Source organism: Alistipes sp. 56_sp_Nov_56_25 (assembly GCF_001915285.1).
GTDB classification, from domain to species: domain Bacteria; phylum Bacteroidota; class Bacteroidia; order Bacteroidales; family Rikenellaceae; genus Alistipes; species Alistipes shahii.
In genome coordinates, this window is the sequence record NZ_MNQF01000063.1 from 1 (window position 1) to 57,671 (window position 57,671).

The 57,671-nt window shown below is 61.1% G+C and carries 46 protein-coding genes (1 of these 46 running past the window's edge); 29 read left to right on the forward strand and 17 right to left on the reverse strand.

Features of this window, described 5'->3' with window-relative positions:
* Together BHV64_RS10735 and BHV64_RS10740 are read left to right on the forward strand one after the other, a co-directional pair.
* Positions 1-367, forward strand: a 367-nt coding sequence (locus tag BHV64_RS10735; RefSeq protein WP_288115902.1) for a DUF4831 family protein, incomplete at its 5' end; no start/stop codon positions are given.
* Positions 368-374: 7 nt separating this feature from the next.
* Positions 375-1,031, forward strand: coding sequence for a DNA alkylation repair protein (locus BHV64_RS10740; RefSeq protein WP_149887555.1), 657 nt, complete (start codon positions 375-377; stop codon positions 1,029-1,031).
* Here the strand turns inward: BHV64_RS10740 and BHV64_RS10745 are convergent.
* The 8 genes from BHV64_RS10745 to BHV64_RS10780 all read right to left on the reverse strand — a co-directional run bounded on the left by BHV64_RS10745 (position 1,028) and on the right by BHV64_RS10780 (position 8,616).
* A complete protein-coding gene (locus tag BHV64_RS10745; RefSeq protein WP_015545893.1) occupies positions 1,028-1,360 on the reverse strand; it encodes a thioredoxin family protein in 333 nt (110 codons plus the stop codon). The genes BHV64_RS10740 and BHV64_RS10745 overlap by 4 nt on opposite strands.
* Before the next feature lie 9 nt (positions 1,361-1,369).
* On the reverse strand, positions 1,370-2,338 hold the full coding sequence (locus tag BHV64_RS10750; protein ID WP_217727078.1) for an NAD-dependent epimerase/dehydratase family protein: 969 nt from the start codon (positions 2,336-2,338) through the stop codon (positions 1,370-1,372).
* Between the two features lie 271 nt (positions 2,339-2,609).
* On the reverse strand, positions 2,610-3,977 hold the full coding sequence (gene radA, locus BHV64_RS10755; RefSeq protein ID WP_217727077.1) for a DNA repair protein RadA: 1,368 nt from the start codon (positions 3,975-3,977) through the stop codon (positions 2,610-2,612).
* Positions 3,978-3,985: 8 nt separating this feature from the next.
* Positions 3,986-4,606 (reverse strand): hypothetical protein, encoded by a 621-nt coding sequence (locus tag BHV64_RS10760; RefSeq protein WP_254886347.1) that lies wholly within the window; start codon positions 4,604-4,606, stop codon positions 3,986-3,988.
* Positions 4,606-5,247 (reverse strand): lactate utilization protein, encoded by a 642-nt coding sequence (locus BHV64_RS10765; protein ID WP_015545897.1) that lies wholly within the window; start codon positions 5,245-5,247, stop codon positions 4,606-4,608. The genes BHV64_RS10760 and BHV64_RS10765 overlap by 1 nt, the downstream gene beginning before the upstream one ends.
* 11 nt (positions 5,248-5,258) lie before the next feature.
* Positions 5,259-6,572 carry an RIP metalloprotease RseP gene (gene rseP / locus BHV64_RS10770; RefSeq protein ID WP_022061601.1) on the reverse strand — a complete coding sequence of 438 codons (1,314 nt, stop codon included), beginning with the start codon at positions 6,570-6,572 and terminating at the stop codon, positions 5,259-5,261.
* Positions 6,573-6,584: 12 nt separating this feature from the next.
* Positions 6,585-7,742, reverse strand: coding sequence for a 1-deoxy-D-xylulose-5-phosphate reductoisomerase (locus tag BHV64_RS10775; RefSeq protein ID WP_138265591.1), 1,158 nt, complete (start codon positions 7,740-7,742; stop codon positions 6,585-6,587).
* 7 nt (positions 7,743-7,749) lie between these two features.
* Positions 7,750-8,616, reverse strand: a complete 867-nt coding sequence (locus tag BHV64_RS10780) for a murein hydrolase activator EnvC family protein (RefSeq protein ID WP_022061599.1) — start codon at positions 8,614-8,616, stop codon at positions 7,750-7,752.
* Between the two features lie 130 nt (positions 8,617-8,746).
* Here BHV64_RS10780 and BHV64_RS10785 point away from each other — a divergent pair, with 130 nt between their 5' ends.
* Positions 8,747-9,658 carry a nucleotidyltransferase family protein gene (locus tag BHV64_RS10785; RefSeq protein ID WP_195580150.1) on the forward strand — a complete coding sequence of 304 codons (912 nt, stop codon included), beginning with the start codon at positions 8,747-8,749 and terminating at the stop codon, positions 9,656-9,658.
* Between the two features lie 417 nt (positions 9,659-10,075).
* On the opposite strand, the gene BHV64_RS10790 is transcribed toward BHV64_RS10785, so the two are convergent.
* The 3 genes from BHV64_RS10790 to BHV64_RS10800 are packed head-to-tail and all read right to left on the reverse strand — an operon-like array spanning position 10,076 to position 13,731.
* Positions 10,076-10,465: a hypothetical protein gene (locus BHV64_RS10790; RefSeq protein ID WP_022061597.1), complete on the reverse strand. Its 390-nt coding sequence runs from the start codon at positions 10,463-10,465 to the stop codon at positions 10,076-10,078.
* A 2-nt stretch (positions 10,466-10,467) separates the two neighbouring features.
* Positions 10,468-12,924 (reverse strand): GumC family protein, encoded by a 2,457-nt coding sequence (locus BHV64_RS10795; RefSeq protein ID WP_217727073.1) that lies wholly within the window; start codon positions 12,922-12,924, stop codon positions 10,468-10,470.
* Between the two features lie 9 nt (positions 12,925-12,933).
* Positions 12,934-13,731 carry a polysaccharide biosynthesis/export family protein gene (locus BHV64_RS10800; protein WP_288115908.1) on the reverse strand — a complete coding sequence of 266 codons (798 nt, stop codon included), beginning with the start codon at positions 13,729-13,731 and terminating at the stop codon, positions 12,934-12,936.
* 163 nt (positions 13,732-13,894) lie between these two features.
* Here BHV64_RS10800 and pgmB point away from each other — a divergent pair, with 163 nt between their 5' ends.
* From pgmB to BHV64_RS10830, 6 genes are all read left to right on the forward strand, one after another.
* Positions 13,895-14,557, forward strand: coding sequence for a beta-phosphoglucomutase (pgmB, locus tag BHV64_RS10805; RefSeq protein WP_015545904.1), 663 nt, complete (start codon positions 13,895-13,897; stop codon positions 14,555-14,557).
* A 71-nt stretch (positions 14,558-14,628) separates the two neighbouring features.
* Entirely contained in the window at positions 14,629-16,911 is a 2,283-nt protein-coding gene (locus BHV64_RS10810; RefSeq protein ID WP_288115911.1) for a family 65 glycosyl hydrolase domain-containing protein, read from the forward strand.
* Positions 16,908-18,179, forward strand: a complete 1,272-nt coding sequence (locus BHV64_RS10815) for an alpha-amylase family glycosyl hydrolase (protein ID WP_022061594.1) — start codon at positions 16,908-16,910, stop codon at positions 18,177-18,179. The genes BHV64_RS10810 and BHV64_RS10815 overlap by 4 nt, the downstream gene beginning before the upstream one ends.
* A 153-nt stretch (positions 18,180-18,332) precedes the next feature.
* On the forward strand, positions 18,333-19,232 hold the full coding sequence (locus BHV64_RS10820) for a TPM domain-containing protein (RefSeq protein ID WP_288115913.1): 900 nt from the start codon (positions 18,333-18,335) through the stop codon (positions 19,230-19,232).
* A gap of 186 nt (positions 19,233-19,418) precedes the next feature.
* Positions 19,419-19,898 (forward strand): LemA family protein, encoded by a 480-nt coding sequence (locus tag BHV64_RS10825; protein WP_288115915.1) that lies wholly within the window; start codon positions 19,419-19,421, stop codon positions 19,896-19,898.
* Positions 19,899-20,888 (forward strand): DMT family transporter, encoded by a 990-nt coding sequence (locus tag BHV64_RS10830; RefSeq protein ID WP_149887549.1) that lies wholly within the window; start codon positions 19,899-19,901, stop codon positions 20,886-20,888.
* 69 nt (positions 20,889-20,957) lie between these two features.
* Here BHV64_RS10830 and BHV64_RS10835 read toward each other — a convergent pair whose 3' ends face one another.
* A complete protein-coding gene (locus BHV64_RS10835) occupies positions 20,958-23,318 on the reverse strand; it encodes an outer membrane beta-barrel family protein (RefSeq protein ID WP_288115916.1) in 2,361 nt (786 codons plus the stop codon).
* A 483-nt stretch (positions 23,319-23,801) separates the two neighbouring features.
* Here BHV64_RS10835 and BHV64_RS10840 point away from each other — a divergent pair, with 483 nt between their 5' ends.
* The 12 genes from BHV64_RS10840 (at position 23,802) to BHV64_RS10895 (ending at position 41,505) form a co-directional block, all read left to right on the forward strand.
* The gene (locus BHV64_RS10840; protein ID WP_138265582.1) at positions 23,802-24,551 is read left to right on the forward strand and encodes a lysophospholipid acyltransferase family protein; all 750 of its coding nucleotides are present in this window, start codon (positions 23,802-23,804) and stop codon (positions 24,549-24,551) included.
* A gap of 120 nt (positions 24,552-24,671) precedes the next feature.
* Complete coding sequence (locus BHV64_RS10845) at positions 24,672-26,552, forward strand: DNA topoisomerase IV subunit B (RefSeq protein WP_195285351.1); 1,881 nt, start codon at positions 24,672-24,674, stop codon at positions 26,550-26,552.
* Between the two features lie 34 nt (positions 26,553-26,586).
* Complete coding sequence (locus BHV64_RS10850) at positions 26,587-29,451, forward strand: DNA gyrase/topoisomerase IV subunit A (RefSeq protein WP_015545909.1); 2,865 nt, start codon at positions 26,587-26,589, stop codon at positions 29,449-29,451.
* A gap of 13 nt (positions 29,452-29,464) precedes the next feature.
* Positions 29,465-29,992 carry a shikimate kinase gene (locus BHV64_RS10855; RefSeq protein WP_015545910.1) on the forward strand — a complete coding sequence of 176 codons (528 nt, stop codon included), beginning with the start codon at positions 29,465-29,467 and terminating at the stop codon, positions 29,990-29,992.
* Complete coding sequence (gene murI / locus BHV64_RS10860) at positions 29,985-30,758, forward strand: glutamate racemase (RefSeq protein ID WP_288115919.1); 774 nt, start codon at positions 29,985-29,987, stop codon at positions 30,756-30,758. The genes BHV64_RS10855 and murI overlap by 8 nt, the downstream gene beginning before the upstream one ends.
* A gap of 146 nt (positions 30,759-30,904) precedes the next feature.
* Complete coding sequence (locus tag BHV64_RS10865) at positions 30,905-33,634, forward strand: DNA translocase FtsK (protein WP_288115923.1); 2,730 nt, start codon at positions 30,905-30,907, stop codon at positions 33,632-33,634.
* A 111-nt stretch (positions 33,635-33,745) separates the two neighbouring features.
* The gene (locus BHV64_RS10870; protein WP_288115929.1) at positions 33,746-34,342 is read left to right on the forward strand and encodes a hypothetical protein; all 597 of its coding nucleotides are present in this window, start codon (positions 33,746-33,748) and stop codon (positions 34,340-34,342) included.
* Positions 34,311-35,366, forward strand: coding sequence for a hypothetical protein (locus BHV64_RS10875; RefSeq protein WP_157359439.1), 1,056 nt, complete (start codon positions 34,311-34,313; stop codon positions 35,364-35,366). Before BHV64_RS10870 ends, BHV64_RS10875 begins: the two co-directional genes overlap by 32 nt.
* Positions 35,367-35,897: 531 nt before the next feature.
* Positions 35,898-36,431, forward strand: coding sequence for a hypothetical protein (locus BHV64_RS10880; RefSeq protein WP_288115932.1), 534 nt, complete (start codon positions 35,898-35,900; stop codon positions 36,429-36,431).
* Positions 36,432-36,880: 449 nt separating this feature from the next.
* Entirely contained in the window at positions 36,881-37,159 is a 279-nt protein-coding gene (locus tag BHV64_RS10885) for a hypothetical protein (RefSeq protein WP_138265576.1), read from the forward strand.
* A 414-nt stretch (positions 37,160-37,573) separates the two neighbouring features.
* Positions 37,574-40,120 (forward strand): DNA gyrase subunit A, encoded by a 2,547-nt coding sequence (gene gyrA, locus BHV64_RS10890; RefSeq protein ID WP_288115934.1) that lies wholly within the window; start codon positions 37,574-37,576, stop codon positions 40,118-40,120.
* Between the two features lie 38 nt (positions 40,121-40,158).
* Positions 40,159-41,505, forward strand: a complete 1,347-nt coding sequence (locus tag BHV64_RS10895) for a tetratricopeptide repeat protein (protein ID WP_138265574.1) — start codon at positions 40,159-40,161, stop codon at positions 41,503-41,505.
* Positions 41,506-41,765: 260 nt separating this feature from the next.
* Here BHV64_RS10895 and BHV64_RS10900 read toward each other — a convergent pair whose 3' ends face one another.
* Both BHV64_RS10900 and BHV64_RS10905 read right to left on the reverse strand, forming a co-directional pair.
* Positions 41,766-42,812, reverse strand: coding sequence for a sugar kinase (locus BHV64_RS10900; protein WP_015545917.1), 1,047 nt, complete (start codon positions 42,810-42,812; stop codon positions 41,766-41,768).
* Between the two features lie 164 nt (positions 42,813-42,976).
* Positions 42,977-44,098, reverse strand: coding sequence for a DUF4861 family protein (locus BHV64_RS10905; RefSeq protein ID WP_138265573.1), 1,122 nt, complete (start codon positions 44,096-44,098; stop codon positions 42,977-42,979).
* Between the two features lie 195 nt (positions 44,099-44,293).
* Between BHV64_RS10905 and uxaC the strand changes: the two genes are divergently transcribed.
* From uxaC to BHV64_RS10940, 7 genes are all read left to right on the forward strand, one after another.
* A complete protein-coding gene (gene uxaC / locus BHV64_RS10910) occupies positions 44,294-45,706 on the forward strand; it encodes a glucuronate isomerase (RefSeq protein WP_022062279.1) in 1,413 nt (470 codons plus the stop codon).
* A 14-nt stretch (positions 45,707-45,720) separates the two neighbouring features.
* The gene (locus BHV64_RS10915) at positions 45,721-46,740 is read left to right on the forward strand and encodes a sugar kinase (protein ID WP_022062280.1); all 1,020 of its coding nucleotides are present in this window, start codon (positions 45,721-45,723) and stop codon (positions 46,738-46,740) included.
* A gap of 30 nt (positions 46,741-46,770) precedes the next feature.
* Positions 46,771-47,439 (forward strand): bifunctional 4-hydroxy-2-oxoglutarate aldolase/2-dehydro-3-deoxy-phosphogluconate aldolase, encoded by a 669-nt coding sequence (locus tag BHV64_RS10920; protein ID WP_168949181.1) that lies wholly within the window; start codon positions 46,771-46,773, stop codon positions 47,437-47,439.
* 137 nt (positions 47,440-47,576) lie between these two features.
* Positions 47,577-49,001 carry an MFS transporter gene (locus tag BHV64_RS10925; protein WP_015545920.1) on the forward strand — a complete coding sequence of 475 codons (1,425 nt, stop codon included), beginning with the start codon at positions 47,577-47,579 and terminating at the stop codon, positions 48,999-49,001.
* A 19-nt stretch (positions 49,002-49,020) separates the two neighbouring features.
* Positions 49,021-50,478 (forward strand): tagaturonate reductase, encoded by a 1,458-nt coding sequence (locus tag BHV64_RS10930; RefSeq protein WP_217727057.1) that lies wholly within the window; start codon positions 49,021-49,023, stop codon positions 50,476-50,478.
* 137 nt (positions 50,479-50,615) lie between these two features.
* Positions 50,616-52,106, forward strand: a complete 1,491-nt coding sequence (locus BHV64_RS10935) for a UxaA family hydrolase (protein ID WP_217727055.1) — start codon at positions 50,616-50,618, stop codon at positions 52,104-52,106.
* Positions 52,107-52,133: 27 nt separating this feature from the next.
* On the forward strand, positions 52,134-52,946 hold the full coding sequence (locus BHV64_RS10940; RefSeq protein WP_288115939.1) for a pectinesterase family protein: 813 nt from the start codon (positions 52,134-52,136) through the stop codon (positions 52,944-52,946).
* Here BHV64_RS10940 and BHV64_RS10945 read toward each other — a convergent pair.
* Positions 52,928-54,250: an MATE family efflux transporter gene (locus BHV64_RS10945; RefSeq protein WP_015545924.1), complete on the reverse strand. Its 1,323-nt coding sequence runs from the start codon at positions 54,248-54,250 to the stop codon at positions 52,928-52,930. The genes BHV64_RS10940 and BHV64_RS10945 overlap by 19 nt on opposite strands.
* A 300-nt stretch (positions 54,251-54,550) precedes the next feature.
* Here BHV64_RS10945 and BHV64_RS10950 point away from each other — a divergent pair, with 300 nt between their 5' ends.
* The gene (locus BHV64_RS10950) at positions 54,551-55,861 is read left to right on the forward strand and encodes a pseudouridine synthase (RefSeq protein ID WP_288115941.1); all 1,311 of its coding nucleotides are present in this window, start codon (positions 54,551-54,553) and stop codon (positions 55,859-55,861) included.
* Between the two features lie 63 nt (positions 55,862-55,924).
* Here the strand turns inward: BHV64_RS10950 and BHV64_RS10955 are convergent, their stop codons facing one another.
* Both BHV64_RS10955 and BHV64_RS10960 read right to left on the reverse strand, forming a co-directional pair.
* Complete coding sequence (locus tag BHV64_RS10955) at positions 55,925-57,397, reverse strand: clostripain-related cysteine peptidase (protein WP_217727051.1); 1,473 nt, start codon at positions 57,395-57,397, stop codon at positions 55,925-55,927.
* Positions 57,394-57,671 carry the end of a DUF4919 domain-containing protein gene (locus BHV64_RS10960; protein WP_288115942.1) on the reverse strand. Its footprint extends 460 nt past the window's final position, so the window shows 278 of its 738 coding nt (coding positions 461-738); its start codon lies off the right edge, out of view; the stop codon is at positions 57,394-57,396. Before BHV64_RS10960 ends, BHV64_RS10955 begins: the two co-directional genes overlap by 4 nt.

Here is a 57,671-nt window from a genome sequence, read left to right on the forward strand (position 1 = left end):
CCGTCTGGAGCAGAGCTATCTGGAGCTGTTCCTCGGCAAGCGGATCGTCTCGACCGAGACCCGCCGCTACGTGGTCTGCCCGCAGGCCGACAAGAAACAGTATATCGTCTGCCGCTTCAGCCCTGCGGCCGGACTGCTTCCCGACACGGACCTTTCGGGCGACATCGTGCTGTTGCAGATCGAACCTTCGGGCGCTGCGAAGAGCGACCTCGAGGCCGGTCCGAAGGAGACGCAGGTCGTGGCGTGCCGCGTGGCCGATCCCTCGACCTGCATCGTCGTCTCGGGAGGCCGCGAGTATGCCCGCGCCGTGCTTCCTGTTTTCGAATTCGGTCGTACGATCAACGTCGCCCTGCCGCGCCGCAAATAACCTTCCGATGGATTTCACCTCCCGCATGGCGGCGCTGCTCGGGGCATTCCGCCGCGAGCGCAACGGCGCCGTTGCCGATTCGATGCGCTTCTACGGCGCACCCTGCGGCCTGAACTACGGCGTGAGCCTGCCGACGCTCCGCACGCTGGCGCGTGCCGAGGCCGCCGATCACGATTTCGCCAAATACCTCTGGCGGCAGGATGTCCGCTGCCTGCGCCTTGCCGCGCTGCACATCGCCGATCCGGCGCGCCTTACGCCCGGGGAGTTCGCCTTCTGGGGCGACGGGCTTCTCAATTCTGAAATCGCCGCGGAGGCCGCCTTCGCGCTGTTGAGCCGCATCGGGGCGTTCCCCGAACTGTTCGCGGCGTGGATTGCGCCCGATGCCGGGTGGCTGCGGCAGTATGCGGCCCTGATGGCCGCGGCCCGCGTTCCGCATCCTTCTCCGGCGTGGGCCGTTCCGGCTGCGGCCGTCGTGCACGGGGCCGCTGCGGCCAGCATCCCGGAAGCGCACCTGCTGGCTCATGGCGCCGTGGCGCTGTTCACGGCCCTCGGGACGCGAAACGAAGAGAACCGGCAGGCGGTTCTCCGTGCGGCCGGCTCTCTGGGTCAGCTCCCTGCCGAAGACTGCGTCCACGAGGAGCTGGCCTGGCGACTGGAGGTTTAGGGCTGCATCACCTGTTCGCGCTTTTCGAGTTCGTTCAGCACGTTGATCAGGTGTTCGTACCCCACGCGGCCGCTCTCGCGCCACAATACCTCTCCGCGGCAGAAAAACATCAGCGTCGGGACCGACATGATGTTGTAGCGCCGTATGATTTCACGCATCGAGGGGTCGTCGATGTCCGCTTTGTAGACGTCGACGCGGCCGTTCATCCGCTCCCGAAACTTGTCTATGGCCGGCATCATCATCCGGCACGGCCCGCACCAGGTGGCGAAGAAGTCTACGAACGTCAGCGCGTCCCGCCAGATGATCTTGTCAAAGTCCGTCATGGTCATATCTTCCGATCAGTTTATTTCCACCCACGATATTCCCGCATAGTTCTTCTCCGCAAGTTCCTTTTCGACGTAGCTGATCGTGCGCCGCAGGCCTTCGATGAGCGGTGTGCGGGGCGCCCAGTCCAGTTCGCGCCGTGTCGCCGAGATGTCGGGCGTGCGGCGGCGTATGTCGTCGATGCGCGCTTCGGCGTGGACGATGTGCGAGCTGCTGCCCGTCAGGGCGATGATCTTCTCGGCCAGCGAGCGGATCGTCACCTCGTGACTGCTGCCGAAATTGGCCGTGCGCGTCGTCTCGGCCGGCGGGGCCTCCATCAGCCGCACCAGTCCGTCGACCACGTCTTCCACCCAGCAGAAGGTCCGCAGCTGCTCGCCGCTGCCGTTGATCGGAATGTCGCGGTTCTGCAACGCCGCCACGATCATCTTCATCACCACGCGCTGGTCCATCAGGTCGGCGCCGCTGCCGTAGGTGTTGAAGATGCGCGCGATGCGTGCGTCGACCCCGAATTCATACTGGTAGGCGCGGTGCAGGGCCTCCCCGGCCCGTTTGCCTTCGGCGAGGGTGCGGTGTGTCGGACAACCGTCCGCCGCCTCGACCGAGGTGTCGCGGTATCCCGTGCCGTAGATGTCTCCGGTGGATGCGTAGAGGATGCGTGCGTGCTCCGAACGGGCCGTGTCGAGGGCGTTTATCGACCCCTGTATGCTGACCTTGAGCGACTCGACGGGCAGCGCCTTGTTGTAGCGCACGCGCGAGGGCGCCGCGAGGTTGTAAATCTCGTCGCAGCGGATGCCGAATGCGTTGACGATGTTGTGGCGGACGTACCGGAATTCCGGGTGCGGCGGCATGTCGCGCAGCAGCGGCGAATCGGCGGTGTCGCGTATGTCCACGCAGAAGACTTCGTGCCCGTCGTTCAACAGACGCAGGCACAGGTGGGAGCCGATGAATCCCACGCCGCCCAGTACGACTATTCTCTTTTGCATTTTCTTCCCTTTTACCGGGGAAAAAGCAAAATCCATTCCATACCGGCGGCAATCCGGCCGGAAGCCCACGCGAGGTCGGAAGATTCGCTTTCCGGAACTTCTGTCGCGTTTTCAGGCGGCAGCTCGCGGTGGTCCGCTCGAAGGACAGTTACGAGCAGGCCTCCGCAGGGCGGAGCTGCGGCCTGCCGATTCACCCGAGGCGAATCGAAAATCTTCCGGCCGCGACTGCCAGAAGCCGCTCCTTTCCTTATCTGTTGTTTTTGATGTCGGCCTATTCTGTGAAAAGCGCCTTCGGGAGCTGGTCGACGCTGTTTATCGGGACTACCTCGATGCCTTTGGGACGCTTGCCGCCTTTGGCCAGATAGCCCGACACGATGATGCGCCTGAATCCGAGCCTTGCGGCCTCGCTGATGCGCTGTTCGGTGCGGGGCGCGGGGCGCACTTCGCCCGACAGGCCTATTTCGCCGGCGCAGCAGACCCCCTCGGCCACGGGACGGTCGTAGTAGGACGAGATCACCGCCGCCACGACCGCGAGGTCCAGCCCCGGGTCCGCGACCTTGAATCCGCCCGCGAAATTCAGGAAAACGTCTTTCTGGAACATCTTCATCCCCACGCGCTTCTCCAGCACGGCCAGCAGCATGTTCATGCGCCGTGCGTCGTATCCGGTCGTCGAACGCTGGGGCGTGCCGTACGCCGCACCGCTCACCAGCGCCTGCACCTCGATCAGGTAGGGCCTCACGCCGTCGGCCGACGCCCCCACGGCGATGCCGCTCAACGGCTCCTCATAGTGCGTCAGCAGGATTTCCGACGGATTGTCAACCCCCCGCAGTCCGGCGTCGAGCATCTCGAAGACCCCGATTTCGAACGTCGCTCCGAACCGGTTCTTGATGCCCCGCAGGATGCGGTAGATGTTGTTGCTGTCGCCCTCGAACTGCAACACCACGTCGACGATGTGTTCGAGTATCTTGGGACCGGCTATCGAGCCGTCCTTGGTGATGTGGCCGATGATGAAGATCGACGTTCCGGTCGATTTGGCGTATTTCAGAAGCGTCGCCGCGCATTCGCGGATCTGCGACACGCTTCCCGCCGACGAGTCCAGGAGGTCGGTGTAAATCGTCTGTATCGAGTCGATCACCACCAGGTCGGGACGGTGCTCGGCGATCTGCGCCACGATGTTTTCCAGCAGCGTTTCGGGATAGATCAGGCACTCGTCGTTGCCGATGCCGATGCGCGCGGCGCGCATCTTGATCTGCTCGGCCGACTCCTCGCCCGAGACGTAGAGGGTTTTCAGTCCGTTCGCCGCCAGCGCGATTTGCAGCGAGAGGGTCGATTTGCCGATTCCCGGCTCGCCGCCCACGAGGACCAGCGACCCCGGGACCATCCCGCCGCCCAACACGCGGTTTACCTCGGCGTTTCCCAGATCGAGGCGGACGTGCTCGCTTTCGCGGATGTCCCTCACGCGCTGGGGCTTCGCCGCGGGCAGGGGACCCGCCGCGACCGCCGGGACCGAACCACTCTCGCGGGCGATGATCTCCTCGGTGAATGAGTTCCACTCGCCGCACGAGGGACAGCGTCCCAGCCATTTCGGGGCTTCGAACCCGCAGTTTTTGCAGAAAAATGCCTTTTTGACCTTTGCCATACGTCCTCCTATTTTGCGTTTGCCGAGGTGTACTCCCGGCGCACGGCCTTCGTGATTCCGGCCTCGGGGTAGAGAGCTTGGTACTCTTCGGTCAGGTCGACCGTCAGGAGGGTCTTGCTCGTGCCGTCCTCGGCCTTGTAGGCCGAGACGGCGCAGGTGTACTTCATCGCCGGTTCCGGACAGTAGACGAGGATGTCGGTTGCGCCCGGGTCCTTGAAGAAGACGCCCCGCACCCGGTCCGCCTCCGCCGTCTGTCTGATCCGGAGGCGCCCGCCGTTGTATTTGGTGAATTCCAGCACGTAGCTTCCGCCCGCCTTCACGGGAGCCGCCGCTTCGATCTCCTCCCTGATCCGTTCGACCACGGGGTCCGTTTCGTTTTCCCCTGCCTTCGTCTCCGGTTCCGTGGGATCGGTGGGGTTCGTGGGATCTGTTGGATCGGTGGGATCTGTTGGATCGGTGGGATCAGTGGGGTCGGTGGGATCGGTGGGGCCCGGTTCGGGGGCCGGGAGGGTGATTTCGGCCTCGACGCGCACGACGGGATAAACCGCCGTGTAAAATGCGTCGGAATCGTCTCCGCAGGCGGCCGCCAGCAACAGCAGGCAGGCCGTGCCGTATTTCAGTTGTTTCATCATAATCCGGAATCTTCGTCGATCAGTATTACCAACACCCGTTTGTCGGGCCAGCATCGCAGCATTTCCATCCGGGTGTTGCAGATGCGGTCCTGCGAGTTGCAGTCCGCGCAGACGCCCGTTTTGGCGCAGGGGGTGCGGAATCCGGGGTGTCGCGCTACGTTCTGCGGGGCGGCGATCCGGCGGATGCGCTCCTCGGCCTCGTCGCGGTCGGCCACGATCTTGTTGCGTCCCGCCACGATGATCACCTTTCGGGGACCGAATGCCACCGGTGCGATGCGGTTGCCCACCTTGTCCAGCCAGTGCAGTGTTCCCTGCTCCGTCACGGCGTTCACGCCCGTGATGAAAAGGTCCGACAACAGCGCGCGGCGGCGGATTTCCAGCCGCTCCTCGTAGGGCTTCGAGGCGTCGAACCCGTCGAGCAGCGTCAGCCGCCCGTTGCTCCGCAGCCACTCGACGATGCCCGTTCCGCGCATCGTCATGGAGTCGCCGAACGACACGAGTTGCGGGTTTTCGGCCTCCACGACGGCCTTCATCAGGGCGAAGGCCGCTTCGGCGTCCTTCACCACCTCGGCCTCGAAACGGTGTCTCCGCAGCGCCGCGGCGCAGGCTTCCGTTTTTTCCGCAGTTCGGTTTGTCATCGGCTCCGCATTTATTTGATAAAGAACCGGTAAATGTCGTTGCCGTTGGCGTAGAGCAGCAGGAACAGAATGATGATCAGTCCGACATACTGCGCCGCTTCGAGCACCTTGTCGCTCACCTTGCGGCCCGAGATCATCTCCCAGAAAGTGAAGATCGCGTGCCCGCCGTCGAGTCCCGGGATCGGCAGAATGTTCATCACCGCGAGGATGATCGACAGGAAGGCGGTCTTCATCCAGAAGTCCTGCCAGTCCCACGTGGAGGGGAAGATGCTGCCGATGGAGATGAATCCGCCCAGCTCCTCGTACATCTTGGTTTTGGGCTGCACGATCATCTTCAGCTGGTCCCAGTAGGAGGAGATCACCTTGCCCGTCCTTTGAATACCGGCCGGAATCGCCTCCAGAAACGTATATTTCTGCGTGCGCAGCGCGAGGCCCTTGCGGATGACTCCGAGCGTGCCGTTCTCCGAGACGGGCGCTTTGAATTCAAAGAGCATGTCCCCTTCCCGCAGGACTGTCAGCAGCACCGAATCTCCGGCGTGCGCCTTCAGGTATTGGCCGTAGCCCGCAAAGTCGAGACCCGAAACGTTGTCGATGGCTACGATCTCGTCTCCCTTCCGCAACTGTGCGACGGTCGGGTTTACGACGCTGTCGATCAGAAAGGGGATGCGGGGCAGGAGGAAATTTTCGTATCCCTTCTGCTGGCGCATCGAGATCAGCTCGTCGAGCGGGAGGATCAGTTCCACCTGCCGTCCGTTGCGTTCGACCACGACGCTGCGGTCGCTTTCGGTGATGATCAGCGAGTTTACGACCTTGTTGATGTCGTCCGCCTCTTCGCCGTCGATGCTCACCAGCCGGTCTCCGTCGTGGAATCCGAGTTTGTGCCCGGCCTCGTTGAAGTTGTAGCCCCACTTGGCGTCGGCGTTCGAGAAATAGGTGTCGCCCCACGTGTAGCAGATGCCGATGTAGATGGCCACGGCCAGCACGACGTTCATCACCACGCCGGCGATCATCACCAGAAAACGCTGCCAGGCGGGTTTGGCGCGGAACTCGTCCTGTTTGACGGGCTGTTTCATCTGTTCCGTGTCCATCGACTCGTCTATCATGCCGGCGATCTTGACATATCCGCCCAGCGGCAGCCATCCCAGACCGTACTCGGTGTTTCCGCGTTTGAATTTGAACAGCGAGAACCACGGGTCGAAGAAGATGTAGAATTTCTCGACGCGGATTTTGAACACCCGCGCCATGATGAAGTGACCCATCTCGTGAATGCCTATCAGGATGGTGAAACAGAGGAAGAACTGAATGATTTTTACAAGAATGTCCACAAGCTTTAATTTTTAATTTTTTAATTGTAGGAACTCCGCCGCCAGCGCGCGGGCTTCGGCGTTCGCCTCGGCGTAATCGGCCAGGGTGGGCGAGGGGACGAATGCGGCGTGCTCCAGCGCGTAGCGGATGGCGCGCACGATGTCGAGCCATGCGCATTTGCGGGCGAGGAACGCCGCCACGGCCACCTCGTTGGCGCCGTTCATCGTGCAGGCCGCCGTGCCGCCGCGCCGCAGACAGTCGTAGGCGATGTCGAGCGCCGGGTATTTCGCGCGGTCCACTTCGGCGAAGGTCAGCTGCGGATGGTTCAGGAAGTTGAACCGCTCGCCGGGACGGTTCGCCCGGTCGGGGTACAGCAGCGCGAAGCTGATCGGCAGGCGCATGTCGGGCGTTCCGAGCTGGGCCTTGATCGCGCCGTCCTCGAATTCGACCATCGAATGGATGATCGACTGCGGGTGGAGCAACACCGAAATCCGTTCCGCCGGGGTCCCGAACAGCCAGTGGGCCTCGATCACCTCGAACCCCTTGTTCACGAGCGTCGACGAGTCGATCGTGATCTTCGCGCCCATGTCCCACTGGGGGTGGCGCAGGGCCTGCTCCACCGTGACGTTCGCCAGCTCTTCGGCCCGGAAGTCGCGGAATGCGCCGCCGCTGCACGTGACGATCAGCCTTCTGACCGGGGCGCGCTCGCCCACGAGACACTGGAAGATGGCCGAATGTTCCGAGTCGATCGGAATCACCGGGGCTTTCCGCTTCCGGGCCAGCGGCATCACGCAGGCGCCGCCCACCACGAGCGACTCCTTGTTGGCCAGCGCGAGCTTCTTGCCCGCCTCGATGGCCGCCACCGTGGGAGCGAGTCCGGCGTAGCCCACCAGGGCGTTCACCACCACGTCCGTGCCGCCTCCGGCCGCGACCTGCGCCACGGCCTCCTCTCCGGCATATACTTTGGTGTCGGTTCCCGCGAGTGCGTCGCGCAGCTGCGCGTAGTGCTGTTTGTCGGCGATCACCGCCGCGTCGGCGTCGAATTCCCGGGCCTGCCGGGCCAGTCGTTCCCAGTTGCGGTTGGCCGTGAGGACGCGGACCTCGAAGCGGCCGGGGTTTTCGCGGGCGATGTCGAGCGTCTGCACGCCGATCGAGCCGGTCGAACCCAGTATTGCGAGTCTTTGTTTCATGCGTTTGTCAGAAGACGATGTACCCCTCGGGGTCCACGGGTTTGCCGTTGTTCCAGAGTTCGAATTCGAAGAGCCGGACCTCTCCGTCCTGCACTTCGGCGTTGTAGCCGATCAGTTCGCCCGAACGGATGGTCTGGCCGGTCGTTACGAGCGACTGCGAGAGGTTCTTGTAGACCGAGATCAGGTTCCCGGCGTGTTGCAGGACCACGATGTAACCCGTCTCCGGGGTCCAGAGGCTCTGAACCACCGTGCCGTTGTCGATGGCCGTGATGCGGTCGGCGGCGGTCGCGGCGATCTTCACGCCGAAATTTCCCTGCCGGATGTCGAATTTTCCGGTTATGATTCCCTCGACGGGCGTCGCCAGCTCGATGGCCTCGCGCACCTTGCGCCGCGAGCCGCCCTGTCCGGCGATGGCGTATTCGCCGTCGCCCTCCATCTGGGCCCGCAGGAGCGAGTCTTCGTGCGAGGGCATCACCAGCACCTTGCTGATGCGCGACGAGTCCGACGAGGCGAGCACGCGCGCCACGGGCGTGCGCCCCTCCATGATCAGGGCTATGTTCTCGTTGTAGGTCAGCATGTCGTTCATCATGCGCTCCATCGAGTCGAGCCGGATGATGTTCTGCACGAGGCTTTCGCGCGAACGGTCGGCCTCGGTGCGGTATCCGGGCAGGAATTCCAGGATGGGGGAGTACGCCACCAGCGACAGCGTGAGGATGAAGAGCATCAGCATGAACGCCACCAGTCCCGCGAGGATACTCGCCGGCGAGAGGTGCATGTGCCACTCTTCGGTGTTGTCCGTGGCGTTGAGCATGTTGAACCGGCGTTTGCGGAACAGGCCGCGCCACCATGCCCGTATGGTTTTCAGAAATTTCATCTCTCCGGGTACGATTTCTCTTTGTTAACCCTACAAAGATAGGCAAATTTGCATAAATCCTTTGCGGGGCGCGCTTAATTTTTTACCTTTGTGGATGTTTTGAACCAATGTCATAAACAGATAAAATAACATGGTAAAACCCACATTACTGGTACTCGCCGCGGGCATGGGCTCCCGCTACGGGTCGCTCAAACAGATGGACGGTGTCGGTCCCAACAACGAGGCCATCATCGACTATTCGGTCTACGACGCCATCCGCGCCGGTTTCGGCAAGGTCGTCTTCGTCATCCGCCACTCCTTCGAGAAGGAGTTCCGCGAGGTCTTCTCGGCCGACCGTTTCGGCGGGCGCATCGCCGTGGATTTCGTTTTCCAGGAACTCGACTACCTGCCCGAAGGTCTTGCCGTTCCCGAAGGCCGTGTCAAGCCGTGGGGTACGAACCACGCCGTGATGATGGCAGCCGATGCGGTTCACGAACCCTTCGCCGTGATCAACGCCGACGATTTCTACGGCGCCGAGGCCTATAAGACCATCGGGGACTACCTGGCGCAGCTCGGCGAGAGCCGCAACAGCTATTGCATGGTCGCTTACGACCTGAACAAGACGCTTTCGGAGAACGGTACGGTCTCGCGCGGCGTCTGCGGCGTCGATCCGAAAGGCGACCTCACGTCGATGGTCGAGCGGACGCAGATCGAGCGGATGCCCGACGGACAGATCGTCTTCCACGACAACGGCGCCGACGAGCCTCTCTCCGAGGACACTCCCGTTTCGATGAACCTCTTCGGCTTCACGCCCGACTTCTTCACCTACTCGAAGGAGTACTTCAAAGTCTGGTTCGAGGCCAACAAGGACAATATCAAGTCGGAGTTCTACATCCCGACGATGGTTAACAAGCTGATCGGCGACGGCACGGCTACGCTCCGCGTGCTGCGTTCGGCCGCCCAGTGGCACGGCGTCACCTACAAGGAGGACAAACCCGCGCTGATGGCCGCCATCGAGAAGATGATTGCCGAGGGTAAATATCCCCGGAATCTCTGGGCGTAGTTTTCGATTCTCACGGGCATCTTTCGCCCTGCCTTGTCCGGCCCGAACGGGAAATACTTCGGTATGTCCCGTCCGGGCCGAACTGCGTTATGGCAAAATCTGCTCCGCGATAATCAAAAACCGGTTCCGCTTCAGATGCAGTCATTTCCGTAATTCCCTCGAACGGGACGAATGGGACGTACTCGAGTACTACCCATCCGTCCCGTTCTTCGCGATGCCCGGAACTTGCCAGCTCCTATTGTCTCTGTCATTATAGGCCTACCTCTGCCTGTTTTTGCCACCGCCTGTATACTTCTGCCCGCCGCTCTGCCGCTCTGCCGCTCCAGCCCGCCTGCAAAAAAAGCGAGACTTTCCAAAGTCTCGCTTTTTTATTATCCGGTTTGGGCCTTCGTCAGCCCCCCCCCGACTTTCTGCGCGTCAGTCCAGAAAACCTTCCCGGACGAGCTGCTCGCGGATCTTGGCCCAATCGGCCACGGGATGTTTCTCTCCGTCGACGAACCGCAGCGGACAGCCCAGATTGCAGTCGTCGATGTAAAGGTCTGCATGAATCTTCGGCGACGAGGTCCAGCGCTTCTGCGACGGATTTTCGTTCACGGCGTAGAGCGGAATGCCCCGGACGCGGAACCATTCCACCGCGCGGTCCAGCAGTTTTCCATGCCGCATCGAGTAGAGGATCAGTCGGCAACCGTTGTCCGTCAGCTCTTTCAGCACGGGCGCCGCTCCCGCATCCTCACCGATCTCCGGGTAGGCATGCGTTACGACCGTACCGTCGAAGTCGATGGCTATTGTTGCGTCGTGAATGGCCATCGTTACCGTTTTACTTTATGTGCCAGCGACCGGAAGAAGTGCTTGATGCGTTTGCGGTAGCTTACTTCCTTGTAATCGTCTCCGTAGCCATATCCGTATCCATAACCGTAGCCGTAGCCATACCCGTATCCATATCCGTGACGGCGGGCGCGGGTGCTGTTTAGAACGATGCACATGTTGTGGAGCTTCTTCTCGCGGTAGAGCCGCTCGATGTCGGGCAGCTGGCGCCGGTCGAGCACACCCTCGCGTACGATGTATATACAGAGGTCCGCAAGCCGGTCGGTGATAATTGCGTCGGCCACCGACATGGCGGGCGTACTGTCGAGGAAGACATAATCGTATCTGCCGCGCATTTCGGCGATGAGCTTGTCGAGTTTGTCCGAAAGGAGCATCTCCGCCGGGTTGGGCGGCTGCACTCCTGCGTAAATCACGTCGAGATTCTGGTGGAATCCGGAGTTCTGGATCATGCTCTCCACATCGGAAACCGTTCCTGCGAGATAGCTCGTGATGCCGGTTTTGCTGTTGCTGTGGCCCAGCTGGGACGACAGGGCATGGCGGCGCAGGTCGAGGTCGATCAGCAGCACGCGCTTGCCGGCCATGGCGAGGGTCATGGCCAGATTCGTCGCCACGAAGGTCTTGCCTGCGTGCGGGTCCGACGAGGTGAAGAGAATGGTGCGGATGTCGGTTCCGGCCGAGACGCTCATAAACGTCATGTTCGAGCGCAGAATGCGGAAAGCCTCCGACAGGGCGTCGCGGCCCGTTTCGCGCACCACGATCCCGGCCTTGCCGCCGCCCTCGTGGTAGGGGATGTCGCCCAGGAACGGGGCGTTGACGTTGTCCTCGATGTCCTTGCGACCGCGGATGGTCGTGTCGAGCATGCCGATCAGGTAGAGCAGACCGAAGGGAATGGCCAGACCCACGATCAGGGCGATGCCCAGAATCATCATCGGTCGGGGCGATACGGGAGCGTTGCTGCCGTAGGCGTAGTCGATCGACCGTGAGTTGCTCTCTGCTACGGCGTAGTTGAGCTGGTTCTCCTCCTGCTTGTTCAGCAGGTAGAGGAACAGTTCTTCCTTGATCTTCTGCTGGCGCGTGATGCCCAGGATGACCTTCTCCTGCGAAGGCATGGTCGAGATGCGGATGTTGGCCTGCGTCTCCTCCTTGCGCATGGCGTCGCGCTGGATTTCGAGCGTCGAGATGTTGGAGTCGAGCGACGAGATGATCGAACGCCGCACGGCGGCCAGCAGGTTGTCGAGGTCCTGAATGACGGGGCTGCGCTCCGAACTGTTCTCCAGCAGTTTCTCGCGGCGCAGGATCGCCGAGTTGTAATCTTCGATTTGCTTGGCGATGGCCGTGTTGGTTCCCGCGGCCGCCATCGCCGGAATCAGTTCACCGACGTTTTTCGGGTCGTTCAGGTAGGTGCGAATGTACTCCGCCACGTTGATCTGGTTTTCGAGCGAAAGACCTTCCGTCTTGTAGCGCGAACTTTCCGACACGCTGCGCGCGGCCTCCGAGGTGATGTCCACCATCCGGTTGTCCTTCTTGATGTCCTCGATATTGCGGTCCACGTCGCCCAGCTCGCGTCCGATAACGTCCAGACGGGCCTTGATGAACTTGCCCGTGGCGACCGACACGCGGCGCTTGTCCTCGATGGCGTCTTCGTTGTAGGCCTCGATCAGCGTGTTGATCACGTCTTCGGCGCGCCGGGGGACGGTGTTGTTCATCGAGATGGTCACCACCGAAGCCTGCTTGTTGGCCACGTCGCTTTTCACGGCTGCGCGGTAGGCGTTAGTGGTCCGTCCCAGCGAACTCTTGGTCACGCGGATCGGAACCCCGATGTAGTCGGGGGCCATGTAGAGCGACTTCTGCACCACGACCTGACCCACGGGAGTCGGGATCGTGTCACCGTAAGCCGCCGTGATGACGCTGCGGCTCTCGTGCTTGGTGACGAACTGGTCTTTGAACTCGCTCAACCGGATTTTGTCGTCGTCGATCGGCGTGATCTCCATTGCGAGCGACTGGTTGTCGTTGTCGTTGATGAACTTCACGTCGATCGGGGCCTGGCCGTAGAGGTCGCGCCGGCGGAGCCCGTCGCTCACCGAATAGTTGACCGTCAGGTTGAGCTGCTTGACCACGTTGGTCATCAGACGCCGCGACTGGAGGATGAATACTTCGTTGTCGACGTTGCGGCGGTTCTGGAATCCCGCCAGATCGCTGAATGCCGTGAGATCCACGTCTCCGCCCTTGCGGCTGTCCTTGACCAGAATGGTCGCCGTGCGGCTGTAAATCTTCGGGGTGCTGGCCAGATAGTAGTAGGCCGCGCAGAGACAGCATACGGTCGAAAGCACGAACCAATACCAGTTGGCGATCACCATGCGGATGATGTCGTGCAGGGTGATCGTGTTCGTCAGTTCTTCGTTGTTGGTCTGTATCTGTGAATTGATCTGTTGTTCTGCCATGGAGCCTTGCTATTTGGTGAGGGTTACGATGAGTGTCGCCACCGAAATCGCCGTTCCCACCAGCGAAAGGTAGAAATTGCGGTTCTGGCTGATCTCGCCCGTCTGCGCCTTGTACTTGTTGGGTTTCACGTATACCACGTCGTTCTGCTGGAGGTAGAAAGCCGGGGAGTTGAAGATGTCGGTCGATGTGAGGTCGAGGTATTCGATCGTGCGCACGCCGTCCACCTCGCGCGTCACGGCCACCTCCGAACGCACGCCGTATACGGTCATGTCGCCGGCCATCGCCAGAGCGTCGAAAATCGAAACCTTGTCGCGCGTGACATCGTAGAATCCGGGGCGGGCCACTTCGCCGATGACCGAAATCTTCATGTCGGCGAACTGTACGTTGACCGAGGGGTCGTTGATATATCCGCCGTCGATGATCTTTTCGGCGATGGCCTGGGCCAGTTCGCTGCGGGTCTTGCCCTTGCATTCGATCTTGCCGATCACGGGCATTTCGAGCATGCCGTTCTCGTCGACGGTGCGCATCTGGAGCGCCTGCGAGTTTGCTGCGCCGGAGATGTTGGTTCCCGTGAGCGAATTGTAGGAGGTCGCCGAGTTGAACGGCACTGCCAGTTCGGGGTCCTTGCTGTTGACGACGATCGTCAGCCGGTCGAGCGGCTTGATGCGGATCTGTCCGTTTTCGGCGATTTGTTCAGGTGTGAAGGGCTGGGCGTCCTGCAGATACCATACGCGCTTCTGTGCGGAGCACGAAACGAGCAGTATGCCGAGGACCGCTGTCCCGATGAGAAGGCAGAGTTGCTTCATTTTTAATAAGGCGTTGATTGTAATTACGTGCGCAAAGATATAAATTAATTCTGAAAAACAGCCGCTTTTCGAAGGTGATATTTTACAAGTATGTAGGTAATGCGTTGCCGGATACGTGTTTTTTTGCAAAAAAATCGTATCTTTGGTATCCGAAATTCAAAAAATGATAGACTGCTGCATATTCGATTTGGACGGAGTTGTCGTCGATACGGCCCGCTACCACTATCTGGCGTGGGCCGCGCTGGCTCGTGAACTGGGCTTTGAATTCACGCCCGTGCAGGGCGAAGCGACCAAGGGTGTGAGCCGCATGGCGTCGCTGGAGATCGTCCTGCGCGCCGGAGGACTTGAGGGGCGTTTTTCCGCCGCCGAGAGGGAGCGTCTCGCCGCCGAAAAGAATGCGCGTTACCTGCGTTTTGTTTCGCAAATGACACCCGCCGAGGTGCTTCCGGGCGTGGCGGCGTTTTTGCACGACGTGCGCAGCCGCGGCGTGCGGACGGTGCTCGGCTCGGCGTCGAAGAACGCGGGGACGATCCTCGACCGGTGCGGCCTTCGGCCGCTGTTCGACGCCGTGGTCGACGGCAACGAGGTTTCGCGGGCCAAACCCGATCCCGAGGTTTTCCTGAAGGGTGCCGCCGCCGTGGACGCCGCGCCTTCCGTGTGCGTGGTCTTCGAGGACGCCGCCGCGGGTATCGAGGCTGCTTCGCGTGCGGGCATGCGTTCGGTGGGCGTCGGGGGCGGTGCGTCGCTTTCGGCCGCCACGATGCGGCTGGAAACCTTCGCGGGGTTTACGTTTGAACAATTGGCGATGAAGATCGACCGGGACTGATTGCAACCCCGGCGCAACGCCGCGGAAGGCTGCGGCCGGGGCGGTGAAACGAGCGATAAAGAGTATAGATTATGAACGACGGATATGTAAAAACCGATCCCTGGCGCCTCGTCGAGGATCGCTTCGACCCTTCGCGGGCGCTCTCTTCCGAGTCGCTCTTCGCGCTGGGCAACGGCGTGATGGGCGGCCGGGCCAATTTCGAGGAGCGTTACTCGGGCGAGACGCTTCAGGGCAATTATATCGGCGGGGTCTATTATCCCGACAAGACCCGCGTGGGGTGGTGGAAGAACGGCTACCCGGAGTATTTCGCCAAGGTCCCGAACGCCGCGTTCTGGATCGGGGTCGATGTCGCGGTCGACGGCGAGCCGCTCGACCTGGCGACCGTCGCGGAGGTGAAGAGCTTTTACCGCGAGACGGACATGCGCCGCTCGGTGCTGACGCGCCGCATGAGGGTCGTGCTGAAAAACGGCGTCGAGGTGGCCGTCGAGACGGTTCGTTTCCTCTCGCTGGCGCGCCGCGAACTGGGCGTCGTGAAATACGCCGTCACGCCGCTCAACCGGGCGGCCCGGATCACCTTCTCGCCCTATGTCGACGCCGACGTGCGCAATGCCGACGCCAACTACGACGAAAAGTTCTGGGAGGAGGTCTCGACCGAGGCCGACGCCACGCAGAGCCGTACCAAAAAGAGCGGTTTCGAGGCGGCCTGGGCGCAGGCCGTCGAGCTGGACGGCGCCGAGTGGCATTGCGAAACCCGCCCCGAGAAGGTCCGGGCCACCGCAGCGGTCAGCCGTGAAAAGGGCTGCGCCGCCGTCTTATATAAATATGCGGGCATCTGCTCGTCGCTCAACCACGCTCCGGCGGACCTTATCGCCGCGGCGCGCTGCGTCGCGGCTTCGGGACAGGAGGCGGGCTTCGAGGCCCTGCTCGAAGAGCAGACGGCCGCCTGGGCTGCCCGCTGGCACGGCTGCGACATCGAAATCGGGGGCGACGCCCGGGCGCAGCAGGGCATCCGCTTCTGCATCTTCATGTTGCTGCAAACCTATACCGGGGTGGACACCCGTCTGAATATCGGTCCGAAGGGCTTCACGGGCGAGAAATACGGCGGCGTGACCTACTGGGACACCGAGGCCTACTGCCTGCCGTTCTACCTGGCCACCGCCGGGCGGACCGTCGCCCGCGAACTGCTCGTCTACCGCTACAACCAGCTCGACAAGGCCATCGAAAACGCTGCGAAGCTGGGCTTCCGCGACGGTGCGGCGCTCTACCCGATGGTCACCGTCAACGGCGAGGAGTGCCACAACGAGTGGGAGATCACCTTCGAGGAGATCCACCGCAACGGCGCCGTCGCCTACGCGATTTTCAACTACATCCGCTATACCGGCGACACGGCGTATTTGGCCGACTGCGGGCTGGAGGTGCTGCTGTCCGTGGCGCGCTTCTGGGCGCAGCGCATCACGTGGTCCGGGGCGCGGCGAAAATATGTCATGCTGGGCGTCACGGGTCCCAACGAGTACGAGAACAACGTCGACAACAACTGGTATACCTCCTACATCGCCTGCTGGTCGATGCGCTATGCCGCCGAGTCGGCGGCGTGGGTGCGTGAAAACCGGCCTGCGGACTACGCGCGCATCTGCGCGAAGCGACGTTTCGACGAGACGGCCGAGACGAAGCGGTGGCTCGAAATCGCCGACGGCATGTACTTCGGCGAGGACCGCGAACTGGGCATCTTCCTCCAGCAGGACGGCTATCTGGACAAGGAGCAGACGTTGGCCAAAGACCTCGACCCTGCGGATCGCCCCATCAACCAGCGCTGGTCGTGGGACCGCATCCTGCGCTCGTGCCTGATCAAGCAGGCCGACGTGTTGCAGGGGCTTTATTTCTTCGGCGACGATTTCGACCTCGACACCGTCCGCCGCAACTTCCGCTTCTACGAGGCGCGCACGGTCCACGAATCGTCGCTCTCGCCCTGCGTCCACGCCATCCTCGCCGCGCGTATCGGCGATCTGGACAAGGCCTACGAACTCTACCTGCGCACGGCGCGCCTGGACCTCGACGACTACAACCGCGAGGTCCGCGAGGGCTGCCATGTCACTTCGATGGCGGGTTCGTGGCTCTCGGTGGTCGAGGGTTTCGGGGGCATGCGCGTCCGCGACGGCGTGCTGTCGTTCGACCCGCAGCTGCCGGCCGCGTGGGAGTCCCTCTCGTTCAAGGTCAATTTCCAGGACCGGGTCCTGACGGTCCGGATCACCCGCAATGCGGTCGAGGTGGCGAACGAAGGTGCCCCCGTCGAACTTGAAATCCGCGGCGTGCGCCGGCTGATCGCGGACAAGGTAATTATGAATTGTGAATTATGAATTGTTTTTGGCCGCAGGCTGTCCTGTATGAAATGAACGTGCGCCAGCTCACGCCCGAAGGCACGCTGCGCGCGGCAACTTCAAAACTGCCTTTCCTCAAAGACCTCGGCGTCGACGCCGTGTGGCTCATGCCGGTCTATCCGATCGGGGAGGCCGGGCGCAAAGGCTCGCTCGGCTCCTACTATTCGATCCGCGACTACTGTGCCGTGAACCCCGAGCTGGGCACGATGGCCGACTTCGACGCCTTCGTCGCCGAGGCCCACCGCCTCGGCATGCGGGTCCTGCTCGACTGGGTGGCCAACCACACGGCGCGCGACGCGCGGTGGATCGCCGAAAAGCCCGCCTCGTGGTACGAACGCGACGCCGCGGGCCGTCCCGCCGTGCCGTGGGACTGGTCCGACACCGCCAAACTCAACTACGCCGACCGCGACGTGTGGCGCGCGCAGGCCGACGCCATGGAGTTCTGGCTCACGCAGCACGACGTCGACGGATTCCGCTGCGACATGGCGATGCTGGTTCCCATCGAGTTCTGGAACGAGACCTCGCTGCGCCTGCGGCGTGTGAAGCCCGATCTGTTCATGCTGGCCGAGGCCGAGGAGCGGAATCTTTTCGAGGAGGGGGCTTTCGACGCCTGCTACGCCTGGCGGATGCACCACCTGATGAACGACGTGGCCCGGCAGCGCACCCGCGTCACGGCTCTGCGCGACTACATCTACGCCGACCGCGACGACTATCCCGACTCGGCCATGCGGCTGGCGTTCACGTCGAACCATGACGAGAATTCGTGGAACGGCTCCGAATTTTCCAGATTGGGCGATGCGCGCGAGATCATGGCGGTCTTCACGTTCGTCGTGCCGCGCGGCCTGCCGCTGATCTACACCGGGCAGGAGATCGGCTACGACCATTCGTTCGCCTTCTTCGACCGCGATCCGATTCCCCGTTACGAGGCCAACGCTTTCACCGGGTTCTACCGCCGCCTCACGGCGTTGCGCCACGACAACCCGGCCCTGGCGGCGGGGGAGCGGGGCGGCGCGATGACCGAGATCCGCAACAACGCCGAGGACTGCCTGATGACGCTGGTCCGCGAGACGGCTGACAACCGCGTCGTTGCGGTGATGAACCTCTCGCCCTACGCCATCCATGCCGATTACTATACGGGCATCTACGCCGGGATGTACACCGACGCCATGACGGGCGAGCCTTACGAGCTTCGCGGCCGCGTCGAGGAGGATATGGCCCCGTGGAGCTACCGGATATTGTGTAATTAAAAATTGAGAATTAAGAATTAAAAATTATTATTTGCGAATGATTGGCTGTTGTAATGCTCTTTGCAGCCCGACTGTTCGGGCCGTTGTGATGCAGCCTGCGTTATAATTTTTCATTTTTCATTTTTAATTCTTCATTTTCTTTATCTTTGCCGCATGAGAAACATTGCGATCCTTTGCCTGCTGCTCGCCTGTGCGCTGCCCGCCCTTGCGGGAACCTACCGCGCGGACGAGATTCCCAATGTTCAGTGTATGGACCGGCGGCGCTATGTCTCCGATCCCGACGGTATCCTGTCGCCTGCCGCCGTGGCGCATATCGACTCCGTCTGCGCCTCGCTGCGTGAGCGGGGCCTCGCGCAGGTCGCCGTCGTCGCCGTCGACGACATCGCGGGCGGCGATACGTTCTCGTTCGCCGTCGATCTGTTCCGCAGCTGGGGCGTAGGCTCGGCCAAAAGCAATAACGGACTGGGCATCCTGCTGGTGAAGGACCTGCGTGAGATACGCTTCGTCACGGGCGGCGGCCTCGAAGGCATCCTTCCCGACGCGCTCTGCAAACGCATCCAGCTCAACTATATGCTTCCGGCCTTCCGCGAGGGGGATTACAGCGCGGGCATGGTCGCCGGGGTGGGGGCTGCGGCCACGATCCTCGAAGGCGGCGAGGTCGATCTGGGCGGCGACGCCGACGAGGACCTTCCGGCATGGATGATCTTCACGATCGTCTTCGGCTTCGTGATCTTCCCGCTGGGCATGGTGCTGGCGAACTACTATTTCTCCCGCCGTTGCCCGAAGTGCCGTAAGCTGACGCTGAAACAGCAGTCGCAGCAGGTGTTGAGCGTCACGCGGAACTACCGGCTGGTCGAATATACGTATGTCTGCCCGAACTGCGGTGCGGTCGTGAAGCGGCGTTCGCGCAACCTGCGCGACGACAATTTCGGCGGCGGGGCCGGGGGCGGCACGATCATCGGCGGCGGCTTCGGACGCGGCATGGGCGGCGGCATGGGCGGCGGCTTCGGAGGAGGCTCCTTCGGCGGCGGCGGAGCCGGTTCGCGCTGGTAGTTTAAGGTGCAGATTTCCGGGGCGTTGCATGTTGGGCTGAAAAGCGTCTGCAATTCGGTTGCGTCGCGACAAGCCCTTCCCCTGAAGGAAGGGTTTGGGACGGGGTCTGGCTTGTAAACGGCGCCGGAGGCTGCGACTGCGGCGGTTTGATGCGAAATGAGTTTAAATATATAAATAGCTTCTGTTATGAAAAAATGGATTTGGATCGGCGTAGTCGCCGTGGTGGCGATCTTCTTTTATGCGACCTATAACGGTTTTGTGAACAGGGAGGAGGGGCTTAAAAGCGCCTGGTCCAATGTCGAGACGCAGTACCAGCGGCGTGCGGACCTGATTCCCAATCTGGTCAACACCGTGAAGGGCTACGCGGCCCACGAGACGCAGACCTTGAACGAGGTGCGCTCCGCGCTGGGCCGCCTGATCGCCGTGTCGGAGAGCTATCCCGACCTGAAGGCCAACCAGAATTTCCTCGAATTGCAGGCCCAGCTCGAAGGGACCGAGAACCGCATTGCCGTCGCCCGCAAGGACTTCAACGCCGCGGCGCAGCAGTACAACGTTTCGGTGCGCCGCTTCCCGGCCAACCTCGTCGCGCGGATGTTCGGCTTCGGCCAGAAGCCCTATTTCGAGTCGGCCGAAGGGGCCGCGGCCGCTCCGCAGGTCACCTTCTAAATGATCTCGGAACGTTCCCGCGGTTATGTGCTGGGAGCCATAGCCGCGGCCAGCTACGGACTGAATCCGCTCTTTGCGCTGCCGCTTTACGGCGCGGGCCTGGGAGTGGATTCCGTGCTGTTCTACCGCTATGTGCTGGCTGTGGTGATGCTGGGTGCGCTGATGCTGTTCCGGCGGCAGTCGTTCGCCCTGCGGCGGCGCGACGTCCTGCCGCTTGCGGCTATGGGCGTGCTCTTCTCCGTCTCGTCGCTGCTGCTTTTCGAGAGTTACAACCTCATGGACGCCGGCATCGCCTCGACGATCCTGTTCGTCTATCCGGTGATGGTCGCGGTCATCATGGCCGTGGGTTTCCGCGAGCGGGTCACCGCCGCCACGGTCGTCTCGATCGCCCTGGCGTGCGGGGGCATCTCGCTGCTCTACAAAGGGGGCGACGGCGCGACGCTCAACCTCGCGGGCGTCGTGCTGGTCTTCCTTTCGGCGCTCTCCTATGCGGTCTGGATCGTCGCCGTCAACCGCTCGTCGCTCAAGGACCTTCCGACCGAGAAACTCACCTTCTACTGTCTGGTTTTCGGCTCGCTGGTCTATGTCGTTCGGCTGCGGGGCTGTGCCGATCTGCAACCCGTCCCTTCGTCCCTGATGTGGGTCAACGCCGTTGCGCTGGCGCTTTTCCCGACGATCGTTTCGCTGGTCGCGATGGCCGGGGCCATCCGCCGCATCGGCTCCACGCCCACGGCGATCCTCGGGGCGCTGGAACCCGTCACGGCGTTGTTTTTCGGCGTCGCGGTCTTCGGCGAGCGGTTCACGCTGCGCATCGGAACCGGCGTTTTGCTGATCCTCGTCGCCGTGACGCTCATCATCGCCGGCAAATCAATCCGCATCCCCACCTCCGTCACGCACCTGGCCCGGTGGATGGCCCGTCCGCGCCTGCCGCGCTGGGCCGTGCGCTGGGCGCGCCGCCTGCCGCTGCCGCGCATCCGCCGTACCCGCTGACGGATTTTGCAAAAACACGCCGGCGCCGGAGGAATCGCCTCCGACGCCGGCGTGTTTGTCTTCGTACCGTTACAGCCGGCTCTTTTCGTCGGCCGACCCCGCCTCGACGGCTTTGCGCTTGAAGGCCTTCCCCGACTTGAAGTTGTAGGTCAGCCCGATTCGGAACGAGCGGTTGCTCCACGTCTGCCGGGCGTTCATCGTGCGGACGAATCCGTCGCCGTGCGCTCCGATCACCTGTCCCTGGTCCAGAAGGTTCTGCACCGAGAACGAGGCGGTGAACCGGTCGCCGAAGCGTTTCTTCACGCCGGCCTGCAACCGGTGGTCGGGCAGCACCCAGCAGTTGCCCAGGTCGATGCGGCTCTGATAGTTGTACGAGAGGTCGATGTAGAATTTAGCCGGCAGCGTGAAGGTCGTCGAGATGCTGCCGAATGCCCAGTTGTAGAAAGTTTCGGCGCCGTGCTGCTCGACGCGCTCACCGTGGCGCATGTAGGTGAAGTTGGCGTTCAGTTGCCACCATTTCGCGGGCTGGAAAGGCAGATTGACCGAGACGTAATAGTTTTTGGTGCGGTCGTAGTTGACCCATGCCAGTTGCAGCAGGTCGGGATTCTCCGGGTCGGCCTGTATCGTCTGCTGAATCTCGCCGCTGACGAGCTGCACGCCGGCCGTGAGGGTGTATTTGTGGGCGGCCACCAGCGTGAGGTTCACGTCCTGCTTGAACGCCGGGTCGAGCGACGGGTTTCCCGTCTGGTAGGTGTAGTCCGAAATCTGCATCCGCTGGGGGTTGAGGCACCAGAAGCGCGGCCGTTCGATGGTCCGGGCGTATTGGGCGATCAGCGACCATCCTTTCTCCTTCGAAAGGGCGAAGGAGACGTTGGCGTTTGGAAAGAGCGAGAAATAATCCTGTCCGACGCTTTTTCCCGTCGTGTGGGTGTACTCGCCGCGCAGACCAGCCACGAGGCCCCAGCGGCCGAGCTGCGCCGAGGCGACGGCGTAGGCCGCCGCAATGTTCTCCGTGTAGTCGATCGTGAAGCTCTGGTTGTCGTTGCGCGTCCATGCGTCGCCCTTGAGGTATTCGTAGAGCGCGTCGTTGTGCATGTCGTTGTAGGTGTATTTGGCTCCGGCCTTGAGCGTCCAGCGGGGCGAAAACCTCTTTTCGAGGGCCAGCGTCGCCGTGGCGATGTTGTAGACGCTCTCGGTGTTGTCGCGGTAGGTCGAATCCGCCGTTGCTCCCGGAGCCGTCATGCGGCTGAAGTTGTCGTTTCCGGAGTCGGTTTCGCGGCGCGTGTAGTCGGCAAGGAGTTTGAGCGTCGAGCCGAGCGTGTCGATCTTGCGGATGTAGTTGAACGTCGCCGAGTAGTTGTTGCGGATGTCGAGTTTGTCGAAATGGCTGTCCGTGCGTGTCACCGTGCCGGCGTTCCGGAAATCCGTGTAGGTGTCGTTCGGCTCCCCGTTCCGGTTGCGCCAGTACTCGAACTCCGCGCCGACGCTGTTCCTGCCGTCGATCTCGACCACCGCGCCGGCGCTGGCCCCGAGGCTGCGGTTGCGGCCTTTCATCGACGAATGTGCGTTCAGCTCCTTGTCCGCGGCCTCGTAGCGCGTCTGCTCGCCGGTGGTCGTCTCGTCCTTTCCGAAAGATCCCCATGCCGAGGCGTAGAAGTCCACGCGGCCCGAATGCAGGTTGATGTTGGCCGACGGATTGTACCTGTGTACGATCTCTCCCTGCGTCGTGTTGAACGCCACCGAGCCGTTGACGCCGTTCTCGCGGCGTTTTTTGAGCGTGATGCGGATGATGCCTCCCGCCGAGTCGGCGTCGTAGTCGGCGCCCGAGGTGGGCACGACCTCTATTTTCTGAATCTCCTCGGCCCGGAGCGACCGCAGGTAGGTCAGCAGCTGTTCCGGCTCCATGCGCAGTTCGCGGTCGTTGACGTAGACCTTCGAGCCGCTCTTGCCGTTGATTGATATTTTCTCCCCGTCGATCCATACGCCGGGGGCGCGTTCCAGCAGTTCTATGCCGTCCTTGCCGATGGCCGCCGGGGCGTTCGCCACGTCGACCACGAACCGGTCGGCCTCGCGGCGCACCAGCCGGGCCTTTACCTCCACGCTTTCGATGCCGGTCGCCGAGGTCCGCATCACGAAATCGCCCAGATGGTTCTCCTGCTCCACGCGCACCGGCTTTTTCACGGGGTCGAATCCGAGGTACTGAATCAGGAGCGTGTATTCGCCGGGAGCTGCTTGCAGCGCGAAGCGTCCTTCAGCGTCGGTGGCCATGCCGGCCACCTGCTCGGTTCCTTTCAGCAGGACGACCGTTGCGTATTCGACGGCTTTTCCCTGTTCGTCCACCACGCGGCCCGTCGAGGGGCAGAGGTGCGCCGCAAAGAGCCGGGTCGCGGCCGCTGCGAGCGTTACGATAAGGAGGATCAGTCTTTTCATAATATTCTGTTTTGCACTTTATTTGTCAGTGCAAAGATATGTAATAATATTTATACTATGCAAGACATAGTACTGTAAATTTCAGAAAATTTTCGATACTTATATATATGGAGGCCCGCGGTTCTTGCGGGGGTGTTTTCCGGGTGTAAAGATACCCCCCCCGGCTGCGAACCAAATTTTTCCGCAACTTTTTTTCGCGGTCCCGCTTTTTCGCCTCCTGAAAACAGGTGCAGTGAATATTTTGTTGAAAATTCGCCGACTGGCGGGGTAGGAATCCCGGGAAATAATTCCTAAATTTGCAGATTGAATTAATATGGCTAATTGTCCCCGGACGTCTGATACGGGCTTTTTTCAACCGGATGCGCCCTTTGCCTGGTCCCTCCCGGAGGCTGGAATCCGGGGCGGGCCGGATTTGTGGCCGCGGCCCGCGGCCGCGGGTTCGGACAGTCTGTTTTGCAAATGCTGTAATAGAACGATGATCGTATGTTAAGTGCTTTATACTACCTTTTGCTGGTGCTTTTGTGCACGCTTTTTATGATTCTGTCGGCCCTTGCGCTGGTTGTCTGCTATCCCTTCGACCGGGGGCGCCGGACGGTGCATGAACTGTCGCGCATCCTGGTGCGGATTTTCTTCTTCCTGCCGCCCTTTTGGCGGCAGCGGGTCATCGGCCGCGAACTGATCGACCGGAAGAAGAGCTACGTCATCGTCATCAACCACAACACGGTGATCGACATCCCGGCGCTCTACTACATTCCGCTCAATTTCCGCTGGGTGTCGAAGCGCGAGGTCTTCAAAACGCCCTTCTTCGGCCAGTTCCTCCTGCTGCACGGCGACATCTGCATCGACCGCGGCCACGCCGCCGAGGCGTTGGAACAGCTGGTCCGCGACGGGAAAAAGTGGATTTCGCGCGGGGCTTCGGTGGCGATTTTTCCCGAGGGCACGCGCTCGAAGGACGGTGAGATCCACCGCTTCAAGGCCGGGGCCTTCACGCTGGCCAAGGAGGCCGGCGCGGAGATCCTTCCCGTGGTGCTGGACGGAACCAAGACGCTGATCAAAAAGAACCTGGCATTCAACTGGGGCAACCGGATCACCGTCCGCGTGCTGCCTCCCGTTCCGGCCGAACGGGTCGCCGCGCTGGAGACGCATGAACTGATGCAGGAGGTGCATGAACGGATGTGCACGGCGCTGGGAGAAGTGAGAAACGAAAAGTTAAAAGTGAAAGATCAAAAGTGAAATGTCGCAAATAAAGGTTGGAACACGAAAAATTCAAAAAAAGTTGCGTTGAACTTCCCGCCGATTTTTTAATTTCTCACCTTTCACCTTTCACCTTTCACTTTTCACCTTAATTAAGTTATGGCAGATTTACTCAATAATACCAACTCGAACGCAAACAATTACGGCGACGACGCTATCGTGACCCTCTCGCCGAGGGAGCACATCCGCCTGCGCCCCGGCATGTACGTCGGCGTGGTGGGCGACGGTTCGCAGCCCGACGAGGCGCTCTACGTGCTGATCAAGGAGGTCGTGGACAACTCGATCGACGAATTCATCATGGGCGCGGGCCGGCAGATCGACATCACGCTGGCCGACAACGTCGTTACGGTGCGCGACTACGGCCGCGGCATCCCCCTCAAGTCGCTCGCGGCGGCCGTCGGGCAGATGAATACGGGCGGCAAGTACGGAGGCGACGCCTTCAAGAAGACCGTGGGCCTGAACGGCGTGGGCGTCAAGGCCGTGAACATGCTTTCCGAAGAGTTTACGGCCCGTTCGGTCCGCGACGGCGAGGCCCGTACGGTGACCTTCGCCAAGGGTCTCGAAGTGAGCGACAGGTGGGAGAGCGGCGTCAACGAGAAGAACGGCACGTTCATCTCGTACCGTGTCGACAAGGAGATTTTCGGCGAATATGCCTACAACCTCGAATACGTCGAGCAGAAAATCCGCAATTACAGCTACCTGAACCTGGGTCTGACGCTCAATTTCAACGGCAAGAGCTACGTTTCGAAAAACGGTCTGCTGGACCTCGTGAACGACAACATGACCGAGGACCCGCTCTACCCGCCCATCCACCTCACGGGGGAGGACATCGAGGTGGTGATCACCCACGGCACGGGCTACGGCGAGAGCTACGACTCGTTCGTCAACGGCCAGCACACCACGCAGGGCGGCACACACCAGACGGCCCTGCGCGCCGCCGTCGCCAAGACGGTCAAGGAATTCTACCACAAGGACTACGACCCGTCGGACATCCGCACGTCGATCATCGCGGCCATTTCGATCAAGGTCACCGACCCGATCTTCGAGAACCAGATGAAGACCAAGTACGGTTCGAAGGAGGTCGAACCGGGGGTCTCGGTCAACAACTTCGTGGCCGACTTCCTCACCAAGCACCTCGACGACTACCTGCACAAGCACGCCGAGACGGCGCAGATTCTCCAGCGGAAGATCGTCGAGAACGAGAAGGAGCGCAAGGCGATCTCGGGCATCCAGAAGAAGGCCCGCGAGACGGCCAGGAAGGTGAGCCTGAACAACAAGAAACTGCGCGACTGCAAGATCCACCGCACGGACCGCAACGAGCTGGCCGAACAGTCGATGATCTTCATCACGGAGGGCAACTCGGCGTCAGGCTCCATCACCAAGAGCCGCGACGTGCGTACGCAGGCGGTCTTCTCGCTGCGCGGCAAGCCGCTGAACTGCTACGGACTGACGAAGAAGGTGGTCTACGAGAACGAGGAGTTCAACCTCCTTCAGGCGGCGCTGAACATCGAGGAGGACATGGACAACCTGCGCTACAACAAGGTCGTCATCGCCACCGATGCCGATGTCGACGGCATGCACATCCGCCTCTTGATGATGACCTTCTTCCTGCAATTCTTCCCCGAGGTGATCCGCCAGGGGCATCTGTTCGTGCTGCAAACCCCGCTGTTCCGCGTGCGCAACAAGAAGGAGACGCTCTACTGCTATTCCGAGGAGGAGCGCCTGAAGGCCGTGGCCCGGTGCGGCGCGAACGCCGAGATCACGCGATTCAAGGGTCTGGGCGAGATTTCGCCCGACGAGTTCAAGGAGTTCATCGGCGAGAACATGCGCCTGGACAAGGTCCGCATCACGAAGGACGACCCGATCCACGACCTGCTGGAGTTTTATATGGGCAAGAATACGTATGAGCGTCAGGGCTTCATCATCGACAACCTGCGCATCGAGGAGGACATCGTCGAGCAGGACCTTGCGATTAATTAAAAATTAAGAATTAAAAATTAAAAATTCCGATTTCATGGCGGAAGAGAACGATAAGACGGGGCGCGACGAAGCGCTCAACGAGGACGCCTCGACTCCCGAAACCGCGGACGACGCGACGGACGAAACGCCTGTGGCCGAGGCTCCGGCCAAGGCGGGCAAATTCGACCGCCTGACGCAGGAGGAGGGCGGCGTCCGCAAGCTCACGGGCATGTATAAGAACTGGTTCCTGGACTACGCCTCGTACGTGATCCTCGAACGCGCCGTGCCGCATGTCGAGGACGGACTGAAACCCGTCCAGCGGCGTATCCTTCATGCGATGAAGGTCGTCGACGACGGCCGTTACAACAAGGTCGCCAACCTCGTGGGCCAGACCATGCAGTACCACCCGCACGGCGACGCGTCGATCAAGGACGCGCTGGTGCAGCTGGGGCAGAAGGACCTGCTGATCGACTGTCAGGGCAACTGGGGCAACATCCTCACGGGCGACGAGGCCGCCGCGGGCCGTTATATCGAGGCGCGTCTTTCGAAATTCGCCCTCGACGTGGTCTTCAACAAGAAGACGACGGAGTGGATGCTGTCGTACGACGGCCGCAAGGAGGAACCCGTTACGCTGCCCATCAAGTTCCCGCTGCTGCTGGCCCAAGGGTCCGACGGCATCGCCGTGGGACTGGCTTCGAAAATCCTGCCCCACAACTTCGTGGAGCTGATCAACGCCGCCATTGCGCACCTCCAGGGACGTGATTTCCAGCTTTACCCCGACTTCCCGACGGGCGGCATGGCCGACGTGAGCCGCTATAACGACGGCCTTCGCGGCGGCACGGTGAAGGTGCGGGCGAAGATTTCGAAGATCGACAAACGGACGCTTGCCATCACCGAGATTCCCTATACCACGACCACCGAGTCGATCAAGGATTCGATCATCAAGGCCAACGACAAGGGCAAGATCAAGATCCGAAAGGTCGACGACAATACGGCCGACAAGGTCGAAATCGTCATTCAGGTCTCGCCCGACGAGTCGTCGGACAAGACCATCGACGCGCTCTACGCCTTCACCGACTGCGAGGTGTCGATCGCCCCGAACTCGTGCGTCATCTGGGACGAGAAGCCGCACTTCCTCGGGGTTTCGGAGATCCTGCGCCGCTCGGCCGAGCACACCAAGTCGCTGCTGGGGCTGGAGCTGAAAATCCGGCTGGGCGAGTTGAGCGAGGCATGGCACGCCGCCTCGCTCGAACGCATCTTCATCGAGAACAGGCTCTACCAGCTGATCGAGGGGTGCAAGAGCCGCGAGGAGGCTTATTCCGCCGTGGATAAGGGTCTGGAACCCTTCAAGATGCGGCTGCGACGTGAAGTGACGCTTGAAGACGTGCAGAAGCTCACCGAGCTGAAATTTATCCGTATTTCGCGTTACGACAGCGAGAAGGCCGACAACGAGATCCGCCAGATCGAGGAGGACCTGAAGTCGACGCAGTACGACCTGGACCACCTCACCGAATACGCCGTGGCCTACTACGAGCGCATCCGCGACAAGTACGGCAAGGGCAGGGAGCGTCGCACCGAGTTGCGCGAATTCGACTCGATCGAGGCGACGAAGGTGGCCGTCACGAACGCCAAGCTGTACGTGGACCGGGCCGAAGGGTTCTTCGGCATCGGCAAATCCATGAAGGACGCGGAATTCGTCTGCGACTGCTCGGACATCGACGACGTGATCGTCTTCACGAAAGACGGGCGTTACGTGATCACCAAGGTTTCGGACAAGGCCTTCTTCGATAAAAACATCTATTATATCGGGGTCTTCAAGCGCAACGACGACCGCACGATCTACAACGTTCTCTACCGCGACGGGAAGAACGGCGCGATTATGATGAAGCGCTGCGCCATCAAGGGCATCACGCGCGACAAGGAGTACGACATCACCAAGGGAACCGCCAAGAGCGAGATACTGTATATGTCTGTCAATCCGAACGGTGAGGCCGAGGTGCTGAAGGTTTACTTCAAGCCCCGTCCGCGCCTGAAGAAGGTGATCGTCGATCTCGATTTCTCGACCCTCGCCATCAAGGGGCGCCAGAGCCAGGGCAATCTGTTCTCGCGCTACGGCATCCACAAGATCGTGCTGAAGGAGCGCGGCACCTCGACGCTCGGGGGGCAGGACATCTGGTTCGACGAAGATGTCCGCCGGCTGAACGCCGACGGGCGCGGCAAGCTGCTCGGCGAGTTCAAGGGCGACGACCGCCTGATCGTCTGGACCTCGAAGAATCAGTACTACATCACGGGCTACGACCTGATGCAGCACTTCCCCGACGACACGGTCCTCGTGGCGCGTTACGAGTCCGACCGGGTTTACAGCCTGTGTTACTACGACCGCGGCCAGAAGTATTACTACATGAAGCGTTTCACGGCCGAGATGTCGGACAAGATTCAGGATTTCCTCGACGCCGACGCCGATTTCATTTGCGTGACGGACCGCGCCGGGGCCAAACTGGAGATCACCTACAAGGGGGCGCACGCCTCGCGGCCCGCGGATGTGATCGACGTCGACGAGTTCGTGGGCGTCAAGAGCCACCGCGCCAAGGGCAAACGCCTGACGACCTACGACGTGGACCGGCTGCGGATGATCGAACCCGAACTGCCTCCCGAACCGGAACCTTCGGAGGATGAGTCGCTTGACGACGGTCAGCTGACGGACGCTTCAGCTGACGCGGCGCAACGCGCTGCGGCAGAGGGGAAAGCTTCCGGAAAATCCGCCCTGAAGGAGCCGCTCGGCGCCAAGCCCGCCCCGGGAAAGGCTCCGGCGGGCCAGCCCTCGGCCGGAACGATCGTCGGAGGCGTGGAGTTCGAGGTGGAGCGTCCGAAAGGCGACGCCGGCGAGATGATCGACCCCGAACAGCTGAACCTGTTTTAACGAACCGCCTGCGATGAAACCTCTCTTTCTGGTCGGATATATGGGCTGCGGCAAGAGCACCCTCGGACGCAAGCTGGCGCGGCGTCTGGGCGTCGATTTCATCGACACCGACGCGCTGGTCGAGGAGCGCGAAGGCGCCTCCGTGGCCGACGTCTTCCGTTACGAGGGCGAAGAGCGTTTCCGCGAGGCGGAGCGCCGGGTCCTCGACGAGGTGATCGCCGGAGCCTCCTTCGCCGTGGTCTCCACGGGGGGCGGGCTGCCCACGTGGCGCGATAACATGCCGTGCATGAACGCCGTCGGGCATACGGTCTACCTGCGCCGCTCGCCGGAGCAGATCGCCCGGCGGTTAAGCCCCTACGGACGCCGCAAGCGGCCCCGTCTGCAAGGTCTCGACGACGAACAGCTGGTGGCCTTCATGCGCGGCGACATGGCGGCCCGCGAACCGTTCTACGCGCAGGCTTCGCTCGTCGTCGACTGCGACCCGATGTCCGACGACGAGCTGGTCGAACATATCGTGCAAACTTTCTCCGACCGTGGCTGACAACAGACCCATAGGCATTTACGACTCGGGGCTGGGCGGACTGACCGTCTGGCGCGAGGTCCGGCGTGCGCTGTCCGGCGAATCGCTCGCCTACCTCGGCGACGGCGCCAATTGCCCCTATGGCTCGCGGCCCCGCGAGGAGGTGCAGGCGCTGGCCGACGCCGCCGTGGCGCGGCTCGTGGAGCTGGACTGCAAGATGGTCGTCGTGGCCTGCAACACCGCCACGGCCGCGGCCATCGGCTTCCTGCGCGAAAAATACGCCGGCATGCCCATCGTCGGCATGGAGCCGGCCGTGAAACCGGCCTGCCTGGCGACCCGCAGCGGGGTGGTGGGGGTGCTGGCCACCGAACGGAGCCTCGACGGCGAGCTGTTCCGCCGCACGGCCGCCCGGTACGGCAGCGGCATCGAAGTCCTGACCTACCCGGGCACGGGTTTCGTGGAGCTGGTCGAGGGGGACCGGGAGGATACGCCCGAGGCCGAAGCCGCGGTGCGCGCCGCCGTGGAGCCGATGCTGGCGCGGGGCGCCGACCAGATCGTGCTGGGGTGTACGCACTATCCCTTTCTGACGCCCGTGATGGAACGCATCGTCGACGGACGGGCCGCGATCGTCGACCCGTCGCCCGCCGTCGCCCGCCGCGTCGGGCAGCTTTTGGACCGCTACGGCCTGCGCGCTTCGGCGGATAACCGCCCCGCGCTCACGTTCCGCACCTTCGCCGACGAGCTTTACCGCCTGCGTCTCGAACGGAAGGTTGCGGCGTACCTGTAAGACGCTCCCGGCTCCATACCCTCCCCCTCATTCGCGGGCGGGAACGCTTCCGGCCGGAATCGCTCCGGGCGATTGAAAAGTTTGCGGCGCCTTCGGAATTGTCGGAAAAAATTCGTACCTTCGCTCGATAATAGCGACATTCTGGAATGGCATCTAAAAATACATCCTCCAACAGCCGGCAGGCCGTTCAGCGTTCCAACAGCGACAGTGCGCGCTGGATCGCCGGACTGCTGCTGCTGTTCATCGGTCTGTTCGCCGCCGCTGCGGTGTTCTTTTCGTTTTTCAGCTGGGCCGCCGACCAGAGCGGGCTGCAAAAATCGGTCGAGGAACGGGTGACGCTCGGCATCGAACCGGAAAATCTCTGCGGCTGGGCCGGAGCGCGGTTGGGGATGTTGCTGGTCGATCATTCGTTCGGGCTTTTCGGCATTCTGATTCCCGCGATGATCGTGCTGGTCGGCGTGCGGATCGTCCGTCAGCGGCCGCTGCTGTTCAACCATTCGATCCTTTCGCTGTTCCTGATTATGATCCTGGGGTCGCTGACGCTGGGATTCGCCTTCGCCGACCGCTGGAGCCTCTGCTGCTCGACGGGGTGGGGCGGCGCTTTCGGCATCGCCTCTTCGGCCCTGCTGCGCACGCATATCGGGGCTTTCGGAACGCTGATCCTGCTTGTCGGCGGCTGGATACTGACGGGTGTTTTCATCAACCGCAACTTCATCAACAAGGTCAACGAGGCGGGCAACGTGGTGGTCGATAAGAGCGGGAAGGTCGTCGAGATCCTCAAGCACAAAGTCGTGCCGCACGGATGTGCGGCCGGGGAGGACGGGGTTGCGGAGGATATTCCCGAACCGGCTCCGAAACCCGGGCCGAAGGCGGCCGCACCGCAGCCCGCGCCGCCGAAAGCGGCGGAACCCGCGGCGCAAAAACCCGCCCCGATCCGTGTGGAACGTCCGTCGGAGCCCGTTGCGGCCCGGAAGTCCGCGCCGGAAGAGGACGAAAATCCCTTCCTCGAACTGACGCCCGACGGGAAACCCGTCGCCGGGGAGACTGCCGCGGAGCAGGCGCCCCCTCCCGCGGAGGACGGGGAGTTCATCGAGGTGGACCTTTCGCGTCCCGAGGGCCGTGTGGTGATCGGCCGCAGCGGGCTGGTCGAGCTGGAACGCCCTGCGGTGCGCGACGCCGTGCCTGCGGAGCCTGCCCCGGAGGAGGTTCCGGAGAGGGAGGCCGCACAGTCCGATCCCGATGCGCCCTTTACCGAGATCACCGTGCTGGACGATGCGCCCGCCGCGGAGCCGGAGGGCGTCGTGGTGACGGTCGAGGCCAACGAGGCGAAACTGCTCGACGAGAAGGCGATCCCCACGGAGAGCTACGACCCGCTGAAGGACCTGGTGAACTACCGCAAGCCGCCCGTGACGCTGCTGGAGGACTACATTTCCGATTCGGAGGTCTCGGACGAGGAGATTTTCGAGAACAAGACCAAGATCGAGGAGACGCTCAAATATTTCGGCATTCCGATCCAGCGCATCAAGGCCACGGTGGGTCCCACGGTGACGCTCTACGAGATCGTGCAGGCGCAGGGAATCAAGATCTCGAAGGTGCAGGGCCTCGAAAACGATATTGCGCAGAGCCTCAAGGCGCTGGGTATCCGCATCATCGCGCCGATTCCGGGCAAGGGAACCATCGGCATCGAGGTTCCCAACCGCGACAAGCAGGTGGTTTCGATGTATTCGGCCGTGCGTTCGCTGCGTTTCCAGGAGTCGAAGGCCGAGCTTCCGGTGGTGATCGGGCGCACGATCCAGAACGAAAATTACGTCTTCGACCTGGCCAAGATGCCGCACCTGCTGGTCGCCGGAGCCACGGGACAGGGCAAGTCCGTGGGGCTGAACGCCATCATCACCTCGCTCCTGTACCGCAAACACCCCGCGCAGCTGAAGTTCGTGATGATCGACCCCAAGATGGTCGAGTTCTCGCTCTACGCCAAGATCGAACGCCATTTCCTGGCCAAGATGGAGTCGGAGGACGACGCGATCATCACCGACCCCAAGAAGGCGGTCTATACGCTCAACTCGCTCTGTACGGAGATGGACAACCGTCTGGAACTGTGTAAGAAGGCCGGGGCGCGAAACATCGCCGAGTACAACGAGAAATTCACCTCGCGGCGGCTGAATCCGATGAACGGACATCGCTACCTCCCGTATATCGTGGTGGTGGTCGACGAGTTTGCCGACCTGATAATGACGGCCCGCGAGGTCGAGGGACCGGTCATGCGTCTGGCCCAGAAGGCCCGCGCCATCGGCATCCACCTGATCATCGCCACGCAGCGTCCCGACGTGAAGGTCATCACGGGCGGCATCAAGGCCAATTTCCCGGCCCGCATCGCCTTCCGTGTGATGCAGATGATCGACTCGCGCACGATCATCGACCAGCCGGGGGCCAATCAGCTTATCGGCCGGGGCGACATGCTTTTCTCGAAGGACGGCGACCTGACGCGTATCCAGTGTGCGCTGGTCGAGACCCGCGAGGTCGAGCGCATCTGCGAATACATCTCCAAACAGCAGGGCTACACCGAGGCCTACACGCTGCCCGACTATACGCCCGACGGCGGCGACGCTCAAATGGGCAGCGAGGAGTCCTCGGCGCCCGTGAAATACGACTCGCTCTTTGCCGAGATCGCCCGCGACGCCGTGTCCGGAGGTCAGATCTCGACCTCGATGATCCAGCGCAACTACGAGGTGGGCTTCAACCGCGCCGGCCGCATTATGATGCAACTCGAAAGGGCCGGCATCGTCGGCCGCCAGCAGGGGGCCAAACCGCGCGACATCCTCTACCACGACTTGCCTTCGCTGGAGGCGAAATTGCAGGAACTGGGATTGTTTTAAGTCCTCGGCTTAAAACAATCCCAGTTCCTGTGGTTAAGAATTAAAAATTAGGAATTGAAAATTGCGGGAGCTGACGCTATGGGGAGACGAAAATTTTTCATTTTTCATTGTTTGTTTTTCATTGCCGTATTGTTTTGCGGCATATTGCAAGGCAATGCGGCGCAGCCTCGTGCCACGGAGATACTGGAACGCCTTGCGGCGGGATTCCGTGAGATGGACGGCTACGGCGTGAAGTTCGGGGTCGTCTCGGGCGACTACGAAGCCCGCGGCAGCTATGTCGTGGAAGGCGACAGCTATTACCTCGTGCTGGGCGACGCGGAGGTTTTCGCCGACGGAGCCGTGCGCCGCGAGGTCGACAACCGCCGCCGCGAGGTGACCGTTACGGAGGTCGACACCGCGAGCCGCAACATCCTGAACAATCCGGTCCGGGCCTTCGATTTTCTGGGCAGCGAATATACGCCGTCGCTCGTCTCCGAAGCCGACGGCCGCGCCGTCGTGCGGCTGACGCCCGCCGCCGGGAACGACTCCCCGGCAGGCGATGTCACGCTGACGGTCGACACCGCTACGATGCGCCCCCGCTCGCTTTCGTACGACTACGACGGCGAACAGGTGCTGGTGAACGTGCTGGAGGTCGCGCCCCTCGCTGGGCACGTCCGGCGGTTCGATCCGAAAAATTATGAGGGCTACGAATTCATCGACTTCCGCTGACCGGGTCCGCCGGGGGCATTGCGGTCTTCGCCGGGCGGTATGCTGCGCGCTGTCGCTGTCGGCGGCATTTTCCGCGCATGCGCAACGGTCGCTGCCGCTGATGCGCGACGGCGGGCATCTCTATGCCGAAGTCCTGTTGCAGGATTCGATTCCGGCGCGGGCCATGCTCGAATCGGGAATTGCCTTTCCGCTGATCGACAGTGCGCTCGTGTGGTCGCATCCCGATCTTTTCCGGCTTGAAAAACTCGACTCCGCGGTCCGTTTCCGCATGGCTGTCGGGGCGAATTACGCGGCGCGTTACAAACTGGCTCCCGGCCTCTCGGTGAGCGGTTCCCGGAGTCTGTGCGACACTTACGTGGTGGATATGGGCGGCCGTAAGGGCGATCTGCTCTGGCCCTTGAACCGGTTTACGACCGACAGCGCCGCGACGCCCGGCATCTTCGGTCTCGACATCGCCCGGGGGCGTCTGGAACTGCTCGCGGAGGAGGAACTGCCCGGAGAGGGCGGCGGCTGGACGGCCTGGGATATGACGCGCGATGAACGGTCGGGGATGTATTGCCTGCAAAGTTCATTGGCGTTTGTCAACGACCGCGGCCGGCGTGTCGCTGAACCGGCGGAACTGGTCGTGGATCTGGGCAATGCCATGTTGCTGGCGCTCTTTGCTTACAAGCCCGAAGTGAAGAAATTCGTTTCCCGCTCGCGCATTCAGGAACTGGAAGGACGAACCTCCGCCGGCAAACGGCTGCCGGTGATCCGGCCTGCCGAGGTGATCTTTATGGATGCCTATACTTTTCGCGGCCAGCCTGTGCTGCTGCTTGAAAACCGTATGCGGCTTCCGGGGCACGGATTTCTGGGCATCCGTTTCTTCGAACGCTTCCGCGTGATCTTCGATTTTCGCCGTTCGCGGCTCCGGATCGCGGAGCCGCTGTCCGCCGCTGATACGCGTGCCGCCGGGCCGGATTGCTCCCGGACGGTTCCGGGTTCTCCGGACGCGACCCGATTCCTGTGTGTCAAATCCCGATAATTGAATATCCCATGAAAATGGATGTCGTTTGCGCCGACCGGTGGCTGTTCCCGGCGGTGCTTCGGCCCGGTTGTCGGGGTAGGTGTTTTTATCGGCTGAAATGATCTTCCGGGCGACCTTTGGGGCGCCCGTTGTTTTTGCGAATCGGTTTCTTCTGTTATTTTAATAATTGGTGTTTGTTTTATATATTATTATGTCTTGGTAAATGTGTTTTTTTAATATATTTGCATTATGATGCTTTTGTGTTGATATTTATTTGATTGCTTGGCTGAAATATTAAAAAATAGCTTGGTTTCTGCGTTTGGGGGGCTTGTCGTTGGACGCTTGTTCAAAAGCGACTCCCGGGGGAGGAAGTTCCTGAACAGGTAATGCAAGAGGGGGGGCTGACCTTAATGCGAAAATTTCTGCAAGGCGCTGTTGTCTGCTTATTGGGAAGATTTTATAAATATCGTGCAGAATTCGGAACAAAGGCGATCCTGGAGAGAGCGAAGTCGGGGAAACGGAGGAAATGGGAAATTAATTCGAAAAGTTATGAAAAAAATTCTGTTATTGCTGTCCTGTCTGTTCGGAAGCGCGATCGCCGTGCAGGCGCAATCTTTTGCGAATAACGACAAAGGCGTTTTTCTACGGGCCGAATTGCGGGCTTTGGCCCGATCGAAAAGCGACGGAGTGGCGCAGCGAGGGATGGATGTCGAGGCAATTGTCGGTTATCGTTTCGATGGGCGTTTTTCCCTTTTCATACCGGTTACGGCGACGACCGGGTTGTTCAAGGCCGGTGGCGTGAAAAGCTACGAACAGGCCGGACAGCTCGGACTGGGCTTCGGATACGCTCCGCTTCATACCACCCGCGACCGGCTCGAAATAGCGGTGCGAGCGGGCAATACGCTCGGCGGCAGCTGGCATTTCCGCTATTACGATCTGGGCGTGCGTTGGGAGTGGGCGGACCTGAAAATACCGCCTTTCGTCGGTTTGGGTGTGCGCTATCAGGATTGCTATAAGGGAGGTTTTTCCGACTATTGTTTTTTTATGCCACGGTCGGATTTTCGATTCGCTGGCATCGGATGAAAGGCAGGTGACCCGTCTTTCTCCCGGCAGTTTGCCGGGAGATTTTTTTTTCGGGGCGTCGAGATCGTGGGCGCAATGGTGGAAATCCCGCGTAAATGACAAATTGTCGCGCCGTTTGCTGTCGCCGAATGCAGGGAGGATGGATTGTTTAATGTGTGTTTTTAATAAATGCGTCAAGGATAATAAATCTTAACATAAATTCATGTTATTTATTAAAATATTATCTTATATTTGTTTTAGGATGTCCTGACGCATGTTGAACACTTTAAATTTAATCTATTATGGATGAATTAGGTTTTACGTTGGCGGGGTTTGCGGTCTTGGGGGTGTTGCATTATGCGGTTGCTATCGTTTTTGCCGTATCCGAATACCGAAAGTGGAGGCCTACGGGGTGGATCATTCCCCTTGCAGTCGTTATGTTCGTCGCTTTTTCGTTTATTTTTCCGGTAGTGGAACATATCGTCCGCCCCAGAATGCGGGCCTGCGGCGTCGACCGGCGTATCATCCGGCTGAAACTCGTGCTGGCGTGGTCCGTGCCGCTTTTAACGAGTGTCGGTATTAAGTTGTGTGAGTTGTTCTGCAACCGGGTCGTGCCCCGCGATGTCTCCGGGGAACTGGCCCTCTGCTGTTGTCTTTCGTGCGGACTCCTGTATTTGGTGCTTATGCTCTGGGTCAATGTGAAGCTCAATGCGCTTGCGGAGGCGTGCCCGGCCAAAGGTGCGGAGTGATCGCTCGACTTTGTCGCGGACCGTTCTGCAATCCGTCTTTCTCCCGGCAGTTTGCCGGGAGATTTTTTTCGGGCCGTCAGATCGCCGGAAAAGGGGCAAAAACGGGGTGGTCCGCTGAAAATATCGCGCCCACGAAGCAGATTTATTCCCCTAAAGTTGCTCAAACCGGAAATAAATCGTATTTTTGTTCGTTAAAAGAACGGTAATTTTCGACGGGTATCAACGGGCCGGTTGCGGCGCTTGTGAGCGTTGAAAATTTGAATTGGAGATAATTCGGTCGAAATTCCGGTCGCGATGCGACGAGGCTCCCGCCTTGGCGGGCGCCGGAGCGGGCCAAGTATGTAAACGCGGCGGGACGCCGCGAAAGCCTGCTTCGAAACGGAAAGACGAAGAATAACAGAATTAAGTATTAATATGTTAACTGAAGAAGAAAAGAATGCCGGTTTGACGGGGCGTATCATCCCCATCAATATCGAAGAGCAGATGAAATCGGCGTACATCGACTACTCGATGTCGGTCATCGTGTCGCGTGCGCTGCCTGACGTGCGCGACGGCATGAAGCCCGTGCACCGCCGCATCCTCTACGATATGAGCGCGGAGCTTAACCTCTACTCCGACAAACCCACACGTAAGTCCGCCCGTATCGTCGGCGACGTGCTCGGTAAGTTCCACCCCCACGGCGACACGTCGGTCTACGACGCGATGGTCCGCCTGGCGCAGGACTGGTCGATGCGCTACCCGCTGGTCGACGGACAGGGTAACTTCGGTTCGATGGACGGCGACTCGCCTGCCGCCATGCGTTACACCGAGGCTCGCATGAAGAAAATCACGGACGAAGTGATGGCCGACATCGACAAGGAGACGGTCGACTGGACGCTGAACTTCGACGACACGATTCCCGAACCCACGGTCCTGCCCACGAAAATCCCGTTGCTGATCGTCAACGGCGCCAGCGGTATCGCCGTCGGTATGGCCACGAACATGGCTCCGCACAACCTTTCGGAGGTGGTCGACGCCTGCTGCGCCTATATCGACAACCCGGAGATCACGGGCGAGGAGCTGCTGCACTACGTCAAGGGGCCCGACTTCCCCACGGGCGGTATCATCTACGGCTACGAGGGAGTGAAGGAGGCGATGCTGACGGGCCGCGGCCGCGTGATGATGCGCGCCAAGACCGACATCGAGCATACGCCCAGCGGCCGCGAGTGCATCGTCATCACGGAGATTCCCTACATGATCAACAAGGCCGAGATGATCAAGAAGATCGCCGACATGATCAATGACAAGAAGATCGACGGCATCTCCTACATCAACGACGAGTCGGACCGCAACGGCCTGCGGATCATCATTATCCTGAAGCACGACGCCGTTGCGAGCGTGGTGCTGAACACGCTGTTCAAGAACACGCCGCTGCAAACGTCGTTCGCCGTGAACAACATCGCGCTGGTCAACGGCCGGCCGCAGATGCTGCCGATGCGCGACCTGATCAAATACTTCATCGAGCACCGCCACGACGTCGTCGTGCGCCGCACGCGCTTCGACAAGCGCAAGGCCGAGGAGCGTCTGCACATCGTGCAGGGTTTGCTGATCGCGCAGGACAACATCGACGAGATCGTGCGCATCATCCGCGCCTCGCAGACGCCCGACGCCGCCAAGCAGACGATGATCGAGCGTTTCGAGTTGTCGGACATCCAGGCTTCGGCCATCATCGAAATGCGCCTGCGCGCCCTAACGGGACTCGAAAGGGGCAAGCTGCTCGCCGAGCGCGACGAACTGGAGAAGCTGATCGCCCACCTGACGGAGGTGCTTGCGAACGTCGGCATGCAGATGCAGATCATCAAGGACGAGCTGCTGGAGATCAAGGAGAAGTACGGCGACGAACGCCGCTCGGAGATCGTCTACGCTTCGGAGGAGTTCAATCCCGAGGATTTCTATGCCGACGACGACATGGTGATCACCATTTCGCACATGGGCTACATCAAGCGCACGCCGCTGGCCGAATACCGCACGCAGAACCGCGGCGGCGTGGGGGCCAAGGGCAGCGCCACGCGCGACGAGGACTTCATCGAGCACATCTACGTGGCTTCGATGCACAATACGATGCTCTTCTTCACCGAAAAGGGCCGCTGCTTCTGGCTCAAGGTCTACGAGATTCCGGAAGGCGCCCGTTCGTCGAAGGGCCGCGCCATCCAGAACGTCATCCAGATCGAGCCGGACGACAAGGTCCGCGCTTACATCAACGTCAAGAGCCTGGCCGATGCGGAGTACGTGAACAACAACTACATCATCATGTGCACCAAGGACGGCACGATCAAGAAGACCAAACTGGAGGCCTACTCGCGTCCGCGCCAGAACGGCGTGAACGCCATCGTCATCCGCGAGGGCGACCAGCTGATCGAGGCCAAGCTCACCAGCGGCAACGCCGAGGTGATGATCGCCGCCCGCGACGGCAAGGCCATCCGTTTCAACGAATCGACGGTGCGTCCGATCGGGCGTGTCGGCGCCGGAGTGCGCGGCATCTCGATCGAGGACGGGGACGAGGTGGTCGGCATGATCTGCGTGGAACCCGATTCGAAGCAGGACGTGCTGGTATTGAGCGAGAACGGCTACGGCAAGCGTACCGATCTGGACGAATACCGCATCACCAACCGCGGCGGAAAGGGCGTGAAGACCATCAACATTACGGAAAAGACAGGCAAACTAATTTCGATACAGGCCGTTACCGACGACAACGACCTGATGATCATCAACCGTTCGGGACTCACCATACGCACCGCTGTCAGCCATATCCGCCTCGCGGGCCGCGCTACGCAGGGCGTGCGTATCATCAACCTCCGCGAGGGCGACGCCATTGCTTCGGTGATGGCCGTGCCGGCTGCCGGGGAAGAGGAGGAAGTGCAGCCCGCGGAAGGCGTTGAGACCGGAGGCGAAACCCCCGGAGCCGCCCCCGCGGAGGAATAAGAAAAAGAAACAACAAAACTTTAAAATTTCAGTTTACCATGAAGAAAACGATTTTGACGGCTCTTGCGGCGCTGCTCGTGGCAGTTCCCGCCGTGAAAGCCCAGAAAGTGAACAAGGAAGCCCTTCTCGCCAAGATCGAAAAGAGCGACGCCGACATCGCCAACGAGAAGAAGGCGGCGAAGGCCGCGACGTGGCTCGCCCGCGGCAAGGCTTTCTACGAGGTGGCCGTGGAGCCTACGAAGAGCATCTTCGCCAACATGGAACCGACGATGCTGAAACTGGCTGTCGGCGAACCCAAGTCGACGACGAAGGAGACGCTCAACGGCACGGAGTACGATGCATGGGTGTATCCCTATTTCACGGCTTACGTCAAGGACAACAAGGTCGTGACGTGGAAGCAGAGCAAATGGGTGCTGAAAGACGCTCCCAAGAAGGCCATCGAGGCTTACAACAAGGCTTATGAACTCGATCCCAAGACGGCCGAGAAGGTCAAGGAGGGTCTGAAGCAGGTCAGCGACTTCTGCTCGCAGGTGGGCAACGTCGGCATCGACTCGGGCAACTACGTCGAGGCCGCAGACGCTTACGTGACGGCTTTCGAGGCGCAGTCCAGCCCGGCTTACGAGAAGGCCGACCCCGCGCTGCTCTACTATGCGGGCTACCTGCTGACCGTCGACGGCTCGAACAACCCCAAGTCGTTCACCAAGGGCGGCGAGTACCTGACCAAGGCCATCGACCTGGACTATGCCGACGAGGAGGGTAATATCTATTACTACCTCTTCCACTGCCTCTACGGACAGAAGGACCTCGACAAGGGAAATATTATGAAAGCGAAGGACGTGCTGCTGACGGGTATCGGGAAGTTCCCGAAGAACGAGCGCATTCTCGACGGCCTGATGCAGCTTTACACCGCGGAGCAGGGCGTGGGCGACCCCGCCGACCTGATCGCGCTGATCGACAAGGCCATCGAGGACAACCCGTCGAACGTGGACCTCTGGTTCGGCCGCGGCCGTATCTTCTACGCGCTGAAGGACTACGATCAGAGCATCGAATCGTTCAAGAAGGTCGTGGAGCTGAAGCCCGACCTGTTCGAGGGCAACTACTACCTGGGTGTGTTCTATACGATCAAGGGCGACGCGCTCAACAAGGAGATGAACGAGAAGCAGTACAGCAGCCAGGCGGTTTACGACGCCGATCTGAAAGTCGTCAACGATGTCTACAAGGAGGCTGTGCCCTGGTTCGAGAAGGCGCACCAGATCAAACCCGACGATGTTGATACGCTGGAGTTCCTCAAATCCATCTGCTTCCGTCTGCGCGACGAGGCCGGCATCATGGAGAAGTACAACACCTACAATGCCCTTTACAAGCAGGTGAAAGGCATCGAATAGCCGCTTGACGGGCGGGGATTCAGCGGCGATGGTTCGCCGGTCCCGCTCTTTGAACGGAGTTGCGCTGCCGCCCGTTCGGCAGGCGTTATGAAAAAAGCCCGGCTGGAAAGCCGGGCTTTTTTGCATATGGAGGGGGGGGGTAAATGGCATTATGAAAACGCCCCGCACCCTGAATCCCGCCTTTTGGCCGTGCGGGCGCGGAGCCGGGGAGCAGCGTTCCGGTAAACCGGCCGCACCCTGAATCCGGCGTCTTACGCCGGTTAGCGGGCGATGCGGCCCGAGACGGAGCCGCGGGCCAGCTGTTCGACCTCTGCGGCCGTGAATTGGTTGTAGTCGCCCGGCACGGTGTTTTTCAACGCGCAGGCCGCGGTTCCGAAGTCCAGCGCAAACTGGGCGTCGTGGGGATGCGCGGCCATTCCGTAGAGCAATCCGCCCACGAAGGCGTCGCCCACGCCGACGCAGTCGACCACGGGGTCGATGTCGTAAACCCGCGTGGAGTGCAGACGTCCGCCCGTGTAGAGCGTTCCCGAGATCAGGTGGTGGTTGGCGCTCAATACGCTGCGCAGTCCGAAGACGATGCTCCGGCAGCGGGGGAAGCGCGCCGCAACCTCCGCCGAGGCCCGTTCGTAACCCGCCGTATCGGGACGGTAGGCGGTGTCGCGGGCCGCAAACTGCGGCAGCTGCATGCCGAGCACCTTTTCGTATTCGTCGTCCGTGCCGAAGAAGGCGTCGCACTGCTCCATCAGCGGCGGGAGCACCTCCTGCGGCTCCTTGCCGTATTTCCAGAGGTTCTTGCGGTAGTTGATGTCGCACGAGACGGTCAGTCCCGCCGCGTGCGCCGCCGCAATCGCCTCGGCGCACACGGCCGCCGTGCCGGCGCTCACCGCGGCCGAAATCCCCGACCAGTGGAACCACGAGGCGCCGCGGAAGATTCCGTCCCAGTCGATCATCCCCGGTTGCAGGGTGTCGAAGGCCGAGTCGGCGCGGTCGTATACGACGTGCGACGAGCGCATCGCGGCGGCCTCCTCCATGTAGTAAATCCCGAGCCGCTTGCCGCCGCGCAGGATGGCGTCCGTCCGTACGCCGTAGCGGCGCAGGTCGTCGATGCAGGCGTCGGCTACCCGGTTGTCCGGCAGGCGGGTGACGAATTCGCTTTGCAGGCCGTAGTTGGCCAGCGATACGGCGACGTTGGCCTCGCTTCCGCCGTAGCTGGCGCGGAAGAGGTTCGTCTGGTTGAAACGCAGGTAGTCGGGCGGCGTGAGACGCAGCATGATCTCCCCGAAGGTAACGATCTTTTGTCTGTCCATGATTTTTGTGAAATAGGAGTTACAAATATACGTAAAAAGCCGGACAATCGCAAGCCGGATTGCGCCCGCTTCGGGAAAGGGTTCCGATAGAGAAAGGCCCGGTCGTCGGACCGGGCCTTTCGGAAAAAGCAGGATGATATGCCTGCCCTTTTTGGGATGGATTTTTAGTTGAGGACCGTCACTTTGAGCGGCGTCACGGCGGCGGCCTGCGCCTGCCCGATCTCTTCGATCCACTCCTTCATGTCCTCCACGCCGCCCTGGCTCCAGCCCGAACCGGCGTAGTAGGTCAGCGTCCGGCCGGGTTTCACGGCCTTGACGGCTACGGCGTGGCCCAGCGTGTCCGTAAGCATCTCGGCTCCCGGTAGGATCACGCCCAGGTAGATGTCGCCGTCGCGTGCGGGGTTTTTCGAGTCCGAAACGGCCTCGCATAGGGCCATCCAGCCTTCGCCGCGCTGCATCTGTTTCACGTCGTGGCGCACGAAGCCCGCGGCGATCGGCATCTCGGCGAATGCTCCTTCGTAGATGTTGTCCATGCGGTTGAAGCGCTGGTTGGCGTCGAGCGAGATGATCTTGGTGAGCGTCACGGGCGTGCCGTCGACATCGAACGGGGCGTAGGTCAATTCGACCGAAGTGCGGATCGGGCCGTTGTCGAGCGTCCGGGCCGTGGCGTAGTTGTGTCCCATCATCCAGAATTTACCGCCGGCGAAGGGCAGCGATGCGCCCGAACCGAGCGTCACGCCCACCTTGTAGCAGTCCATGCCGTCGCCGTAGTTGTGGTGGTAGTTGCCCCGGGCGTACCACTCGTCGATCACCAGTTTGTCGGTGCACTTCACCCATACGTCGATGCCCGGAGTGACGAGCTTCTCGGGAGAGGTTTCGAGCGCCGGGCCGTAGAGGCGGTAGGCTACCTTGTTGTTCTCCCAGGCGTAGTCGTCGTAACGTTCGGGAACCGTGCGGCCGAACGCCTCGGCGGGGTAGTTCTCGCGCTGGCCTGTGACCAGTTTGAACCGCTTGCTTTCCATCGGGTCGGCGTCGGTCTGGAAGATCAGCGCCTGCGGCTCCGTTCCGCCGCGGAAGAGGACCTGCGAGGGGATCTGCTCGTTGTCGTCGTTCAGGACGACGATGTTGTCCGGCGTCACACCTTTGAGCGCGGCGACTTCGGACCAGGCGATTTCGACGGTTTCGTCATCGCGTTCGGTCGGGGTCGTGTTGGCGACTTCGACCTTCAAAGCGGGTGTGCAGGAGGCCGTCAGGAGGGCTGCAACCCACATAATCGGTTTTTTCATAAAATTAGAATTGAAGTTTTTCCGTTGTTTGTAGGCAAATTTACAATTTTTCCGTATATTGGTCAACCAAAACGGCAAATATTCTATTTAATTCGGTAATTTTTCATATTCCGAGTGGCGGAAAGTTACTAATTTTACGTTATGAAAAAGAGCCTGATACGTATAGAAATTTAACCGCGATAGCTTTTATTTTTTATGAAACAGTTCAACGACGACAACTTCCTGTTGCAGACCGAGACTGCGCAGCGTCTTTACCACGACCATGCGGCCAAGATGCCGATCATCGACTACCATTGCCACCTGATTCCCGAGTACGTGGCTTCGGACCACCGTTTCGACAACCTGTCGAAGATCTGGCTCGAAGGCGACCACTACAAATGGCGCGCCATGCGCACCAACGGGGTCGATGAGAAGTATTGCACGGGCAAGGATACGACCGATTGGGAGAAGTTCGAGAAGTGGGCCGAGACGGTTCCCTATACGATGCGCAATCCGCTCTACCACTGGACCCATCTCGAATTGAAGACCGCCTTCGGGGTGACGAAACTGCTCAACCCCGCTTCGGCCCGCGAAATTTACGACCATTGCACGGCGCTGTTGCAGCGTCCCGAATACCACGCCCGCGGCCTGATGCGCCGCTACAACGTCGAGGCGGTCTGCACGACGGACGATCCCGTGGATTCGCTCGAACACCATATCAAGGTCCGCGAGGACGGTTTTGCGACCAGGATGCTCCCCACGTGGCGTCCCGACAAGGCGATGGCCGTGGAGGTTCCGGCCGATTTCCGCGCTTATATGGAGAAGCTTTCGGAGGTTTCGGGCGTCGCGATCACGAAATTCGCCGATGTGATCGACGCGCTGCGCGTGCGTCACGAGTTCTTCGGGTCGGTCGGCTGCCGCCTTTCGGACCACGGCATCGAGGAGTTCTACGCCGAGGATTATACGCAGGCCGAGATCGACGCTATTTTTAATAAGGTATACGGCGGGCAGACGCTGACGCCCGAGGAGATCCGCAAGTTCAAGACCGCCATGCTGGTCGAGTTCGCCACGATGGACCATGAGGCCGGCTGGACCCAGCAGTTCCACTACGGCGCCATCCGCAACAACAACAGCCGCATGTTCGGCCGGCTGGGTCCCGATACGGGCTTCGACTCGATCGGCGACTTCGCGGTCGGCAGGCAGATGTCGAAATTCTTCGACATGCTCGACCGCAACGACCGCCTTGCGAAGACCATCATCTACAACCTCAATCCGCGCGACAACGAGCTGGTGGCCACGATGATCGGCAATTTCCAGGACGGCCGCTACGGCGCCGGGAAGATCCAGTTCGGATCGGGGTGGTGGTTCCTCGACCAGAAGGACGGCATGGAGAAACAGATGAACGCCCTCTCGACGCTGGGTCTGTTGAGCCGCTTCGTGGGCATGCTGACCGACTCGCGGTCGTTCCTTTCGTACCCGCGCCACGAGTATTTCCGCCGCACGCTGTGCAACCTCGTCGGCAACGACATCGAGCAGGGCCTGCTGCCCGCCTCGGAGATCGACTTCATCGGCCGGGAGATCATCGAGGGCATCTGCTACCGCAACGCCAAGGACTATTTCAAATTTTAAGCTGTCATAATACCATGAAAATCGTAACATTAGGTGAAATCATGCTGCGTCTTTCGACGCCCGGAAACACGCGCTTCGTTCAGTCCGATTCGTTCGACGTCGTCTATGGCGGCGGCGAGGCCAACGTGGCCGTTTCGTGCGCCAACTACGGCCACGAGGCTTACTTCGTCTCGAAACTCCCGAAGCACGAGATCGGCCAGTCGGCGGTCAATGCGCTGCGCAAATACGGCGTGAGGACCGATTTCATCGCCCGCGGCGGCGACCGCGTGGGTATCTACTACCTCGAAACCGGGGCCTCGATGCGTCCCTCGAAGGTGATCTACGACCGTGCGCATTCGTCGATCGCCGAGGCCGATCCGCAGGATTTCGACTTCGATGCCATCATGGAGGGCGCCGACTGGTTCCACTGGTCGGGCATCACGCCCGCGATTTCGGACAAGGCCGCCGAACTGACCCGTCTGGCCTGCGAGGCCGCCAGGCGTCACGGCGTGACGGTGTCGGTGGACCTGAACTTCCGCAAGAAGCTCTGGACCAAGGAGAAGGCGCAGTCGATCATGAAGCCGCTGATGCAGTATGTCGACGTCTGCATCGGCAACGAGGAGGACGCCGAGCTGTGCCTCGGGTTCAAGCCCGACGCCGACGTCGAGGGCGGCGAGACCAACGCCGAGGGCTACAAGGGCATCTTCCGCCAGATGGCCGCGACGTTCGGGTTCAAGTATGTGATCTCGACCCTGCGCGAGTCGTTCTCGGCGACGCACAACGGCTGGAAAGCCATGATCTACAACGGAGAGGAGTTCTACGAGTCGAAGCGTTACGACATCGACCCGATCATCGACCGCGTGGGCGGCGGCGACTCGTTCTCGGGCGGCGTGATCCACGGCCTGCTGACCAAGCCGACGCAGGGAGAGGCCCTCGAATTTGCCGTGGCGGCATCGGCCCTGAAGCACACGATCAACGGCGACTTCAACCTCGTATCGGCCGAGGAGGTCGAGTCGTTGGCCGGAGGGAATGCCAGCGGCCGGGTGCAGAGATAATTAAAAATGAAAAATTAAGAATTAAAAATTATGGCTCGCTTCAATAAAATGCAAGTTCTGGAGGCCATCGGTAAGACCGGCATGGTTCCCGTATTCTATCATGCCGACGCCGACGTGGCCGAGCAGGTCGTGAAAGCCTGCTACGAAGGCGGCGTGCGCGCTTTCGAGTTCACCAACCGCGGCGATTTCGCTTCGGAGGTGTTCATCCGTCTGGTGAAATTCGCCGCCGCGGAGTGCCCGGAGATGATCCTGGGCATCGGTTCGGTGGTCGACGCCCCGACGGCCGCGATGTACATGCAGTACGGCGCCAACTTCGTCGTGGGTCCCTACCTGAACGCCGAGGTGGCCAGGGTCTGCAACCGCCATCTGGTTCCCTACACCCCTGGCTGCGGTTCGGTGACGGAGATCGGCACGGCGCAGGAACTGGGCTGCGACCTGACGAAGGTTTTCCCCGCGGGCAACGTGGGCGGTCCGTCGTTCGTCAAGAACGTCAAGGCCCCGCTGCCGTGGTCGAACATCATGGCCACCGGAGCGGTGGAACCCACCGAGGAGAACCTCACGGCGTGGTTCAAGGCCGGCGTTTATTGCGTGGGCATGGGCTCGCAGCTCTTCCCGAAAGAGGTCGTCGCCGCGAAGGACTGGGCGGCGATCACCGAAAAATGCCGTTTCGCTCTGGACGTGATCGCCCGGGTGCGTTAAAACCGATTCCGTAAGTTCGGTAGTTCGGCGGCGGCCCCGCTCCGCCGCCGGACGCCGTTCCTACGGCTCACCAATTCCTGAACACTACTTAATTAAACCCCATAATGACAAACAACAAATCGACTCTCGCTGGGAAGATGACGCAGTATCGCTGGATCATCTGTGCGATGCTCTTCTTCGCAACGACTGTTAACTACCTCGACCGTCAGGTGCTCTCGCTGACGTGGGACGAGTTCATCAAGCCCGAATTCCACTGGAACGAGTACCACTACGGGCTGATCACTTCGATCTTCTCGATCGTCTATGCCGTCTGCATGCTCTTCGCGGGCCGTTTCATCGACTGGATGGGCACCAAGAAAGGTTATCTGTGGGCCATCGGCGTCTGGTCGATGGGAGCCTGCATGCACGCCCTTTGCGGCATCGCCACCGAGGCATGGGTGGGGCTTCCCGACGCCGCCGCGCTGCGCGCCGTCGAGGCCGGGTCGGCCCTGGCCGCGACCATCGCCATGGTCAGCATGTATTTCTTCATCGCCGCGCGCTGCATCCTCGCCCTGGGCGAGGCGGGCAACTTCCCGGCAGCCATCAAGGTGACCGCCGAGTACTTCCCCAAGAAGGACCGCGCCTACGCCACCTCGATCTTCAATGCCGGCGCTTCGATCGGCGCGCTGTTCGCCCCGCTGACCATTCCGCTGCTGGCGAAGGCCTGGGGCTGGGAGATGGCCTTCATCGTGATCGGCGCCCTGGGCTTCGTCTGGATGGGCTTCTGGGTCTTCATGTACAAGAAACCCTCGGACCACCCGAAGGTGAATGCCGCCGAGCTGGAGTATATCGAGCAGGACCAGCACGAAGTGGTCGACGGCGAGACGGTCGGCAAGGAGCAGGAGGGCGAGAAGATCTCGTTCTGGAGAACGCTCTCGTTCAAACAGACGTGGGCCTTCGCCTTCGGCAAGTTTATGACCGACGGCGTGTGGTGGTTCTTCCTCTTCTGGACCCCCTCGTACCTCAATTCGCAGTTCGGGATCAAGATGTCCGAAGGGCTGGGCGTGGCGCTGATCTTCACGCTTTATGCCATCACGATGCTGTCGATCTACGGCGGCAAGCTTCCGACGATCATCATCAACAAGACGGGGCTGAACCCCTATGCGGCACGCATGCGCGCCATGCTGATCTTCGCGTTCATTCCGCTGCTGGTGCTGCTGGCGCAGCCCATGGGCACGATCTCGCCGTGGTTCCCGATCATCCTGATCGGTCTGGGCGGCGCGGCGCACCAGTCGTGGTCGGCCAATATCTTCTCGACCATCGGCGACATGTTCCCCAAGTCGGCGATCGCCACCGTGACGGGCATCGGCGGCATGGCCGGCGGCGTAGGCTCGATGATCCTGCAATGGTTCGCCGGCTGGCTGTTCGTATATGCCGACGAAACGGCGATGCAGTTCATGGGTTTCGAGGGTAAGCCCGCCGGATATTTCGTCGTCTTCTGCATCTGCGCCGTGGCTTACCTCATCGGCTGGATCGTGATGAAGACGCTGGTTCCGAAATACAAACCGATTGTATTGGATTAACTTAAAAACCGGACATACAATGATCAAGCAACTGAACAAGTCGACCGTCGAAACGGTCGGCCGTCCCGTTCGCATCCTGCAATTCGGCGAAGGCAACTTCTTGAGAGCCTTCGTGGACTGGCAGATCGACATCGCCAACGAGAAGGGCGTCATGGATGCAGGCGTGGCCGTTTGCCAGCCGATCATCGACCCCGAGCGCAAGGTGCTGGGGATGATCGACCTGATGCACCGGCAGGACAACATGTACCACGTCTATCTGGAGGGCATCGAGAACAAACGGCCCAAGAAGGACGTGCGGCTGGTGAAGAGCATCATGGATTCGTTCAATCCCTATGTGGACTATGCGAAATACGAGGCGTATTTCCTCTCGCCGGAGCTGAAGATCACCATTTCGAACACCACCGAGGCGGGCATCCGCTACGAGGAGGGCGACGACCTGACGGCCTGTCCGCCGAAGTCGTATCCCGCCAAGATGACGGCGCTGCTGTACAAGCGGTTCATACATTTCAACGGCGACCCGACCAAGGGCCTTTGCATCATCTGCTGCGAGCTGATCGAGAACAACGGCTCGACGCTCCACGAATACGTCATCAGACACGCCGAATACCACAAGCTCGGGCAGGATTTCATCGACTGGGTCGAAAACAGCTGCCACTTCTGCGACACGCTCGTGGACCGCATCGTCCCGGGTTTCCCGCGCGAGCAGATCGGCGAGATCAGGGAGGAGATCGGCTATGACGACAACCTTGTGGTGAAGGCCGAATTGTACCACTTGTGGGCTATCGGCGGTCCGGGCTACAAGGAGGTGATGAAGGAGCTGCCGCTGGACAAGGCGGGGCTGCATGTGATCTTCATGCCGTCGATCAAGCAGTTCCGCGACAAGAAGGTCCGCATCCTGAACGGGTCGCATACGGGCATGGTGCCCATCGCCCTGCAAATGGGCTGCGAGACGGTGATGGACGCTTTCAATACGCCCGACATCGAGCGGTTCGTCAACGACATGGTTGCCGAGGAGGTGATCCCGATGATCGACGAGGACCGGGACGAGCTGAAGAAGTTCGCCGCCGGGATTCTGGAGCGTTTCTACAACCCCTTCATCAAGCACATGCTCCGGTCCATTTCGCTCAACTCGCTTTCGAAATGGGAGGCGCGCAACTATCCGACCGTGCGCGACAACTGGTTCAAGGCGCAGCGGCTGGCCGAACGCGAAGCATTCACGTTCGCCGCGCTGATGACCCTCTACGGACCGAACAGCGGTTTCGAACCCGACGACACGAGGGAGTTCGTGGACTACATCTGCGCCAACTGGGATTCGGCCGACATGGAGGCTACGATCGCGAAGATCGTGAAGGAGAGCGGCATCTTCACCGTCGATTTCTCGGAGGTTCCGGGCTTCATCGGGACCGTTGCGGGCTATGTCCGCGACATCGAGACGCTGGGCATGAAAGATGCCTTGAAGAAGTTTTTAGGAGCGTAACCAGTCAGCTGTTTCGGTGCGGCGTTTCGGACGGTTCGTGGCACGGCCTCCGGTCGTGTTCACAAGTCCGACCCACCCCGAACCCCCGCCTCGGCGGGGGCTTTGCGGGACCCGGACATGCGGCTTATTTTATTGATATGAAACGGTTTCTGAAAATCAACGCTGCGGACAATGTCGCCGTCGCACTGGCCGACGACCTGCACGAGGGCGAGACGCTCGATGTCGAGGGCGTCGCCGTGACGCTCCGCGAGGACGTTGCGCGCGGCCATAAGTTCGCCCTGCGCGACATCGCCGCGGGCGAGAACGTCGTGAAGTACGGCTATCCCATCGGTCACGCCACGCAGGACGTGCCGCAGGGCGGGTGGATTCACACGCACAACCTGAAAACCAACCTCCGCGACGACCTCGAATACACCTATGTCCCCAAGGTTTACGATGTCGGGTGCCCGAAGCGCGACGTGCGGGTGATGGGTTACCTGCGCGGGAACGATACGATGGGCATTCGCAACGAGTTGTGGATCGTGCCCTCGGTGGGGTGCGTCAACGGGCAGGCGCAGGCCATCGCGGAGCGTGTGAAGCGCGAGTGCGACTGCTCGCACCTCGACGACGTGCGGGTCTACACCCACAATTACGGCTGTTCGCAGCTGGGCGACGACCACGCCAATACGCAGCGGGCGCTGGCCGCGCTGGTGCGTCACCCCAATGCGGGCGCCGTGCTGGTGCTGGGCCTCGGGTGCGAGAACAACCAGGTGTCGGCCCTGAAAGAGGTGATCGGCCAATGGGACGACGAGCGGGTGAAGTTCCTCGTCGCCCAGGAGGTCGAGGACGAGATCGAGGCGGGATTCGAAATCTGCCGCGGGCTGGTGGAAAAGACCAAAGCCGATAAGCGTCAGTCGCTTCCGCTCGCTTACCTCAAGGTGGGCTTGAAGTGCGGCGGCTCGGACGGTTTCTCGGGCATCACGGCCAATCCGCTGGTGGGGCTGTTTTCCGACTGGCTGATCGCGCAGGGCGGCACGACGGTGCTGACGGAGGTTCCCGAGATGTTCGGCGCCGAGACGATCCTGATGGACCGCGCCGTGGACCGCCGGGTTTTCGACGGAACGGTCTCGCTGATCAACGATTTCAAACGCTATTTCCGCCGGTTCGACCAGCCGATTTATGAAAATCCCTCGCCGGGCAACAAGAAGGGCGGCATCACGACCCTTGAGGAGAAATCGCTCGGCTGCGTGCAGAAGGGCGGGGCGCAGCCCGTCGTCGACGTGCTGACCTACGCACAGCCCGTCACGAAGCCGGGATTGAACCTCTTGCAGGCTCCGGGCAACGACCTGGTGGCCGCTTCGGCGCTGGCTCTCTCGGGCTGCCAACTGGTGCTCTTCACCACGGGACGCGGCACGCCTTTCGGGTCGTTCGTGCCCACGATGAAGATTTCGACCAACACGCAGCTCGCGGAGTTCAAGGCCAACTGGATCGACTTCAACGCCGGCACGCTGGTCGAGGACGAGGAGCCGCAGGCCGTGCTGGAGCGTTTCATCGGCAAGGTGCTGGCCACGGCCGGCGGCGAGCGTCTCAAGCACGAGGAGACGGGTTTCAAGGAGATCGCCATCTTCAAGACGGGGGTGACGTTGTAGCGTGTAATTGCGTTCACCGAACCTATGATGAAATCCGCTGTAATCATAACGATCCTTCTCCTGTCCTCGTTCGTCGCCTCGGCAGAGACGGTCTATACCGTCGACTGCAACGGCGGCGGGGATTTCCGGACCATTCAGGCGTGTTTCGACGCCCTGCCGTCGAAGCCTGCGGAGTGGCGCACGGTGCGGATTATGCCCGGCGTCTATCGCGAGAAGGTGACGCTCGACGTCTACAAGGACAAGGTCCGGATTCTGGGCGATGAAATGGCTGAAACCCGCATCGTCTGGGGCGACTATGCCGGCAAAGTCGTCGACGGCCGCGAGCTGACCACCTACGACAGTTATACGATGTCCGTTCAGGCCGACGATGTCTATCTGGATTGCCTGACCGTCGAGAACGATGCCGGAAGGGTAGGGCAGGCCGTGGCGCTCGAAACCCGCGGCGACCGCATCCATCTGTATCATTGTGCGCTCATCGGCGATCAGGACACCTTCTTTGCTCGCGGCTACGTTTCGCGCGTACATGTCGAGAATTGTTATATCGAGGGAACCACCGACTTCATTTTCGGCCCTTCGATCGTGCTGTTCGAGTGTTCGACGATCCATTGCAAGGCCGACAGTTTCATCACGGCCGCTTCGACCACCGAGCGCAACGAATACGGATTCGTCTTCTCCTGCTGCCGTGTGACGGCGGCCGAAGGGGTGACGCGGGTTTACCTCGGGCGTCCGTGGAAATCGACGGCCCGCACCGTGTGGCTGGAGTGCGAATTTCCCGCGGCGATCCGTCCCGAGGGGTGGCGCGACTGGCGGTTGTCCGGGTCCTATGCGATCTTGTCGTAGATGGTTTTCAGCCGGCGGGTCATAAAGAACTGGATCACTCCGCGCAGGAACATGTAGAGCGTGAAGGCCAGCCATAGGGCATTGTTGCCGATCAGCGGGTAGCAGGCGTAGTAAATGGCGAAATAGGCCGCCGTGGCCCAGAACATCGAGTCGCGCATGACGCGCGTTTCGGTGGCTCCGACCATGATGCCGTCCATGATGAAGGGCATGGCCGAGGCGATCGGGATGAGGATGATCCAGACGATGTAGCGTCCCGCCAGCTCCTCGATCACCCCGGCGTTGGGTGCCGAGTGGTCTACGAACACGCCCACCAGGTCGCGCCACCAGACGAGATAAATCCCCACGAAGACCACCGATACGAGCGTTCCCCAGGCGATGCACCTCCGCAGGCAGTCGCGCAGCGACACGCTGTCGCGCGCGCCGATGAAACGTCCCGTGAGCGCCTCGGCGGCGTAGGCGAAGCCGTCGTTCATGTAGGAAAAGAGCGTGAAGAGTTGCAGCAGCAGGGTGTTCACGGCCAGCAGCGCGGGGTCGTCCATGCGTGCCGACGCCCCGGTGAAGAAGGTGTAGACCGCGACGATGCAGAACGTGCGCAGGATGATGTCGCGGTTGATGATGAAGAACGTCTTCAGCGGTTTGAGGTCCAGCACCTCCGACCAGTCGATCCCGGTGAGGATCGGACGGTATTTGGCGGCGAGCAGCAGCGCCGAGAGCGCCACGCCGGTCCATTGGGCGATCACCGAGGCGTAGGCGATGCCCACGATGCCCATATCCATCCCGAAGGCGAACCAGAGGCTGCAAAGGATGTGCACGATGTTGACCGTGACGGCCGTCAGCATGGGGAATATGGCGTTCTGCATCCCCGTGAACCAGCCGTTGAACCCGAAGAGCACGATGCCCGCCGGCACGGCCCAGATGCGGGCGTAGAAGTAGTCGCGGGTCATTTCGCTGCCGTTCATGGCCCAGAGGGCCAGTTCTCCCACGGGGTATTGGAGCAGGATCATCAGCACACCCATCACCGCCGACACCGACAGCGCGCGGGCCAGCATGTTGGTGCACTCGCGGAAGTCGCCCGCGCCGAACGCCTGGGCCGTCAGCCCGCTGGTTCCCATGCGCACGAACGAGCAGTTCCAGTAAATGAAGTTGAAGATCGAGACGCCGATGGCCAGCGCGCCGATCGTGGCGGCGGAGTCGGCTCCCCAGTGTCCGGCGATGGCGGTCGATACGATGCCCATGAGCGGCACGGTGATGTTCGAGACGATATTGGGGAGCGCAATGCGCAGTATTTCGCGGTTCATGTTCATAACGCAGGATCGGGTGTCGCAGCCGATGCCGGGCGGCGCGGGGCTTCTGCCGGAATGCCGCCGGTCGTCGGGGAGTTATTTTTCGGCAAAGATACGGCAAAAGCAGGCGTTTTGTCGCCTTCCGGCGCAATTATTCCCAAAACGGTTGAAATCGGGCACGTTATGTGTTATAATCCGGAAAAATGGATTACCTTTGCCGGGTGGAAACCGGCTCGGACGGGCTGCGTCCGGTATCACGCGCGTGAACCCGGTCGGCACGTTCCGGTCCCTGCCCCCGATAATTTATTAGACGAATAGAAAATGAAAGATCCTAAAAACGACTCGACCCCGGTGCTCGAACGCTTCGGACGCGACAAACGCAAGCGCACCGTAGTGGCTACGGCGGAGCGTGTCGAGCGTCGCCCGCGTTTGCAGCGTGATGCCGCCGATTCGGAGCAACCCTCCTTTGAAAACAGGCCCGAACGCCGGGCTTCGTATAACCCCCATTTCACGGCCGACAACCGTCCGGTCTTCGAGAAGCCGCACTACGGCGACAAATCCCGCGGGGAGGGCGACCGCCCGCGCCGTTCGTATGACGACCGCCCGCGTCCCTATGGCGACCGTCAGCGTCAGGACGACGACCGTCCGCGGCGTTCCTTCGGCGACAAACCCCGCTACGACGGTGACCGTCACCGCAGCGACGAGGAGCGTCCGCGCCGCAGTTACGGCGACAAGCCGGCCTACGGCGAGAAGAAATTCGGACCCAAGAAGTTCGGCGACAAGCCCTACGGCGAGAAGAAATTCGGGGATAAGAAATTCGGCGACCGGAAGTTCGTCGACAAACCGTTCAAACCTGCCTATAAGAAACACGACGACAAACCGGCGTCGTATCCGAAATTCAATCCCGAGAAGCAGACGGGTGAGATGCGCCTGAACCGCTTCATCGCCCAGTCGGGCATCTGCTCGCGCCGCGAGGCCGACGATTTCATCACGGCGGGCGTCGTTTCGGTCAACGGCAAGATCGTCACCGAACTGGGGACCAAGGTGCTGCCGACCGACGAAGTGCGGTTCAACGACGAGCCGGTGCAGGGCGAGAAGAAGGTCTACCTGGTGCTGAACAAGCCCAAGGGCTACGTCACTTCGCTCGACGATCCCCATGCCGGAAAGACGGTCATGGAGCTGGTCTCGGGCGCCTGCACGGAGCGCATCTACCCGGTGGGACGCCTCGACAAGAACAGCCTCGGATTGCTGTTGTTCACCAACGACGGCGACCTTACGAAGCAGTTGACGCACCCTTCCTACAAGAAGAAGAAAATCTACCAGGTGACGCTCGACAAACCTCTGACGCGCGCCGACATGGACCGCATCGCCGAGGGCGTCACGCTCGAAGACGGCGAGATCTTCGCCGACGAGATTTCCTACGTCAAGGAGAACAAGCAGGAGGTGGGCATCGAGATCCACTCGGGCCGCAACCGCATCGTGCGCCGTATTTTCGAGTTCCTGGGTTACACCGTGACCAAACTCGACCGCGTTTACTATGCGGGTCTCACGAAGAAGAACCTCAAGCGCGGAGCGTGGCGGTTCCTGACCCGCGAGGAGGTGGAGCGGCTGAAGTCCGGGCAGTATGAATAGGAAGTCCGGGCTGTATGCATAAATGAAAAGAGCGATTCGTGAGAATCGCTCTTTTCATTTCATTTAATGCGTGTCCCGATACCAGTTCGTCATCCGGTTTTCGGCGACGTACTTCGTCGAAGGCTCGCTCACGGAGACGCCCGTATAGAAATGCACGGGGTTCGACCCGTTGTTGTATTGGGAATAGAACTGCTTCGTGCACAGACGGCTTTCGGGGGGAAATGCCCGGTCGAGTTGCGTCGTGAATTCCTCGACGAGCGCCGGGTCGCCGCAGCTCAATTCGACGTAATGCCCCAAGTCGTAGAAAAGGTGTGTCATCAGTCCCTCGTAGTACTGGAGCTGCGAGAGTTCGAACGGCTGTTTGCCTTTTTCGTTGATGCGGCGCATCACCTCCGCCAGCGCGTCCAGCTGCGACGTGACGGCCAGTGAGATGCAGCCCGACTGCTCTTTCCAGGTCGTGCTCTGGTATTCGTTTTCGTAGAGGTTCCAGAACTCCCGGCAGGTTTCCGCGAGCCGGTCCGCGACCGGTCCCGTTTCGAACAGGTGGGGGACGATCCGGTCGTAGGGGAATCCGTCGCCCATGACCTCGCAGGGCGACGCCACGATGTAGCCGATGACCGAACGCAGGTCGTAGAGCGTTTCGATGTTGGCCATGAAGCAGTCGTCGAAGATCAGGTAGTCGAAACGGAACTGCTGCGCTTCGAGCGCCTCCTTCAGCTCCGTGATGTTCAGTTCGTAGCCCTTGTCGCCGAACGAACGGGTCTGCTTGGCCCCCGGGGGCGTGGCCCATAGGTCGTCCTCGGCGGAACGCCGCATCGGGTAGGAGAGCGAGCCGCTGGCGACCGGAATCCACGCCTTGCCGTGGCAGCCGATGATCAGCCCGTAGTTTTGGGCCGGAGCCAGCTCCGCGGCATCGGCGAACAGCTGCCGTACCTTTTCGGGGTTTCCGGCGTTGAAGCCGTCGTAGGTTTTGAGCGTCGTTCGTTCGCACCGTTCCGTCGCCGGGTCGTAACGGATCTCCTGCAGGACGGCCGACGAATGTTTCTCGGGCTGGTAGCAAACCAGAATGCGCCCGTCGCCCGGGATTTGGTTCGTCACGGCCGCACTGACGCCCTCGATGTTGCGCTCGTAATAGTCGATCAGGCTTCGTCCGGGCATGTACAGCAGAAGGGTCTGCGTCGCCACGGCGGGCCGCTGGTAGACCTCGACCGGATAGCCGTCCTTGTTGGCGGGGTGGCGGACGGTTATCGTGCCCAGCTTCCGGCGCGCCTTGGCGGAGTTGGGTTCGGAAGCGGTCACCGTGACCGTCGTCTCCCCGCGGGCGCCGCCGTCCGGCGTCACGGCGAATCCCTCGCCGGTATACGACAGCGTCCACGGTTCTTCGGCCGACACGGTGAACGTCGTTCCGGACGAAGCGTCGCCCGGGAGGTGAATCTCTCCCGTCGAGACCTCGATTCGCGGCTCGCGGTCTTTTTCGCAGGCCGCGAGCGTCAGCAGCAGGGCGAGGCAGAGCGTATGCCGGAGAATGCGGATCATTTATAGGTGCGGGGTTTGAGGTTGTTGAACTGCCACGTGCGGTCGCGCTGGTAGGTGTAACCCTCGGGTTTGTTCCAGTAGACGCGGCTGAAATCGAAATAGAATCCCTTGCGCTTCTTGCCCTCGACCACATAGGGAACGACCAGCGGCACGAACTCCACCGTGCGGCTGACGATGCGCGCCTTGCCGAACGAAAGCCCTTCGGCGGCCAGCACGTCGAGCGCGTGGTCGAACATCAGCACATGGCGCGGGGTCTTCTGCGTGAATCCGTCGC

Bases quoted from the DNA above. Each gene is read 5' to 3' on its own strand.
- BHV64_RS10840 (WP_138265582.1), top strand. From the start codon at position 23,802: ATGTTAAGTGCTTTATACTACCTTTTGCTGGTGCTTTTGTGCACGCTT.
- BHV64_RS10955 (WP_217727051.1), bottom strand. From the start codon at position 57,397: ATGATCCGCATTCTCCGGCATACGCTCTGCCTCGCCCTGCTGCTGACG.
- BHV64_RS10875 (WP_157359439.1), top strand. From the start codon at position 34,311: ATGAGGGCTACGAATTCATCGACTTCCGCTGACCGGGTCCGCCGGGGG.
- BHV64_RS10895 (WP_138265574.1), top strand. From the start codon at position 40,159: ATGAAGAAAACGATTTTGACGGCTCTTGCGGCGCTGCTCGTGGCAGTT.
- BHV64_RS10850 (WP_015545909.1), top strand. From the start codon at position 26,587: ATGGCGGAAGAGAACGATAAGACGGGGCGCGACGAAGCGCTCAACGAG.
- BHV64_RS10940 (WP_288115939.1), top strand. From the start codon at position 52,134: ATGAAATCCGCTGTAATCATAACGATCCTTCTCCTGTCCTCGTTCGTC.
- gyrA (WP_288115934.1), top strand. From the start codon at position 37,574: ATGTTAACTGAAGAAGAAAAGAATGCCGGTTTGACGGGGCGTATCATC.
- BHV64_RS10815 (WP_022061594.1), top strand. From the start codon at position 16,908: ATGAATTGTTTTTGGCCGCAGGCTGTCCTGTATGAAATGAACGTGCGC.
- BHV64_RS10810 (WP_288115911.1), top strand. From the start codon at position 14,629: ATGAACGACGGATATGTAAAAACCGATCCCTGGCGCCTCGTCGAGGAT.
- BHV64_RS10800 (WP_288115908.1), bottom strand. From the start codon at position 13,731: ATGAAGCAACTCTGCCTTCTCATCGGGACAGCGGTCCTCGGCATACTG.
- BHV64_RS10945 (WP_015545924.1), bottom strand. From the start codon at position 54,250: ATGAACATGAACCGCGAAATACTGCGCATTGCGCTCCCCAATATCGTC.
- BHV64_RS10930 (WP_217727057.1), top strand. From the start codon at position 49,021: ATGATCAAGCAACTGAACAAGTCGACCGTCGAAACGGTCGGCCGTCCC.
- BHV64_RS10905 (WP_138265573.1), bottom strand. From the start codon at position 44,098: ATGAAAAAACCGATTATGTGGGTTGCAGCCCTCCTGACGGCCTCCTGC.
- BHV64_RS10745 (WP_015545893.1), bottom strand. From the start codon at position 1,360: ATGACCATGACGGACTTTGACAAGATCATCTGGCGGGACGCGCTGACG.
- BHV64_RS10820 (WP_288115913.1), top strand. From the start codon at position 18,333: ATGAGAAACATTGCGATCCTTTGCCTGCTGCTCGCCTGTGCGCTGCCC.
- BHV64_RS10855 (WP_015545910.1), top strand. From the start codon at position 29,465: ATGAAACCTCTCTTTCTGGTCGGATATATGGGCTGCGGCAAGAGCACC.
- uxaC (WP_022062279.1), top strand. From the start codon at position 44,294: ATGAAACAGTTCAACGACGACAACTTCCTGTTGCAGACCGAGACTGCG.
- BHV64_RS10920 (WP_168949181.1), top strand. From the start codon at position 46,771: ATGGCTCGCTTCAATAAAATGCAAGTTCTGGAGGCCATCGGTAAGACC.
- pgmB (WP_015545904.1), top strand. From the start codon at position 13,895: ATGATAGACTGCTGCATATTCGATTTGGACGGAGTTGTCGTCGATACG.
- BHV64_RS10775 (WP_138265591.1), bottom strand. From the start codon at position 7,742: ATGAAACAAAGACTCGCAATACTGGGTTCGACCGGCTCGATCGGCGTG.
- BHV64_RS10835 (WP_288115916.1), bottom strand. From the start codon at position 23,318: ATGAAAAGACTGATCCTCCTTATCGTAACGCTCGCAGCGGCCGCGACC.
- radA (WP_217727077.1), bottom strand. From the start codon at position 3,977: ATGGCAAAGGTCAAAAAGGCATTTTTCTGCAAAAACTGCGGGTTCGAA.
- BHV64_RS10740 (WP_149887555.1), top strand. From the start codon at position 375: ATGGATTTCACCTCCCGCATGGCGGCGCTGCTCGGGGCATTCCGCCGC.
- BHV64_RS10865 (WP_288115923.1), top strand. From the start codon at position 30,905: ATGGCATCTAAAAATACATCCTCCAACAGCCGGCAGGCCGTTCAGCGT.
- BHV64_RS10750 (WP_217727078.1), bottom strand. From the start codon at position 2,338: ATGCAAAAGAGAATAGTCGTACTGGGCGGCGTGGGATTCATCGGCTCC.
- BHV64_RS10825 (WP_288115915.1), top strand. From the start codon at position 19,419: ATGAAAAAATGGATTTGGATCGGCGTAGTCGCCGTGGTGGCGATCTTC.
- BHV64_RS10765 (WP_015545897.1), bottom strand. From the start codon at position 5,247: ATGACAAACCGAACTGCGGAAAAAACGGAAGCCTGCGCCGCGGCGCTG.
- BHV64_RS10790 (WP_022061597.1), bottom strand. From the start codon at position 10,465: ATGGCCATTCACGACGCAACAATAGCCATCGACTTCGACGGTACGGTC.
- BHV64_RS10950 (WP_288115941.1), top strand. From the start codon at position 54,551: ATGAAAGATCCTAAAAACGACTCGACCCCGGTGCTCGAACGCTTCGGA.
- BHV64_RS10785 (WP_195580150.1), top strand. From the start codon at position 8,747: ATGGTAAAACCCACATTACTGGTACTCGCCGCGGGCATGGGCTCCCGC.
- BHV64_RS10830 (WP_149887549.1), top strand. From the start codon at position 19,899: ATGATCTCGGAACGTTCCCGCGGTTATGTGCTGGGAGCCATAGCCGCG.
- BHV64_RS10780 (WP_022061599.1), bottom strand. From the start codon at position 8,616: ATGAAATTTCTGAAAACCATACGGGCATGGTGGCGCGGCCTGTTCCGC.
- BHV64_RS10925 (WP_015545920.1), top strand. From the start codon at position 47,577: ATGACGCAGTATCGCTGGATCATCTGTGCGATGCTCTTCTTCGCAACG.
- BHV64_RS10795 (WP_217727073.1), bottom strand. From the start codon at position 12,924: ATGGCAGAACAACAGATCAATTCACAGATACAGACCAACAACGAAGAA.
- BHV64_RS10915 (WP_022062280.1), top strand. From the start codon at position 45,721: ATGAAAATCGTAACATTAGGTGAAATCATGCTGCGTCTTTCGACGCCC.
- BHV64_RS10935 (WP_217727055.1), top strand. From the start codon at position 50,616: ATGAAACGGTTTCTGAAAATCAACGCTGCGGACAATGTCGCCGTCGCA.
- BHV64_RS10845 (WP_195285351.1), top strand. From the start codon at position 24,672: ATGGCAGATTTACTCAATAATACCAACTCGAACGCAAACAATTACGGC.
- BHV64_RS10880 (WP_288115932.1), top strand. From the start codon at position 35,898: ATGAAAAAAATTCTGTTATTGCTGTCCTGTCTGTTCGGAAGCGCGATC.
- BHV64_RS10900 (WP_015545917.1), bottom strand. From the start codon at position 42,812: ATGGACAGACAAAAGATCGTTACCTTCGGGGAGATCATGCTGCGTCTC.
- BHV64_RS10760 (WP_254886347.1), bottom strand. From the start codon at position 4,606: ATGAAACAACTGAAATACGGCACGGCCTGCCTGCTGTTGCTGGCGGCC.